The organism is Variovorax sp. V35, from assembly GCF_041154465.1.
Taxonomy (GTDB): Bacteria; Pseudomonadota; Gammaproteobacteria; order Burkholderiales; family Burkholderiaceae_C; genus Variovorax; species Variovorax boronicumulans.
In genome coordinates, this window is record NZ_AP028666.1 from 4,282,591 (window position 1) to 4,338,790 (window position 56,200).

A 56,200-nucleotide genomic window follows, 5' to 3' on the forward strand; every position below is an offset into this window, starting at 1 on the left:
GCACGGTGCCGGCCTCCTCGAGGCCTTCGAGCAGTTCGTCGAGCGAGCGGACCTGGGCCACGGGCTCGACCCGCGCGACCACGCCCTGGTGGCCGTGGCTGCCGCTGAGCTTGGACAGCCGCAGGCCGTCGGCCTCGACCAGCCGCACGCCGGCTTCTTGCGCACGCGCAATGAACTGTTTCATGCGCGCATCGCGCCGGCTGGCGTCGAACATCACTTCGAGCACCGATTTCGGCGCGGTCTTGATGCGCACGCCCACGGCATGGAAGCCGAAGATCACTTTAGGGGAAGACATCCCCTGATTATCCCTACCCCCAGGCTTGCCCACTTCGTGTGGCCTCCTCCCCCCTGGAAGGGGGCAACACCAGCGGCCCGGCAAAGCCGGTTCCGCGGTGTTTCTCGAATAAATCCCTCGTCAGTCAGGCCAAGGGCAAGCCGCTGTTCGCGCGGGTGCGTTCGTCGTGCAGTTCCTGCACCACCAGGGCGTTCATGTGCACCTTCAGCGTGTTGCCCACGCTGCCCAGGTACTGGCAGGCGGCATACCCCTCGGCCGCCTTTTCGTAGCGCGCCACCCAGGCGTCGCGCGCGGGCAGCCGGTCGGGCGACACGGGCCAGACGCCCGGGCGCGGGCGCAGGTGTTCGCCGATGCCCACGCGCCAGGGCTTGGCGCTCAGGCGGGCGCGAAAGCAGTTCTGGTTGCGGCACATGCGCGCGTAGACCTTGTCGGCGCCCAGCGTCTGGAACACGTCGGTCACGACGGCGTCGGACGGTGCGAAGACATCGTGCATGGCCAGCACGCGCAGCCCGGCCGGCGTGCGGTACAGGCGCAGGTGCCAGTCGGGATGCTGGTGGATGAAGCGCTCGACACGCGCCCGTGCGCCCGCCAGCGGATCGCTCTTGTCCTCGACCACGGGCAGGCCTTCCTTGTGGGCGCGCCAGAAGCCGAAGGCCGCCACCAGCATGAACGCGGCCACGCCCGCCATCGCCGAGCGCGTGGCGTAGCCCGCGACCATCGCACCGATGAACGCCGCGCCGATCACCGTCAGCCCGCGTGCGCTGCCGCGCGCGCCCTGGTTCTCGAAGTCGACGTCGACGAACAGCACGTCGGGCGTGTTGAGGCAGCGCGCGCCATAGCCGTTGCGGGTGACGACGCTGTCGCCCTGGCGTTCGACGATCTCCTCGCGGATCGGCACGCCATTGGCGCCGTTGTAGGCCAGCTTGCGTTCGCGGCGCTCCAGCTTTTCGCCGTCGACCACGATGCGGTCATAGGCCTCGCGCGTGCGCTGGTCGGCATGGGCCTGCGCGGCCAGCGGGCTGTCGTCGGACCAGCCGAAGCGGCGCACCGTGACCTGCCGGCCGGCCACCCGCTCCTGGATGCGGCCTTCGGCCCAGAACTGGGGAACGATCACGGCCTCAGGCGCCCTTGAAATACGACCACGCCGCAGCAGCGATCAGCAGCACGACGATCACGGGCAGCCACTTGAAGCCGCCGCCCGACACCCGGCCCGGTTCGGCCATCGGGTTCACCGCCGCGCTCGACGGCAGGTGCCCGAAGTCGCCGGCTGCCGGGTTCTGGTGCGCCTCGACCAGCTGCTTGGCCTCGGCCAGGCCCAGGCCGGTGGCCTCGCGCGTGAGGCGCACGGCCTCGACCTTCTGGCCCCGCGCCAGCGCCGCGAGTGCGGCGGCCGGCACGGCGGCGGGGCCGTTGCCCTGCATGCCGCTGCCCGTCTCGGCCACAGCCTCGCCCCGGCCCCAGTCGCCTTCCTGCCAGTCGGCCGGCGCGCCTGCGGCGACCGCGCCGCTGTTGGCATAGCGCTCGACGGCCTCCTTGGACGACTTGAGGTCCATGCCGGTGCGCTCGCGCACGATCTTGATGGCTTCGATCAGGTTGCCGCGCTCCAGGGCGGCAATGGCTTCGGGGGGAAGCTGGGTCATGAACTCTCCTCTGTGTTCGGGGAGCGCCGCGGGAGCCGGGCGCTGTCTGTCTTCTTGCGGGCTCAGGCCGCCTGCGCGACCGTCGATACGGGTGTTGTCTCGTTGAGCGCCACGCGCCCGGCCTCGATGGTGATGCGCCGCTCGCACTGCGAGGCGATGCCGCGGTCGTGCGTGACCAGTACCAGCGTGGTTCCCAGTTCGCGGTTCAGGTCGAACATGAGTTTCATGACCTGCTCGCCGGTGGCGAAGTCGAGGCTGCCGGTGGGCTCGTCGGCCAGCAGCAGGGCTGGCTGGACCACGAAGGCCCGCGCCAGCGCCACGCGCTGCTGCTCGCCGCCCGACAGCACCTTGGGGTAGTGGCCCAGGCGCTGGCCCAGGCCGACGCGGCCCAGCATCTCGGTGGCGGCTTTGCGTGCGTCCTTGCGGTTGGCCAGCTCCAGCGGAAGCATGACGTTCTCGAGCGCGCTCAGGTTGCCCAGGAGCTGGAAGCTCTGGAACACAAAGCCCACGCGCTGGGCGCGCAACGCGGCGCGCTCGTCCTCGTCGATGGCGAAGATGTCGTCGCCCGCCAGCTTCACGGTGCCGCGCGTGGGCGTGTCCAGCCCGGCAATGATCGACAGCAAGGTGCTCTTGCCGGAGCCCGAGGCGCCGACGATGGCGGCGGTTTCCCGCGCGCCCAGGGTGAAATGGATGTCCTGCAGAATGTCCAGCGTGCCGGCCGAGTCGGTGACGGACTTGAAGACATGCTTGACGGCGACAATGGCATCAGACGGGGGTTGGGACATGAAAGGCTTTTCGTTTTGAATCGACGTGACTTTATCTTGACCACCGCCGCGCTCGGCAGCGCGGGGGCATGGACGGCTGCGGCGGCCCAGGCCCAAGCAGCCCCGGCCGGCAAGCCGGTGATCCTCGTGCTCGGTGATTCGCTAAGCGCAGAGTACGGCCTCAAGCGCGGCGAAGGCTGGGTACCCTTGCTGGAAAAAAGGCTTGCGCAGCAGAAGATCGCAGCCTCGGTGGTCAACGCCAGCATCAGCGGCGACACCAGCTCCGGCGGTCGCGCCCGCTTCCCCGCCCTGCTGGCGCAGCACAAGCCCAGCCACGTGGTGCTGGAGCTGGGCGCCAACGACGCCCTGCGCGGCCTGCCGCTGTCGAACACCGAAGACAACCTGCTGCAGATCACCAAGGCCGCGCAGGCGGCGGGCGCCCGGGTGCTGATCGTCGGCATCCAGGTGCCGCCGAACTACGGCGGCGACTACACGCGGCGCTTCGAGGCCGTGTTCGCGAAGGTGGCGGGCGCGACGAAGTCGGCGCTGGTGCCCTTCCTGCTCAAGGGCGTGGCCGATGCGCCCGACGCCATGACGCTGTTCCAGTCCGACCGCATCCACCCGACCGCCGCGGCACAGCCGCAGATCCTGGACAACGTCTGGCCGGAGCTGCGCAAGCTGCTGCCCAAGTAGCCCTTTTTCGTTGCGCGCGCCCCAAAGAAAAAGCCGCCGCAGGCCTTCGCCTGCAGCGGCTTTTCTGTTTTCAGGGGTGCCAGGAACGAGGGGTCATCCGTTCTTGGTCGGCAACTCGGGCGCCGTGGGGGGATCGCGTTCGAGCGATGCCACGTCGGTCTCCGGGTCTCCGGGGGCCAGCCCGTCGCTGCTCGGATTGAGCTTGCGGTTCGCCTTCTCCCGGAGCTTTTCTTCCTTCTTTTTCTTCTTGGCCAGCTCTTTCTGGCGCTTCTCGTAGCCGTAATTGGGTGTTGCCACTGCTTCTCCTTCAGGCGAGGCAGTCAGGGTGACTGCGCTTCAGCCTACTGTAAGCGATAACGGTGCAGTCTCAAGACGCGGCGCCGGCGGCCGTTTCGAACTCGAACACACCTTGCAAACCCGGGTAACGCTGGTGCATGAACCAGCCCATGGCCCCCGCGCCGGCCGCCACCGATGAAGAGTCGCGTGCCGCGCAGGTCGGACACGCCTTCCAGAAGGCCGGACTGCGCGAGCGCCTCCAGCACCTGCGCGGGCACGGCCAGCACCCGTGACGCTGGCGGCACCGCATCGCGCGCCGCCGGCGGCGCGACGCGCTGGCCCTTGCGGTGTTTCCTGCCCACAGCGCGCAACAGCGCCTACATCTGCAGCAGCGCCTGCTGCAGGTCGGCACGCAGGTCGTCCACATCCTCCAGGCCGACCGAGAAACGCACCAGCGTGCCCTTGTAGGGCCAGCGGGCCACGCTGGCGTCGCGCATCAAACCGATGTCGTAGGGCACGACGAGGCTGATCGGGCCGCCCCACGAATAGCCGAGGCGGAAAAGCTTCAGGCTGTCGCAGAAGCGATCGACCTGCTCGGTGCTGAAGCGCTCGTCGAACACCACCGAGAACAGGCCCGCGGCCAGGTCGGTGGCGCCGCACAGCGCGCGCCAGTTGGCGTGGCCCGGCGAGTCCTCGAGCGCGGGGTGCAGCACCTGCGCGATCTCTTCGCAGCCGTTGAGCCAGCCGGCCAGCTCGCGCGCCGCGCGATCGTGCGCGGCGTAGCGCAGCGCCATGCTCGGCAGCGAGCGCAGCAGGGTTTCGACGTCGCCCACGCCGATGCCGAAGCCGGTGCGCATGTGGGTGAGCTTGAGCGCGCGGTGCAGGCGCTCGTCGCGCGTGACGACGCTGCCCATGAGCACGTCGCCACCGCCGCTGGGGTACTTGGTGAGCGCGTGCACCGACACGTCGACGCCCTGCCCCGTGCCGTTGAAATCGAAGGGCGCGAAGGCCAGGCCCGCGCCCCAGGTGTTGTCCAGCGCGGTCATCACGCCGCGTTCGCGGCAGACCTCGGCCAGCGCCGGCAGGTTGGGGAATTCCATCGTCACCGAGCCGGCCGCTTCGAGCCACACCAGCCGCGTGCGGTGCGAGAGCTTGGCTTCCAGGTCGGACGGATTCATCGCGTCGTACAGGCGGTGCGTGATGCCGAAGTTGGCGAGCTCGCCGGTGGCCAGCGCCTTGGTGGGGCCGTAGGCGTTGTCGGGAATCAACACCTCGTCGCCGGTCTTGAGGAACGCGAACGAGACCAGAGAGATCGCGGCCAGCCCGCTGGGCACCAGCAGGCATTCGGTGCCGCCTTCGAGCGTGGCCAGGCGTTCTTCGAGCGTGAAGGTGGTGGGCGTGCCGTGCAGGCCGTAGGTGTAGCCGGCCTTGGTCTTCCAGTCGCGCGCGCGCATGGCAGCGACGTCGGCGAAGAACACGGTCGAGGCCTTGAACACGCCGGGCTGCGGCGCAGCGAAGGTGGCCGGCGGCGTGTAGGGATGGTGGATCAGGGTCGTGGAAGGCTTGCTCATGTGCCGATGCTAGCGCCCCGCGAGGAACCCTCGACGGCCGTGACATTCTCCGTTCGATGTCGACGGCCTTGGCCGGATCGCACGCGCATTGCGGATAGAGTTGCCCCTCCGAAAATAAAGGGAGGATTTTCTCGATGCGTCATCTGCTCATCACCATCACGGCCGCTGCGGCCCTGTCCGCCTGCGGCGGCATGAAGAACCTGGATTCGAACGCGCTCGCGGGCGCCGGCGGCAGCGCCTTCAAGGCCATGTCGCTCACCGACGGCGACGTGCAGGCCCTGGCCAACCAGTCCTGCGCCGAGCTCGACAAGAGCTCCAAGGTCGCGGGCCCCGCCGATGCCTACAGCAAGCGCCTGGAGCGCGTGCGCCAGGGCCTGCCCACCACCATCGGTGGCCAGCCCGCCAGCTACAAGGTCTACCTCACGAAGGACGTGAACGCCTGGGCCATGGGCAACGGCTGCATCCGCGTCTACAGCGGCCTCATGGACCTCATGAACGACGACGAGCTGCGCGGCATCATCGGCCACGAGATCGGCCACGTCGCCCTGGGCCACAGCAAGAAGGCCATGCAGACCGCCTACGCCGTGTCGGCCGCGCGCGGCCTGGCCGGCGCCACGGGCAATGCGGCGATCACGCAGCTGTCGTCCTCGCAGATCGGCGACTTCGCCGAGAAGCTGGTCAACGCGCAGTTCTCGCAATCGCAGGAAACCGACTCGGACAACTACGCCTTCGACCTGCTGACCACGCAGAAGCTCAAGCGCGAAGGCCTCGTCACCGCGTTCCAGAAGCTGGCCAAGCTCGACGGCGGCAAGAGCTCGATGCTCAGCTCGCACCCGGCTTCCGGCGACCGCGCCGCCAACATCCAGAAGCGCCTCGCAACGAGCAAGTAAGCAGCCTGGGCCCGGGCGGCTGCTCGGCGCACAATGCGCCGATGCTCACCCGCCCGCCCTTGCCGGGGCCCGTCGCGCCATGCAGCTGACGCGGCCCCCGTCCCCTCATCTGCGGCCCTTCCTGCGGCTGCTGTGGGCCTCGGCGCCCGAGGGCACACCCGACACACGCACCGGCGCCCGCGAGCACGTGCTGCCCACGGGCGGCATGCACCTGGTGTTCCGGCTTTCGGGGCCGCCGCTGCGACTCTTCGACGACACACGCGACCTGCGCGGCCACACGGTCGGCCATGCCATCGTCGGCGGCGCGCGCGCCGCTTTCTACCTGCGCGATGTGTCGGTGGCGACACGCTCGGTCGGCGCGCAATTGCACCCCGGTGCGGCCCGGCTGCTGCTCGGCGCACCTGAAGACGCCCTGGGCGGGCGCCACACGCCGCTCGACGCGCTGTGGGGCGAAGGCCAGACCGCCGACGCGCTCGAACAGCTGCATGCATCGTCCGACGACCCGGCCCAGCAACTGGACGTGTTCGAGGCCCTGCTGACCCGGCGCCTGGCCGCTGCCACACTGCCCCGCACCAGCCCGCGCGGCCTGCACCCGGCCGTGGCCGCCTCGCTCGGGCAGATGACGCGCGACACGCCCGCGTCGATCGCCGCGCTGGTGGCGCGCAGCGGCTACAGCCACCGGCGCTTCATCGCGCTGTTTCGCGCGGCGGTCGGGCTCGCGCCCAAGGAATACGCCCGCGTGATGCGCTTCGATCGCGTGCTGGCACTGGCCGCCGACGATCCCGCGCGCGCCTGGGCCGACATCGCGCTCGCCGCGGGCTACAGCGACCAGGCGCACCTGAGCCGCGAGTTCTCGGCGCTGGCCGGCCTGTCGCCGCAGGCCTGGCGGCAGACGGGGGCAGCGTCGCCGCGTCATGTGCCGGCTGTCAGTGCGGCAGGTCAAATTCCTTCAAGACGCTAGCGCCGGGGCTGCGCAGAATCGGCGCCACGGTCCCCGTTTCAACATCCGATTCAAGAAAGAAAGGCAGGTCCCGCCATGGCCATCCACGAGCTGTTTCCGTACCTCTGCGTCGACAACGCCGCCGCCGCCGTCGACTTCTATTGCCACGTGTTCGAGGTGAAGGAAATCTTTCGGCTGACCGAGCCCAGCGGCCGCATCGGGCACGTCGAGCTGGACTTTCACAACGGCGCGATCCTGATGATCTCGGACGAGTTCGCCGAGTTCAACATCCGCTCGCCCAAGGCGCTCGGCGGCAGCGCGGTCTCGCTGCATTTGCATGTGGACGATGCCGACGCGCTGGTCGCGCGCGCGGTCGCCGCCGGCGCCACGCTGGACATGGCACCGCAGGATCAGTTCTATGGGGAGCGTTCCGGCGTCTTCCGCGACCCCTTCGGTCACCGGTGGAACGTGGGGCACAGCATCGAGAAGCTGACGCCGGAGGAAATGCAGCGGCGCTACACCGCGATGTTCGACACCCCCGGCGGCGGCAGCTGCAGCAGCAGTTGAGCGCGCCGGCCGGTGGTGCCAGGGCCGGTCGTCAGACCGACCACTTCTCGATCAGCTTCTCGGCGCCGAGCGAGTCGTAGCCCTCGAAGGGCTGGTGGATCCACGGGTTGGTGGCCAGGAACTCGACCGAGTAGTCGGGCGTGAAGGTCGACAGCGCCTTGGTCCAGATGACCGCGCTGCGCAGCTCGGTGATCGGCTGGTAGTTGTTGCGCAGCATGTCCATCACGGCGTGCAGCGTGTGGCCCGAATCGGCCAGGTCGTCCACCAGCAGCACCTTGCCGGCGATCTCGCCCTTGGGGGTCGTGATGTAGCGGGCGATGTCGAGATGGCCCTGGATCGTGCCGGCATCGGCGCGGTAGGAGCTGGTCGACATGATCGCCAGCGGCTTGTCGAAGATGCGCGAGAGCACATCGCCCGGGCGCATGCCGCCACGCGCCAGGCACAGGATGGTGTCGAACTCCCAGCCCGACTGGTGCACCTTGATCGCGAGCTTCTCGATCAGGTTGTGGTACTCGTCGTAGCTGACGTAGAGATGTTTGCCGTCTTCGGTCAACATGGGTCTTTTCTTCCTCTTCAGTCGGCCAAGTAAGGATGGCGCATCATGATCGTGTGGTCGCGGTCAGGGCTCGTGGACACCATGTGGATCGGCACGCCGGTGACCTGCTCGATGCGCTGCAGGTACAGCCGCGCATTGACCGGCAGCTTGTCGTACTGCGTGACGCCCACGGTGCTTTCGGTCCAGCCTTCGAGCGTTTCGTAGATCGGCGTGCAGCGCTCGATCTCGTCCGCGCCCATTGGCAGGATGTCGGTGGTTTCGCCGTCGAGTTCGTAGCCGGTGCACAGCTCGAGCTTCTCGAGGCCGTCGAGCACGTCGAGCTTGGTGATGCACAGGCCCGACAGGCCGTTGACCTGCGCCGAGCGCTTGAGCAGCGCGGCGTCGAACCAGCCGCAACGGCGGCTGCGACCGGTGGTCACGCCCTTTTCGGCGCCCACGGTGCTCATGTGGTAGCCGGGGGTGCCCGGCGTGGCCCAGTCGAGTTCGGTGGGGAACGGACCGCCGCCCACGCGGGTGCAGTAGGCCTTGGTGATGCCCAGCACGTAGTGCAGCATGCCCGGGCCCACGCCCGAACCGGCGGCGGCGTTGCCGGCCACGCAGTTGCTGGAGGTGACGTACGGGTAGGTGCCGTGGTCGACGTCGAGCAGCGTGCCCTGCGCGCCTTCGAACAGCAGGTTGGCGCCGGCCTTGTGGGCGTCGTTCAGCTCACGCGACACGTCGGCCATCATGGGCTTGAGCAGCGCGGCGTGGCGCATGGCCTCGTCGAACACGGTGTCGTAGTCGATGGCGGGCGCGCCCAGCACCTGGGTCAGCACGTGGTTGTGCAGCTCGAGCAGCACGCGCAGCTTGGCCGCGAAGCGCTCGGGGTGCTTCAGGTCCTGCACGCGCAGCGCGCGGCGGGCGATCTTGTCTTCGTAGGCCGGGCCGATGCCGCGGCCGGTGGTGCCGATCTTCTCGATGCCGCCCTTTTCACGGTAGGCCTCGCGCGCGATGTCCAGCGCGGCGTGGAACGGCAGGATCAGCGGGCAGGCCTCGCTGATGCGCAGGCGCGAGCGCACTTCGACGCCGGCTTTTTCCAGGCCTTCGATTTCCTCGAACAGCTTGGCCGCCGACAGCACCACGCCGTTGCCGATGTAGCACTTGACGCCGGGGCGCATGATGCCGCTCGGGATCAGGTGCAGCGCGGTCTTCACGCCGTTGATGACCAGCGTGTGGCCCGCGTTGTGGCCGCCCTGGAAACGGACCACGCCCTGGGCGCTTTCCGTCAGCCAGTCGACCAGCTTGCCCTTGCCTTCGTCGCCCCACTGGGTCCCGACGACGACCACGTTTCTTCCGGTGGTTACGCTCATGCTCGTTCCATTGCTTAAAAATTCAGATCGCTCGGACACTCCATTGGCCGGCCTGCTCGACGAGCTCGCGGTCGCAATGGAATTCATCGATTTCGCTGCCATGTCCGGGCAGCACGCAGACAACCGTTTCGCCGGCCTTGCGCAGTTGGGCGATGGCCTCGCGCAGGCCGGCCGCGTCGCTCCAGGGCGCACGGATGGCGGCGCGCAGCGGACGCGCCGGCAGCACGCCGACGAGTTCGCGCACATCGAGGCTGAAGCCGACGGCCGGACGGTTGCGGCCGAACACGGCGCCCACCTCGTCGTAGCGGCCACCGCGCACCAGCGAGTCGGCCGCGCCCGGCACGTAGATGCCGAAACGCATGCCACTGTAGTAGGCGTAGCCGCGCAGGTCGGCCAGGTCGAAGCTGATCTGGCGCCCTGCCGTGCCGTTCAGGCCGGCGGCGAGTTGCTTCAGGTCGGCCAGTGCCGCGGCCACGGTGGGCGTGCCCTTCAGGGCCTTTGCGGCCTCGTCGAGCACGGCCACATCGCCGTACAGGCCCACGAGGGCGCGCAGGCCGTCGCGTGATGCGGCGGGGAAATCCTTGGTGAGCGCCTGCAGCTCGCTCGCGTCCTTGGCGGCCAGCGCGGCGTGCACGCGGGCGATCGCGGCGGCATCGACCGGCACGCCGGCGAACAGCGCGCGCACGATGCGGGCGTCGGCCAGGTCGACGATCACGCCGTCGCGCAGGCCGGCGGCATCGAGGCAGTCGAGTGCCAGCAGCAGGGTTTCGGTGTCGGCTTCGAGGCCGGCGTGACCATAGATCTCGGCGCCGAACTGCAGCGGCTCGCGGGTGGCGTGCGGGCGGTCGGGCCGGGTATGGACCACCGGGCCGCAGTAGCACAGGCGCGCCACGCCGTCGCGGTTCAGCAGGTGGGCGTCGATGCGCGCCACCTGGGGGGTGGTGTCGGCACGCAGGCCCATGCTGCGACCGGAGAGCTGGTCGACGAGCTTGAAGGTTTGGAGGTCGAGCGCTTCGCCGGTGCCCGAAAGCAGCGACTCCAGGTGCTCGAGCAGCGGCGGCATCACCAGCTCGTAGCCATAGCCACGGGCGGTATCGAGCAGCTGGCGTCGAAGTTCTTCGATGTGGCGCGCCTCGGAGGGCAGCACATCGGCAATGTGATCCGGGAGGACCCAGGCGGACATGGGGATCGGGGGCGTGGTTAAACCGGGATTCTACCGGGCCCGAGCTACCCCAGAACCCAGAGCAGTACCAAACCCAGCAGGATGCTGCAAAGACCGAAGAAACGCAGCTGGCCATCGCGCAGCTGCAGCAGTTGGCTGAAGCCGCGCCGCCACCCGCCCGGCGAGACGAAAGGCAGGATGCCTTCGATCACCAGGACCAGCGCCAACGCGCTCCAGAAGGTGTCGGCGCTCACGGCTCCAGGCAGGACAGCGGAAACGGACGGCCTGTTGTTACTTGCGCGCCGAACCGGAGCTCTGCATGGCGCGGAAGAAGTCCGAGGACGGGTCGAGCACCATCACGTCGCTCTTCTTGTTGAAGCTCTGCTTGTAGGCCTCGAGGCTGCGATAGAACTGGGCGAACTGCGGATCGCGGCCGAAGGCCTCGCTGTAGGTCGCGGCAGCCTGGGCATCGCCCTCGCCCTTGATCTTCTGGGCGTCGCGGTAGGCGTTGGCCACGATCACTTCGCGCTGGCGGTCGGCGTCCGCGCGGATCTTCTCGCCTTCGGCCGTGCCGGTGGAGCGCAGCTCGTTGGCCACGCGCTTGCGCTCGGCTTCCATGCGGCGGTAGACCGATTCGGTGATGGCTTCCACGTAGTCGACGCGGGTGATGCGCACGTCGACCACGTCGACGCCCCAGGGCTTGGCACCCTTCACCACGGCCAGCACTTCGCGCTGCACGTCGGCCATCAGGGCCTCGCGGCGCACCGAGATCAGGTCGCGCACGGTGCGCTTGTTGATGTTTTCCTGGAAGGCATTGCGCACCACGCGGTTCAGCTGCATGGCGCCCGCGTTCTCGTCGAGGCCGACGTTGCGGATGTAGGCCTGCGGGTCGGAGATGCGCCAGCGCACGTACCAGTCGATCACCACGCGCTGCTTTTCAGCGGTGAGCATGGGCTCGGTGTCGAGGCTCGAGAGCGTCAGCAGGCGCTTGTCGATGTACGACACGTTCTGGAACGGCGGCGGCAGCTTGAAGTTGAGGCCGGGCTCGGTGATGACCTGCTTGATCTGGCCGAGGGCATAGACCACGCCGAACTGGCGCTGGTCGACCACGAAGAGGGTCGAGCTCAGCAGCACGAGCAGGACGAGGACCGAGGTGGCGATGAAACCGATTCTGTTCATGTTGTTCCGGGCCTTTCTCAGCGCACGTCGCGGTCACGCGAGCGGCCGTCACGGGCGCGCACGTCGGTGGTGGCGGGCGCCACCGGGATCACCGACGACTGGGTCGGTGCGGTGCCGGCCACGCTGGGGCTGGCGGCGTCCACGGGCGTGGCTGTGTTGCCGCCGCCTTGCTGCATCAGCTTGTCGAGCGGCAGGTACAGCAGGTTGGAGCCCTGCTTGCTGTCGACCAGCACCTTGGTCGTGCTGGCGTAGATCTGCTGCATGGCGTCGGTGTACATGCGGTCGCGCGTCACCTGCGGCGCCTTCTGGTACTCGGTCAGCACCGAGCTGAAGCGACCTGCGTCACCTTGTGCCTGCGCCACGATGCGGGCCTTGTAGGCCTCGGACTCTTCCTTCAGGCGCGACGAGGTACCGGTGGCCAGCGGCACGACGTTGTTGGCGTAGGCCTCGGCGTCGTTCTTGGCGCGTTCGCGTTCCTGGCCGGCCTTGAGCACGTCGTCGAAGGCGGCCTGCACCTGCTCGGGCGGACGCACGCCGCCCTGCTGCAGGTTGATGCCGACGACTTCGACGCCGACCTTGTAGCGGTCGAGGATGGTCTGCATCAATGCGCGAACGCGCGGGGCGATCTGGTCGCGCTCTTCGGCGAGCGCGGCGTCCATCTTCATCTTGCCGACCACTTCGCGCACCGAGCTCTCTGCCACCTGCACGATGGTCTCGGACGGCGACTTGCTCTCGTAGAGCCAGGCGCGCGCATCGCTCAGGCGGTACTGCACGGCAAACTTGATTTCGACGATGTTTTCGTCTTCTGTCAGCATGGCCGATTCGCGCAGGCCCGTGGAACGCACGATGGCGTCGCGGCCCACGTCGGTGGAACGGATCTGCGTGGTCACCACCACCTCGTGGCGCTGGATCGGGTACGGCAGGCGCCAGTTGAAGCCGGCGTTCACCGTCGACTTGTAGCGGCCGAACTGCGTGACCACCGCCTGCTGGCCTTCGTTCACGATGAAGAAGCCGGTGCCGAGCCAGATCAGGATCGCCACGGCAGCCACGAGGCCGATGCCGAAGCCGGCATTCTTCATGTCAGGCTTGTAGCCGTTGCCGCCACCGCCGCCGGTGCCGTTGGGGCGATTGCCGCCACCCTTGCCACCGCCGAAGAAACCGCCGAGCTTGCGATTGAGGTCGCGCCAGAGTTCGTCGAGGTCGGGCGGACCCTGGTTCGGGCCCTGGCCGCGCGGGCGATTGCCGTTGCCGTTGTTGCTCTGGTTGCCGCTCGAAGGCGGCGGGATCGGGGCGCCGGGGGGATCGGCATCGGGCGGCCGGTTGCCGGCCGGGCGGTCGCCGTTGGAGGACGGCTCGTCGCCGCGACCCCATCGGCCATCGTTCAGGTTGAACATGCCCAGAAACCCTCTCCGCGCTGGCTTTGCATTCATTCGCTTCGTTCTCGTGTCAGTGGCGGGATTGTGCCCAATCAAGGGGCCGCATCGTGCAATTCAGCGTCCGCCTCAGGGGTCATCGTATCGGCGACGGAACCCGACTGCCGGGCCAGCTCGGCCCGCAGCAACGGCAGGCCTTCACCGGTCCTGGCGCTGAGGAAGATGCGGGGAACCTGCACGCCGTCGATTTCCATCTCGTCCTGCAGATGCAGCGGATGTTGCGCGCTTTCAAGAGCGTCGAGCTTGTTGAACACCAGCAGTTGCGGCACGTCGCCTGCGCCGATGTCCTGCAGCACCGACTGGACCTCGGCCATCTGCTCGGGATAGTGCGGGTTGGAGGCATCGATCACGTGCAGCAGCAGGTCGGCATCGACCGCCTCCTGCAAGGTGGCCTTGAACGCGTCGACCAGGCCGTGCGGCAGGTCGCGGATGAAGCCCACGGTGTCGGAGATCGACACCTGCCGGCGCGCATCGCCCAGGTAGAGGTTGCGCGTGGTGGTGTCGAGCGTGGCGAACAGCTGGTCGGCCGCATAGGCGCGGGCCTTGACCATCGCATTGAAGATCGACGATTTGCCCGCGTTGGTGTAGCCGACGAGCGAGATGTTGAAGGTCTCGCGGCGCTCGCGCTGGCGGCGCTGCGTGCTGCGCTGCTTCTGCACCTTGGCCAGGCGCTCGCGCGTGCGCTTGATCGACTCGTTGATCATGCGGCGGTCGAGCTCGATCTGCTTCTCGCCGGGGCCGCCGCGCACACCTGCACCGCCGGTCTGGCGCTCCAGGTGGGACCAGCGGCGGACCAGCCGCGTGCTCAGATACTGCAGGCGAGCCAGCTCGACCTGCAGCTTGCCTTCGTGCGAGCGGGCGCGCTGGGCGAAGATCTCGAGAATGAGGAAGGTGCGGTCATACACCGCGACATCGAGCTGGCGCTCGAGGTTGCGCTGCTGCGCAGGGCTCAAGGACTGGTCGAAGATGACCTCGCTCGCCCTGTGCATGGCGGCGAGCTCCTTGATCTCTTCGGCCTTGCCGCTGCCGACAAACAGCGCCGCATCGGGCGCCTTGCGCTTGCAGGCCAGGCGGGCAACGGGCGTCAGGCCCGCGGTTTGTGCGAGCAGGCCGAGTTCTTCGAGCTCGCTGTCGAAATGGGGCAGCCCGAAATCGACACCGACGAGAACGGCGGCGCCTTCCTGGCGGGGGATCGAATCAGACAAGCGGAATCAGATATGGAAAAAGCGCGGCGGGGTTGCCGCCGCGCTCCGCGCGATCAGGCGGCGGCGTCGTCGTTCTCGTTGGCCGAGAAGTTGACGGCACGACCCGGCACGATGGTGGAAATGGCGTGCTTGTAGACCATTTGCGTCACTGTATTGCGGAGCAACACGACGTATTGATCGAAGGACTCGATCTGGCCTTGCAGCTTGATGCCGTTCACCAAATAAATGGAAACCGGCACATGCTCGCGACGCAAGGTGTTCAGAAACGGGTCTTGCAGAAGTTGCCCTTTATTGCTCACGATATTCTCCGTGTTCAAGAGTAGTTGTTGGAGAGATGACCTTAACACAGGGTTTCTGCGCCGCAGCAATCGGGGTCAAAAGCCTTGAGAAAATAACGGTTCTCAAAAGACGGAACTTCCGCTCCTGCTGCGGCTCAACGGCTGCCATCGGCAGCCAAGCGCCCTCAGTTGTCCTTGTCCACGAACGGATTCTGCGAGCTTTTGAACTGGATCCGCAAGGGCGTGCCCACGAGGTCGAATTCCTTGCGGAAACGCCCTTCCAGGAAACGCTTGTAGGCGTCGGTCACATGCTCCAGCGAATTGCCGTGAATGATGATCACGGGTGGATTCATGCCGCCCTGGTGCGCATAGCGCAGCTTGGGCCGGAACATGCCACCGCGCTGGGGCGCCTGGAATTGCACCGCCTCCAGCAGCAGGCGCGTCAGCACCGGCGTCGACATCTTGCGCGTGGCCGACTTGTGGGCCTGCGCAATGGCCTGCCACACCGGGCCCAGGCCCTGGCGCTTGATGGCCGAGATGAAATGCAATGACGCGAACTTCAGGAACGGCAGGCGGGTTTCGATCTGCCGCTGGATCTGCTCGCGCTGGTAGCTGTCGACCGCGTCCCACTTGTTGATGGCGATCACCACGGCACGTCCGCTTTCGAGGATGTAGCCGGCGATGTGCGCGTCCTGGTCGGTCACGCCCTGCGTGGCGTCGAGCAGCAGCAGCACGACGTTGGCCGATTCGATGGCCTGCAGCGTCTTGACCACCGAGAACTTCTCGATCGCCTCGAACACCCGGCCCTTGCGGCGCAGGCCGGCGGTGTCGATCAGTTCGAAGCGCTGGCCGTTGCGCTCGAAGGGCACCGAGATGGCGTCGCGCGTCGTGCCGGGCATGTCGAAGGCCACCAAGCGCTCTTCGCCCAGCCAGGTGTTGATCAGCGTCGACTTGCCGACGTTGGGCCGGCCGGCCACGGCCAGCTTGATCGGCTTGTTGACGTCGTCTTCGTCTTCCTCGTCGTCCGGATCGGCCAGGTTCAGCGGCGCGAGCGCCAGTTCGACCAGGTCGCGCATGCCCTGCCCGTGCGCCGCGGACACGCCGTGCACGTCGCCGAAGCCCAGCTCGTAGAAGTCGACCAGCTTGGTGCCGTCGTGCATGCCTTCGGCCTTGTTGGCCGCCAGCACGCAGGGCTTGCCCAGCCGGCGCAGCTCGTTGGCGATGTCGTGGTCTTGCGCCGAGAGGCCTTCGCGGGCATCGACCACGAAGATCACGACGTCGGCCTCGGCCACGGCCTGGCGCGTCTGCTTGGCCATTTCCTTGTAGATGCCGCTGCCGGCATCTGGCTCGAAGCCGCCGGTGTCGATCACGATGAACTCGTGCTTGCCCAGGCGGCCGTTGCCGTAGTGACGGTCGCGCGTGAGGCCGGCGAAGTCGGCGACGATGGCGTCGCGCGTCTGGGTCAGGCGGTTGAAGAGCGTCGACTTGCCGACGTTGGGACGGCCGACCAGGGCCACGACCGGCTTCATGGCCGGCCTTTCGATGGCGCGGTTTTCATGGTCGGGCCTTGGAAGTAAGAGAAAGACAAAAAATGATTATTCAGGGCGGTAACCGAACACGCCACCCTTGGCGGTCACGACAACCACCGTGTTGCCGGCCAGGACCGGCGTCACGGTGATGGCCGAGCCGTCGGGCGTGACGCGGTTGAGCAGCGCACCGTCTTCGCGCGACACGAAGTGCAGCGTGCCGGTGCTCTCGCCGATGATCAGCGAGCGGCCCACGGCCAGCGGCGCTGTCAGTTCGCGGTTCTTCAGGCGACTCATCTGCCAGGCGCGTTCGCCGTCGGCGCGACGCCAGGCGGTGACGCTGCCATCCGACTCGGTGCCATAGAGAAAGCGCTCGTCGCCGCTCACGCCGTCGGCACCCGAGGCCGGCTTGCTCCAGAGCAGCTGGCCGCGCAGCGTGTCAACGCAGCCGACGCTGGCGTAGTAGGCGCGTGCGCAGACCGTGTCGCCGTAGCGGCTCACGCTGCCGGTCAGGTCGACCAGGCGTTCCACGTCGTTGGTACCGCGCGGCGCGGCAATGGGGGCTTCCCAGCGCGAGCTGCCGTTGCCGGGGTTCATGCCGACGAGTCGGCCGCCCAGACCGGCGACCAGCGTGTCGCCCACCGCGATCAGCACGCCCGACTTGCGCAGCACGAGGTTTTCGCCCGGACGCTGCTGCTGCCACAGGCGACGGCCGCTCTGGCCGTCCCAGGCGCTGACGCTGCGGTCGGCGGTCTGCACGAAGACGCGGCGGCCAGCCACCAGCGGAGCGGTGAAAGCCTGGGCCGACAGGCGCTGCTTCCACAGCACCTTGCCGTTTTCGATGGCGACCACTTCGTTGTTGGTGGTGACCACGGCCGTCAGCGAACCGTCGCTGCCGACACCGGCCGCCAGCGGCGCGCCGGCGCTGGCGCGCCAGGTTTCGCGACCGGCGCGGGCATCGATGGCGACGACCGTGCCGTCGCTGCCGGCCACGGTCACGATGTCACCGCTGACATCGGCGGTGAGCGGGAATTCGACGCCCGGAATCCGCACGTTCCAGGCCTGGCGCACGCCCATCAGGGACGGGTTGGCCGGCAGTTCGGCGGGCTTGGGCTTGCCGGAGCCCGAGCAGGCGGCCAGGAGCGCTACCAGAACAAGAGCAGAACCCGCGCGCAGGGCGGCCGATTCAGGCATGAAACGCTTGAAATTCATGAGGGTGTGCGATCAGGAGTTCTTGGGGACGGCGGGCGTCACGGTGACGGTCGGCGCCAGGGTCTTCGGGTCGACACCGACCGCGTTGAGCTTGATCTCGACCAGCCGGCGGTAGTCCGAGCCGGCGCCCAGGCCGGTCCAGGCCTTGCGGTACTCGGCCTGCGCCTCGTCGCGCTTGCCTTGCGCCATGTAGATGTCGCCCTTGCGGTCGGCCACCAGCGGTTCGAATTCGGTCGGCACCTTGCCGTCGAGTTGCTTGAGCGCGTCGTCATAGGACTTGGCGTCGAGCAGCTCGGCCGCGAGCCGCAGCTTGGCGATGGCCTGGTAACCCGGGTCGACGGCGTTCTGCGCCACCCAGCCCAGCGCCGCGCGCGAGCCGTCGGCATTGCCCTTGTCGAACAGCGTCTTGGCGACCAGCAGGCCGGCTTGCTGCGCGTAGGCGGTGCCAGCGAAACGGTCCTTCATGTCGGTCATCACGCGCTGGATGCGCTCGACGTCGCCCGACTGCGTGCTGCGCTCGACCTCGTCATAGAGGGCCGCGGCCTGGGCAGCCTTGGTGCGCTGGTAGTACTGCCAGCCGTTCCAGGCCACGAAGGCGCCGGCGACGAGCAGCACAGCCCAGGTGATCAGGGTGCCGTAGGTGTTCCAGAAATGCTTGAGCTGGTCGAGCTGTTCCTGTTCTTCGAGGTCGAGATGGGTGGCCATGCGCTGTCAGAGGTTGGGAGCCGGCGATTGTAGGGTGGCGGCCCAGGTGGTCACTTCAGCAAGTGAACGGGCGGACTGCGCGACGCTGGCGTCGCGCAAGGCCTTGAGAGTCACTTCACCGCGCGCAAGTTCATCGGCGCCGAAGATCAGCGCGTAGGTGGCACCGCTGGCGTCCGCCTTGCGCATCTGCGCCTTGAAGCTCGCCAGGCCCTCGGCGGTGCTGGCGTGCATCTGCACGCGCACGCCGGTTTCGCGCAGCTGCTGCAAGGCGCGCAGCACGACGGGCATCGAAGCGGCGTCGGGCACGATGGCATAGACATCGGGCACCGGTGCCGGCACTTCGGCGCCCTGCTCTTTCAGTAGGTCGAGCACGCGCTCGACGCCGATGGCCCAGCCCACCGCGGGCGCCGGTTTGCCGCCGATCTGGGCGATGAGGTCGTCGTAGCGGCCGCCGGCGCACACCGTGCCCTGCGCGCCGAGGCGGTCGGTCACGAACTCGAACACCGTGAGGTTGTAGTAGTCGAGCCCGCGCACGAGGCGTGGATTGATCGTGAAGGCGATGTCGTTGGCCTTGAGGATGGCCTGCAGCCCCTCGAAGTGCGCCAGCGATTCGGCACCGAGAAAGTCGATCAGCTTCGGCGCCGACTCGACCACCTCTTTCATCGCTGGGTTCTTCGTGTCGAGGATGCGCAGCGGGTTGCTGTGCAGGCGGCGCTTGCCGTCCTCGTCGAGCTTGTCGGCGTGCTGCTCGAAGTGGGCGATGAGCTGGGCGCGGTGCAATGCGCGCTCGGCCGGCTGGCCCAGGCTGTTGAGCTCCAGGCGCACATCGGTCAGGCCGATGGCCTTCCACAGCGCGGTGGCCAGCAGGATCAGTTCGGCGTCGACATCGGGGCCGGCGAAGCCGAGCGCCTCGGCACCGATCTGGTGGAACTGGCGGAAGCGCCCGCGCTGCGGCTTTTCGCGGCGGAACATCGGGCCCGTGTACCAGAGGCGCTTGGGCCCTTCGTAGAGCATGTTGTGCTCGATCACGGCGCGCACGAGGCCGGCCGTGTTCTCCGGGCGCATCGCCAGGTGCTCCGACTGCCCATGCTTGTCCGACCGGTCTTCGAAGGCGTACATCTCCTTCTCGACGATGTCCGTCACTTCGCCGATGCCGCGCACGAACAGCGCCGTGTGCTCCAGGATCGGGGTGCGGACGTTGCGGTACGCATAGCGCCCCATCAGCTCGCGCACGGTGGCTTCGAGCCACTCCCAGCGCGCCGATTCGGGCGGCAATATGTCGTTCATGCCTTTGACGGCATTCAGTTTTTCAGCCATGAGTCTGCGGAGGTGTCAGGCCAGGACAGCGTGTTCGCTGCCGAAGCGCTTTTCGATGTAGGTTTCGACGAGCTGGTGGAACTCGTTGGCGATATTGTCGCCGCGCAGCGTGAGGGCCTTTTCGCCGTCGATGAAGACCGGCGCGGCCGGTGCTTCGCCGGTGCCGGGCAGGCTGATGCCGATGTCGGCGTGCTTGCTCTCGCCGGGGCCGTTGACGATGCAGCCCATGACAGCCACCTTCAGCGTCTCGACACCGGGGTACTTCTTGCGCCAGACCGGCATCTGCAGGCGCAGGTAGTCGTCGATCTGCTTGGCCAGTTCCTGGAAGGTGGTGCTCGTGGTGCGGCCGCAGCCCGGGCAGGCCGTGACGCTCGGCACGAACACGCGCAGGCCCAGGGCCTGGAGGATTTCGTTGGCGATCAGCACTTCCTGCGTGCGCGACTCGCCCGGCTGCGGCGTGAGCGACACGCGGATCGTGTCGCCGATGCCCTCTTGCAGAAGGATCGACAGTGCCGTGGCCGAGGCCACCGTGCCCTTGGTGCCCATGCCGGCTTCGGTCAGGCCCAGGTGCAGCGGGTTGTCGCAGCGCTTCGCGAGTTCGCGGTAGACCGAGATCAGGTCCTGCACGCCGCTCACCTTGCACGACAGGATGACCTGGTTGCCGGCCATGCCCATCGACTCGGCGAGCTTGGCGGATTCGATGGCCGAGGTGATCAGCGCCTCGTACATCACCTGCTTGGCATCCCAGGGCTCGGCGCGCTGGCTGTTGGTGTCCATCAGGCTGGCGAGCAGCTCCTGGTCGAGGCTGCCCCAGTTCACGCCGATGCGCACCGGCTTGTTCCAGCGCATGGCCGCATCGATCATCTGGCCGAACTGCTTGTCCTTCTTGTCACCCTTGCCCACGTTGCCGGGGTTGATGCGGTACTTGCTCAGCGCCTCGGCACAGGCCGGATAGTCGGTGAGCAGGCGGTGGCCGTTGTAGTGAAAGTCGCCGATCAGCGGCACGTCGATGCCCATGCGATCGAGCTGCTCGCGGATGTAGGGCACCTGCGCGGCGGCCTCGGGCGTGTTGACGGTGATGCGGACCATTTCGGAGCCCGCAATGGCGAGTTCCTTGACCTGGATCGCGGTGCCGATGGCATCGACCGTGTCGGTGTTGGTCATCGACTGCACGCGCGTGGGCGCGTCGCCCCCCACCGTGACGATGCGCGGGCCCCAGACCACGCTGGCCTGGCGCGAGCGGCGCGCCTTGGGCGCCGCCGATTCGATGGGTTGGGGAGTGCAGTCGGTTGTCACGATTTCACCTCGAAACGCGCCACGCCGCCTCCGCGGGTGACAGGCTTCAGATCGTAGGGCTTTCCGTTCACCTGCACATCGACGGCCGATGCACGCCCCACCACCACGGACAGCGGCAGCGTGCCGGACAGCCCGACGGTCTCGCCGACCTGCAGGCTGCGGCGCAGCAGTTGCCTGCCACCGGCCTCGGTGACGGTGATCCAGCATTCCTCGCGCGCCACGAAGACGAGCTGCTGGCTGCTGGCGGCGCTGGTGTTGGCGACGGCCGCGAGGGGCGCGGAAGCCGGGGCGGTTGGCGCAGCAGCCGCCACGCCGGCGGCCGACGCGGCGCCCACCGGGCCGGTCGGCGCCACGGCCTGCGTCGGCACGGGCTCCGAGACATCGGCCGGATCGGCGGGCGGCGGCATGGTCTCGCCCTCGTTCTTTGCGGTCAGCCGCGCGACGGAGGCGCCGATCTGGTCGAACGCCGATTGCGGCATCCAGAACAGCACGCCGGCACCGATCAAGAGCAGCACCACGACCGTCAGCAGCGCGCGCGACGGCAGGCCGCCGGAGCGTCCACCGTTCCAGCGCGGCGTGTCGGAGACCACGCGGGCATTCAGCGTGCGGTTGGTTTCGGCCAGCGGTGCGCGTTGTGCGCCCGGCAGCTTGGCAAGCACTGGCGCCGGATCGATGCGCAGTGCGCGGCACACGCTGCTGGCCAGGGCCCGGGCGAACACCGGGTCGGGCAGCGAGGCGATGTCGTCGGCCTCGAGTGCGATCAGCTTTTGCGGCGGCACCTTGAGCGCCGCGGCCACCATCTCGATGTGCAGGCCGTGCGCTTCGCGCGCCTCGCGCAGCATGTCACCGGCCGTCTTGTGCGCGACGTCGCCTTCTGCCAGCGGCAGCGCCGCGGACGTCCCGAACTCCGAAACCCGTTCAGTCATTGAAATTCCCGCGCTCGTACGCCATTGCCTCCCGCGATTGAGGGAAACGTCGTTGCAATTGACCGCCCAGCTGCGCGACAGCCTCGCGGTTGTTGAGCTTCCGTTCGATCTTGATGCCGAGCCAGAGCGTCTCGGCATTGGCCGAGGGGCTGTTGTTGACACGGCGGACGTAGAACTGCGCGCGCGACCATTCTTCGCGCTGCGCCAGCACCGAGGCCAGGTTGAAGCCGACCACCGGATTGCCGGCATCGAGCTCGTAGGCCTGCAGGAGGCTGCGCTCGGCCTGCGGCCGCTGGCCGGCCTTGAGCTCGCAGACCCCCTGGGTCATGAGCGTCTTGGCACGGTCAGCATAGCTGGGCACGGCCAGTGCCGCGGCGAACTGCTGCGCGGCGTCGCCGTAGCGGTTCTGCTGGCACAGCAGCCAGCCATAGTTGTGGCGCGTGTTGGCGTCGCGCGGATTGATTGCGACCGCGCGGCGGAAGCTGTCTTCGGCCTGGCCGGCGTCGTCCAGCCGCATGTAGACCAGGCCGCGCAGGTTGTAGGCGTCGGCGTAGTTCGGATCGATGGCCAGCACCTGCTTGAGCTCTTCGAGGGCGACCGAGGGCTGGCCGTGTTCGAAATAGCCGGCGGCCAGCTCCATCCGCAGGCGGGCACGGCGACGGTTGTTTTCGTCGACGTCGGTCACGGCAGTGGTGCCGCTGTCGGCCCCGCTGCCGACAAGCCCGGTGGTGGTGGTTCGCGTGTTGACGCAGCCCGCGAGAAGAAGCGCCACGGCGACGCTCGCGATTCCTGCGCCCAGCACTCGCTGCACGCTCGCGGTCGTCGTCGGAAAGGCCATGCTCATTGCGTCAATGCTCCTGGGGAACGGTGGTCTTGGGGGTCTTGGCGCGGGTCGGGTGCAGAACGACGGGACGCTCGGCCACCGCCGCACGGCGCTGGGCCATGCGCTCGGCCGCGCGGGTGCGGTCTTTCACGTCGCCGGCGAGCTGTCCGCAGGCGGCGTCGATGTCGTCACCGCGCGTCTTGCGCACGGTGGTCACGAGGCCCGCTTCGCTCAGCGTGCGGGCAAAGGCCAGCACGCGCGGTTGCGGCGAGCGCAGCAGGCCCGACGCCGGGAACGGGTTGAACGGAATCAGGTTGAACTTGCACGAGACGTCGTGCTTGCGCACGAGCTCGATCAGCTGGCGCGCATGTTCGGGCTGGTCGTTCACGCCGTCGAGCATGCAGTATTCGAAGGTGATGAAGTCGCGCGGCGCGTGCACGAGGTAGCGCTTGCAGGCCTCGAGCAGTTCGGCGATCGGGTACTTGCGATTGAGCGGCACGAGGTCGTCGCGCAGCGCATCGTTGGGCGCATGCAGCGAGACAGCCATGGCCACGGCGCAATCGGTGCCCAGGCGGTCGATCATCGGCACCACGCCGGAGGTCGACACGGTGACACGGCGGCGCGACAGCCCGTAGGCGTTGTCGTCGAGCATGGTGCGCAAGGCGGGCACCAGCGCCGAATAGTTCTGCAGCGGCTCGCCCATGCCCATCATCACCACGTTGGAGATGACGCGCTCGTCGCGCTTGAGGTGCTTGCGCAGGAAGTGCTCGGCGAACCAGAGCTGGGCGACGATTTCACCCGTGGTGAGGTTGCGGCTGAAGCCCTGATGCCCGGTCGAGCAAAAGCGGCAGCCCACGGCGCAACCGGCCTGCGACGACACGCACAGCGTGCCGCGATCGTCTTCGGGGATGAACACGGCCTCGACCGCATCGCCGCCGCCGACGTCGAACAGCCACTTGATCGTGCCGTCCTTGGATTCATGCTGCGTGAGGACCGACAGGGCCTCCACGCGCGCGGTGGTCGCGAGTTTCTCGCGCAGCGACTTCGCCAGATCGGTCATCTGGGTGAAGTCGCTGGCGCCACGCTGGTGGATCCAGCGGAACAACTGCGTGGCGCGGAATTTTTTCTCGCCGAGTTTTTCGCAGAACGCAGCCAGCCCGTCGAGATCGAATTCGAGCAGATTGGCTGTGGTCATGAATTCAGGCGAGCAACGGCTTCAGCGTGCGTAGACGTTGAGGCCGGCGAAGAAGAACGACACTTCGTTGGCAGCCGTTTCGGGCGCGTCCGAGCCGTGAACGGCGTTGGCGTCGATGCTGTCGGCGAAGTCGGCGCGGATGGTGCCGGCGGCTGCCTTCTTGGGGTCCGTGGCGCCCATCAGGTCACGGTTCTTGGCGATGGCGTTCTCGCCTTCGAGCACTTGCACGAACACGGGGCCCGAGATCATGAACTCGACGAGGTCCTTGAAGAAGGGACGCTCCTTGTGCACCGAGTAGAACTGCTCGGCTTCGTTGCGCGACAGGTGAACCAGCTTGGCAGCGACGATCTTGAGGCCGGCAGCCTCGAAGCGGGAAACGATCTTGCCGATGACGTTCTTGGCGACGGCGTCGGGCTTGATGATGGAAAGGGTACGTTCGATAGCCATTGAAATGCTTCCTGAGCTTTGATTTTGAAGTGTTTTGTCACAACTGCAACGAGTTTGTTTCGTGGCACGTCGACAAAGCCTCTGATTTTAACCGGCGCGACCTGCGGGATTGGTGAAAACCCCGCGAAAGGCCGCGCTCCGACGGCTGGCTTTCAGCGTCCGCGACGGCGCCCGCCGCCGCCGCCGCCACCGCCAAAGCCACCACCGCCGCCTTGCGAGCCGCCACCACCGCCGCGACGTCCCGGACCGCCGCGCTGTTCCTTGCGCTGGCGCGAGAAGCTGTCGGCACCGATGTAGCCGAGCGAGGTCTTCATCGGATCGGGCTGGTTCGCACCGCCGCCACCGCCAGCACCCGCCGACCGGTTGCCACCGCCGCCCTGCCCCTGCCCCTGGCCGCCCTGACGGTTGCCGGGACCGGCGTTGCCGCGACGCCCTTGCTGCGGCGGGCCGCCATTGCCACCACCCCGGTTGGGACCACCGCGTCCGCCGCGCTCGCCACGCGGCGGACGAGCGTCGCCCAGCGGACTCGGGATCGGTGCTTCGCCGCGCGCTTCACGCGGCTGACCGCCACCCATGCCGCCGTTGCGGTTGTTGTTGTTGCCGCGGCGCTTCTTGTTCCGGCCGTTGCGACCGCCACCCTCCGGCCCGCCGGGACCGCGCTGCGACGGACCCGCCGGGCGCGCCTGCGCACCGCCCGAGGCCTGGAACAGCGCCTGGATGTCGCGCTCGTCGAGCTCCATCCAGGCACCGCGCTTGAGACCGCGCGGCAGCACCATCGCGCCGTAGCGGATGCGGATGAGTCGGCTGACCGCATGGCCCACCGACTCGAACAGGCGGCGCACCTCGCGGTTGCGGCCCTCGGAAATGGTCACGCGGTACCAGCAGTTGGAGCCTTCGCCGCCACCGTCTTCGATGGTGCCGAACTGCGCCATGCCGTCGTCCAGGCGCACGCCCTCGAGCAGCTTCTTCTTTTCTTCGCTGGTGAGCGCGCCCAGCACGCGCACCGCGTACTCGCGCTCCAGGCCGAAGCGCGGGTGCATGAGCTGGTTGGCCAGGTCGCCGGAGCTGCTGAACAGCAGCAGGCCTTCGGTGTTCAGGTCGAGCCGGCCGACCGACTGCCACTTGCCTTGCTGCAGACGCGGCAGCTTGCGGAACACCGTCGGGCGGTTCTGCGGGTCGTCGTGCGTGACGACCTCGCCCACGGGCTTGTGGTACGCGATCACGCGCGGCGGTGGCGGTGCGATGCGGTAGCGGATCGGCTTGCCGTTGATCTTGACCTGGTCGCCGTACTGGATGCGCTGGCCGATGTGGGCCGGCTCGTTGTTGACCGAGATGCGACCCTGCAGGATGAGTTGCTCCATCTCGAGGCGCGAACCGAGGCCGGCCTGCGCCAGCACCTTGTGCAGCTTGGGCGAATCGGCCTCGGGCAGCAGCACGCGCTTGAGCGGCGGCACCTCGGGGCTTTCCTCGTCGGCGTCGAACTGGCCGGAAATGACGTCGGCAAAACGGATCGGCTCGGTCGGCGGCGCATTGCGTTGCTCGCGCTCGGCGGCACGGCGGGCGCGATCGAGGTCGTCTTCCTCTTCGTCGGGCTCGTCTTCCTCGTCGCCTTCGTCGTCTTCGTCGTCCCCACGGTCGTCGTCCTGGTCTTCGTCGGACATCTGGGGACGCTGTGCTTCGACCGGCGCCGGCTCGTCTGCCTCGGCTGCCACCACTTCCGCAGCCACGGGCGCCACATCGGGCTGGACCGTCGCGGGAGCTTCCGCAGCAGGAGCGACTTCCGCCGCGCTCACCAATTGCTCATCGGCAGCCGGCGCCTCGACCACCTTCTTCTTGCGGGGTGCACGCGGCTTCTTCGGCGCTTCCCCGGCCTCGGCCCCTGCCGGCTCTGCGGGCGCAGCGACGGATTCAACAGCAACTTCCGTCACCTTCTTGGGCGTGGCGGCCCGCTTCCGCTTCTTGACTTCGGGTTCGACCGGCAGCATCGCTGCGTCGTCGGTGTCGGATGAGCTCATGGGGTTTTTCCGGGAGAAACAGCGTGGGGGTCGTGGGGATCGGTCTCGTCCGCTGCGGGGGACGGGACGTCGGATTCGGGTTCTTCGGGCGCGGCGGCTACTTCGGTTTCGGCGGGCGGCTCGCCGGTTTCTGGCTCGGGCACAGGCAGCGCCTCATCGACGGGCTCAACGGCCTCGGCGATCGCCACCACCTCTTCGGCAAACTCCGCCGCATCGGTCGAGACGACTTCCGCCAGCTCAGCCGACTCAGGCGGCGCATCGACCATGGCGAGTTCGGGCTGCACACCTTCTTCTCCATCCACCAGCACTGCGGGCTCTGCAGATTCCGCAACGGCCTCTTCCGCCGCATCGCCGTCGATCGGCAGCCCCGGCTGGTCGCCCGCGGCCTGCTGCAGTGCGTCAACCAGCGCCGCCTGCTGCGCGGGCGTTTCCACCAGCGGCAGCTGGTCCAGCGAGGCCAGGCCCAGGTCGTCGAGGAACTGGCGGGTGGTCGCGTAGAGCGCGGGCCGGCCGACCGTTTCGCGGTGGCCGATCACCTCGACCCAGCCGCGGTCTTCGAGCTGCTTCAGGATCAGCGAGTTGATCGTGACGCCGCGGATGTCTTCCATGTCGCCGCGCGTGGCCGGCTGCCGGTAGGCAATGATGGCCAGCGTCTCGAGCGCGGCGCGCGTGTAGCGCGGCGGCTTCTCGGGATGCAGGCGATCGAGGGCATCGCGCATCTCGGGCCGGCTCTGGAAACGCCAGCCGCTGCCGACGCTCACCAGCTCCAGGCCGCGTTGCGCCCAGTCTTCCTGCAGTTCGAGCAACAGCACCTTGATCGTGTCCACGCCCAGCTCGTCGTCGAACAGCACGCGCATGTCGCGCACCGGCAGCGGCTGGCTCGAACAGATCAAGGCGGTTTCGAGAATGCGCTTGGCATCCGCCGTATTCATGGTTCGCGTTATCCGGAAAAAGGCGCCTGGCGACGCTTGTTCAGATGGATGGAAGGGGTAGGCGTTGCCGGCACGCGGCGAGTGCAACGCAAGGCCGGCATCGGGTGGCCGGCGCGGCCCTCGGGCCGTCAGGCGCGATTGTAATCCAGCCCCCAGGTCTGCAAAGCCTGGGCCAGATCGGGCGGCGGCGGCGAACGGAACTCCATCGCCTGCTGCGTGACGGGATGCACGAACGCCAGCCGGAACGCATGCAGCGCCTGCCGCGACAGCCCCGCCGCGGGCGCGCCGCCATACAGCGCGTCCCCGACCAGCGGATGGCCGATCGACGCCATGTGCACGCGGATCTGGTGGGTGCGACCGGTTTCGAGCGTGCAGCGCACCGCGCAGCCGTCGGTGTGGCTGTCGAGCCGCTCGATCAGCGTGCGCGCGGTCTTGCCTGCGTGGCGCTCCAGGTCGACCACCGCCATGCGCAGCCGGTTGCGCGGATCGCGGCCGATAGGCGCATCCACCTGGCGGGCCGCCGCGCCTTCCCAGGCCTTGTGCCCCATCGCCAGGTACTGGCGCTTCACCTCGCGCGCGGCGATCAGCGCCACCATGGCGTCCATCGCGGCCCGCGTGCGCGCCACCACCATCAGGCCGCTGGTGTCGCGGTCGAGGCGGTGCACGATGCCCGCGCGCGGCAGCAGCACGGCCTTCGGGTCGAGCGCCAGCAGCCCGTTCAGCAGCGTGCCGCTCCAGTGGCCCGGCGCCGGGTGCACCACCAGGCCGGCCGGCTTGTCGATGATCCGCAGGTGCTCGTCCTCGTGGACCGTGACCAGCGCCATCGCCTCGGGCCGGAAGGCCTGGCTCTGGGGCGTAGGCCGCAGCTCGATGCGCCCCGACTGGCCCGCGCGCACCGTGGCAGAAACCTTGGTGAGCGTGCGCCCTTGCAGTTCGACGGCGCCCGCCTCAATGAGTTGCTGAAGGTAACTGCGCGAAAACTCGGGCACCAGCGCCGCCAGGGCGCGGTCGAGCCGCTGCCCGTGCTGCGCTTGGTCAATAGCGAAGGGCCGCAGCTCGCTGGGCTCCGCGAGATCGGCGCCCTCTTCAGGTTCAGGCCCTTCCGGGGGATCGGTCAGGGGGTCGGTCGATATAATTGAGGGCAACTGTTTCACGAAAGCCGTATGTGATGTTTCGCGCCAAATTATCGGTCCCTGCCTGGATCGCGCTCAGCGCGGCGGCCCTTCTCGTCGCCGGTTGCGGTTCCACCACCAAGGAAGACAAGACCGCGAACTGGAGCCCCAACCGCATCTACTCGGAAGCCAAGGACGAAGTCGGCTCCGGCGCCTACGACAAGGCAGTGCCGCTGTACGAGAAGCTCGAAGGCCGTGCCGCCGGCACGCCGCTGGCCCAGCAGGCCCAGCTCGAAAAGGCCTACGCCCAGCACAAGGCCGGCGAAAAGGCCAACGCCATCGCCACGCTCGACCGCTTCATGAAGCTGCACCCGGCCAGCCCGGCGTTCGATTACGCGCTCTACCTGAAGGGCGTGATCAACTTCAACGACGACCTGGGCATGTTCGCGTTCCTGACGCGCCAGGACCTGTCCGAGCGCGACCAGAAGGCCGCCAAGGAATCGTTCGAATCCTTCCGCGACCTCGTGACGCGCTTCCCCGAGTCGCGCTACGCGCCCGACGCGCGCCAGCGCATGAACTACATCGTGAACTCGCTCGCGCAGTACGAAGTTCATGTGGCGCGCTATTACTACTCCCGTGGCGCCTACCTGGCGGCCATCAACCGGGCACAGATCGCGCTGTCCGACTACCGCGAAGTGCCGGCGCTCGAAGAAGCCCTGTACATCATGGTGAAGTCGTACGACGCACTCGGCATGAAGGACCTGCGCGACGACGCACAGCGCGTGCTGACCACCAACTACCCGCAGAGCACCTACCTGGCGAACGGCTTCAAGGGCAGCACCGACCCCTGGTGGAAGCTCTGGTAATCCAGCGCCCCCCGATAGATATCAGTAAGGTTTCCTGAGCGCGTCGATCGCGCTCTCGAAATCCGCTTCGGTTTCCAGCCGGCGCATCGGCGGCAACGCCGCCAGCAGCCGCCGGCCATAGCCCATCGCCACGAGGCGCGTGTCGCAGATCGCGAGCACGCCGCTGTCGGTTTCACGGCGGATGAGGCGCCCCGCCCCCTGTTTCAATGCCACGGCCGCTTCGGGCAGCGAGTAGTCGCTGAACGAGCTGCGCCCCTGCGCTTCGAGCCGCTGCGAGCGGGCCTCCACGAGCGGATCGTTGGGCGGCGGGAACGGCAGCTTGTCGATCACCACGAACTGCAGCGCGTCGCCCGGCGCATCGAAGCCTTCCCAGAACGACGCCGACGCGACCAGCACGCAGCCCACGCGCCCGTTGCTCGCGCCTTCGCGGAAGCGGTCCATGAGCACGCGCTTGGGCAGCTCGCCCTGCACCAGCACCTCGGGCCGCGCCTCCGTCTGAAGCAGTTCGAACTGCTGGCGCATCGCGTCGCCGATGGTGCGCAGCGCGCGCAGCGTGGTGGTCAGCACGAGCGTGCGCCCGCCGAGTTCGGCGGCGCCGTGCGCGGCCAGCTTGGCCACCTGCTGGCTGTGCGTGGGATCGTTGGGCTTCGGAAAGGCCCGCGGCACGTAGATCGCTGCCTGCGAGGCGTAGTCGAACGGACTTTGCACACGCAGCACTTCGGCATCGCGCAGGCCGCAGGGTTCGGTGAACCAGCGCAGCGTCGGGTCGTCACCCAGCGTGGCGGAGGTGAAGACCCAGGCGCGGCGGCTGTCTTCCTGCGGAGGCGGCGGGACGGCGCCGTGCTCCGGGTCTTCCTCGTCGTCGCCGTAGGGCAAGTCGGACTCCACGGGCTCGTCGGCCAGCTTGAGCACCCGCTTGCGCATCGCATCGGCGATGTCGAGCGGCGACTCGATCAGCCGCAGCTGCGTGCCGACATCGACCCAGCGCACCGAGTCGAGTTCGCACGGCTGCGCGAAACGCGCCGTGCGCTTGGCGAGCTGGCGCGCGCGCTCGTGCAGGCGCACGAAGTCGGGCGAGATTTCGCTCACCGTGTCCAGCCCGTCGGCGGCCAGCACGAAGGCGTCCTGCAGGTCGTCGAGCGCGCCCTGCCAGGCTTCGGCATTCACGCCGTCGGGGGCCGGGCCGATCCAGCGCAGCTTGGCGCCCGGCCATTGCTTGCCGACCACCAGCCGCAGCTCGCGCGCCGCGCGTTCCACGCCCGCCACCAGCTGCTGCCAGTCGACCAGCCCGCGCGCATGCTGCAGGCCCGCGCCGAGCATGTCGCGCGCGAAGTCGAGCGCCTGCCCGCTGCCGAGCTGTGCGCCCAGGAACTGCACGCCGGTTTCGTTGAGCTGGTGCGCCTCGTCGAACACGACGACGCTCACGGTCGGCAGCAGCTCGGCCATGCCTGTCTCGCGCACCGCGAGGTCGGCAAAGAACAGGTGGTGGTTGATGACCACGATGTCGGCCGCCAGCGCCTCGCGCCGCGCCAGGTTGACGTGGCAGGCCTTGAACTGCGGGCATTGCGCGCCCAGGCAGTTCTCGCGCGTGGAGGTGATCAGCGGGATCAGTGGCGAACGTTCGTCGAGCCCCGGCAGCTCTGCGAGGTCGCCGGTGCGCGTGGCTTTCGACCACTGCTCGATCTTTGCCAGCGTGCGCAGGCTGCCGCGCTCGGGCAGCGAGGCGTCGTGGCGCGCCATGTCGAGCCGATGCAGGCACAGGTAGCTGCCCCGCCCTTTCAGCAGCGCCGTACGTATCGGCAGCGCGAAGGCCTCGACAAGGCGCGGCAGGTCGCGGCCGAACAGCTGGTCCTGCAGGGTCTTGGTGGCGGTCGAGAGCAGCACGCGCTCGCCGCTCAGCAGCGCCGGCACGAGGTACGAGAAGGTCTTGCCCACGCCCGTGCCGGCCTCGACCACGAGCATGCCGCCGTCGGAAATGGTGCGGGCCACGGCCATCGCCATCTCGGTCTGGCCGCCGCGTTCGCGGAACTGCTCGGCGGCCTGCGACAGCACCCCGTCCTGCGCGAACGCATCGCGCACCTGGTTTTCGAGCGGCGACGTCACGCCGGTTCTTTCGGGTCGAGCGCGTTCTCGAGCTGGGCGATCTGGTCGCGCAGGGCGAGGCGGCGCTTTTTCAGGCGGCGCATCAGCAGTTCGTCCTGCGGCGTGCCGTCTTCCGAGAGCCGGTCGATGGTGGCGTCGAGGTCGGCATGCGCAATGCGCAGCTCGATCAGCTGACGGGAAAGGGAATGAAGATTGGAGTCCAACGGTGGGGGTGCGCGTGCCGCATGGGGCCGCGCGTGTTCATTCGATAATACGTCCTGACACGAACCCCAGAGAAGACAGAAAGCGCGCCTCTGGCGCCCCAGCGCTCATGACCCAAGGCTTTCGACTCGCCGCCGCCACCGGCCTCCACAAGGGGGATCGCCCCTACCAGCAGGACCAGGTGCTGTTGATGAGCCACCCTCGCACGCCGGGCTGCGTGCTCGGTGTCATCGCCGACGGCATGGGCGGACGCAGCGGCGGGCGCAAGGCGTCCGACCAGGTGCTCATGACCGCGCGCCAGCTCTTCACCCGCTACAGCCCCGAGCGCGACGACCCCGCCGTCGTGCTGCGCCAGCTGCTCGAAGACGCCCACACGGTGATCAAGCTCACGGCGCTGTCGAGCGAGCAGGAGCCGCACAGTACGCTGGCCGCCTTCCTGATGACCCCCAAGGGCGACTGCGCCTGGATTCATGCGGGCGACTCGCGCATCTATCACTTCAACGACGGCGCGCTGGTCAAGCGCACGCGCGACCATTCGTACGTGCAGGCGCTGGTCGATCGCGGCCAGATCAGCGAGGCCGAGGCCAACATCCATCCGCAGGGCAACATCCTGCTGGGCTGCCTGGGCATGACGACCACGCCGCCGCCCGTCGATCCGCACCACATCGCCAAGCTGCAGCCGGGCGACCTGCTGATGGCCTGCAGCGACGGCCTGTGGCACTACTTCTCGCCCGAGGAACTGGCCAGCGTGCTGTACGCGCAGCCGCCGCGCGACGCAGTGGAAATCCTGGTGGGAGAAGCGCGGCGCCGTGCGCGCGGCACGGGCGACAACATCTCGATCGCGGTGCTCAAGCTCGACAGGCTGCCCGCGGCGGCCTGAGCGCCCGCCCTCTTTCAAGGATCAGGGCGAGGAAGCCGCCGGTGCTGGCGGCAACGGCGCACCGCGCGGCTTGGTGCGCTCGGCGTTCTGGCGCTCGCGGTTGGCACGGTGTTCGGCGGCCCGCTTCTGCTTGTCCTCGAAGCGCGTGGTCGCGGCCGGCGCTTCGGCGCGGCGCTGCGCCGCCTTGGCCTGCTCGTCGGCATGGGCCTTCTGCTTGTTCTCGAACTGGCGCTGGCGTGCGTCCGCATCGGCCGCCGTCGCGGCGCGGCTTGCCGCGTGGTCGGCAGCACGCTGCTCGCGTGCCTTCTGGTCTTCCTGCGACTTCTCGCGCTGCTCGCGCGAATCCTGTGGGCGCTGGGTGGCAGCCTTCTGGTCGAGCTTCTGCAGCTCGGCCGCGCCGCTGCGCTGACGCTGGATGTCGTTGATCGCGGTTTCCTGCCGCTTGATGTGGTCGGTTTCCTTGCGACGGCGGCTGCGGCTTTCGCGCAGGCAGTCTTCGACCGCGAACTTCTTGTAGCAGGCCGCGCGCTCCTTCGCGTAGCGCGACTCGATGACCTCGCGCTCGGCCGCCAGGCGGCTGCGTTCGGCTTCGAGGTCGGCGTTGCCCGCCGCCGCATTGGACTGGGCCCACAGCGGCAGGCTGGCCAAGGCCAGGAACAGGGCAAGAGCGGTTTTTTTCATGTGAGTCGGGTGTCGACGATGCGGCGTTCCAGGGCGAGGAATTCGCTCGACTGCATTTCGGTGAGCCGGGACACCGTGCGCGGAAACTCGTGCGCCAGCGGCCCCTCGGTGTACAACGCCTCGGGCGGAACCTCGGCCGACATGATGAGCTTGCAGCGCCGGTCGTACAAGACATCGACCAGCCAGGTGAAACGGCGTGCTTCCGAGGCCATGCGCACCGGCATGTGCGGCACGTCGGACAGCAGCACGGTGTGGAACTGGCTCGCGATCTCGAGGTAGTCGTTCTGCGAGCGCGGACCGCCGCACAGCGTCTTGAAGTCGAACCACACCACGCCGCCGGCCTTGCGCAGTGCACGGATCTCGCGCTGCTCGATGTGCAGGATCGGGTTCTCGTCCGCCGTCTCGGCCAGCTTGTCGAAGGCGTGGCGCATTTCCTTCTCGGCCGCCGCGTCGTTCGGCGTGAGGTACATGCGCAGCTGCTCCAGCGTGCGGCGCCGGTAGTCGGTGCCGTTGTCCACGCTCAGCACTTCGAGCTTCTGGTTGAGCAGTGCAATGGCGGGCAGGATGCGGTCGCGGTGCAGGCCGCCAGGGTACAGGTCGTCGGGCTTGAAGTTCGAGGTGGTGACAAAGCCCACGCCGTTGTCGAACAGCGCCACGAGCAGCCGGTGCAGGATCATCGCGTCGGTGATGTCCGCGACGTGGAACTCGTCGAAGCAGATCAGCTTGTAGCGCTTGGAGATGCGCAGCCCCAGCTCGTCGAGCGGGTTCACGGTGCCCTGCAGGTCGCGCAGCTCGCGGTGCACTTCGCGCATGAACTCGTGGAAGTGCAGGCGCGTCTTGCGCCGCAACGGCACGGCGTTGAAGAACAGGTCCATCAGGAAGCTCTTGCCGCGCCCCACGCCGCCGTACATGTAGACGCCGCGCGGCAGCTCCGGACGGTTGATGAGCTTCTTCAGCGCATTGGAGCGCCGGGCCTTGTACTCGCCCCACTCGGTGGCGCAGCGGTCGAGCGCCTCGACGGCCGCGAGTTGTGCGGGATCGCTCTTGAACCCGCGTGCCGCGAGTTCCGCTTCGTAAGCCTGTTTGACGCTCAAGGGATCGGATCGCTTCAAAAATGGAGAGCCCCGACCGCCCCGCGAGGGTCGATCGGGGCCGGGTTCGCTCAAGAACCGGAGATCAGAAGTTGAGCGTGCGCTTATCCACGGCCAGGGCCGCTTCCTTGGTGGCTTCCGACAGCGACGGGTGCGCATGGCAGATGCGCGCGATGTCTTCGGCACTGGCCTTGAACTCCATCGCCACCACGGCTTCGGAGATCAGCTCGCTGGCCTGCGGGCCCACGATGTGCACGCCCAGGATCTCGTCCGTGGCGGCGTCGGCCAGGAACTTGACCATGCCGGTCGTGTCGCCCAGCGCGCGTGCGCGGCCGTTCGCCAGGAACGGGAAGGTGCCGGCCTTGTAGGCGCGGCCCGCGGCCTTGAGCTGCTGCTCGGTCTGGCCGACCCATGCGATCTCGGGGCTGGTGTAGATCACCCACGGCACGGTGTTGAAGTTCACGTGGCCATGCTGGCCCGCGATGCGCTCCGCCACGGCCACGCCTTCTTCCTCGGCCTTGTGCGCCAGCATCGGGCCGCGCACCACGTCGCCGATGGCCCACACGTTGGGCAGGCTGGTCTTGCAGTCGTCGTCCACGGCGATGGCGCCGCGCTCGTCGAGCTTCAGGCCCACGGCTTCGGCGTTCAGGCCGATGGTGTTGGGCACGCGACCGATCGAGACGATCAGCTTGTCGACTTCCAGCGTCTGGGCTTCGCCCTTGGCGTTGGTCCAGGCGACGCTCACGCCCTTCTTCGACGACTTGATCTCACCGACCTTGACGCCGAGTTCGATCTTGAGCTTCTGCTTGTCGAAGGCCTTCTTGGCTTCCTTGGCGATCTGCTCGTCCACGGCGCCCAGGAAGGTCGGCAGTGCTTCGAGCACCGTGACCTCGGCACCGAGGCGGCGCCACACCGAGCCCATTTCGAGGCCGATGACGCCCGAGCCGATCAGGCCCAGCTTCTTGGGCACCGCGCCGATGCGCAGCGCGCCGTCGTTCGAGAGGATGTTTTCCTCGTCGAACGGCGTGCCCGGCAGCGCGCGGGCGTTGGAGCCCGTGGCGATGATGATGTGCTTGCCGCTGATCGATTCTTCAGCGGCGCCTGCCACCTTGATCTCGTAGCCGGCGTCGTCCGCCTTCACGAACGAACCGCGGCCGTGGAAGAAGCTGATCTTGTTCTTCTTGAACAGGTACAGGATGCCGTCGTTGTTCTGCTTCACGACCTGGTCCTTGCGGGCCAGCATCTTGTCGATGTCCAGGCCGAGGCCTTCGACCTTGATGCCGTGGTCCGCGAAGTGGTGACCGGCCTGCTCGAAGTGCTCCGACGATTGCAGCAGCGCCTTCGAGGGGATGCAGCCGACATTGGTGCAGGTGCCGCCCGGTGCGGGGCCGCCCTTGCCGTTTTTCCACTCGTCGATGCAGGCCACGTTGAAGCCGAGCTGCGCAGCGCGGATCGCCGCGATGTAGCCGCCAGGACCGCCGCCGATGACGACGACGTCGAATTGCTTGTTTGCCATCTGGTTCTTGCTCCCCGGATCAGATGTCGAACAGCAGGCGCGACGGATCTTCCAGCGCTTCCTTCATGGCGACCAGGCCCAGCACGGCTTCGCGGCCGTCGATGATGCGGTGGTCGTAGCTCATGGCGAGGTAGTTCATCGGGCGAACGACGATCTGGCCGTTTTCGACCACGGCGCGGTCCTTGGTGGCGTGCACGCCCAGGATGGCCGACTGGGGCGGGTTGATGATCGGGGTCGAGAGCATCGAGCCGAAGGTGCCGCCGTTCGAGATCGAGAACGTGCCGCCGGTCATTTCTTCGATGCCCAGCTTGCCGTCTTGTGCCTTCTTGCCGTACTCGGCGATCTTCTTCTCGATGTCGGCGAAGCTCATCTGGTCTGCATTGCGCAGGATGGGCACCACCAGGCCGCGCGGCGAACCAACGGCAATGCCGATGTCGAAGTAGCCGTGGTACAGGATGTCGTTGCCGTCGACCGAGGCGTTGAGCACCGGGTACTTCTTCAGCGCGTGCACCGCGGCCTTCACGAAGAAGCTCATGAAGCCGAGCTTCACGCCGTGTTCCTTGGTGAACGCGTCCTGGAACTTCTTGCGCAGGTCCATGACCGGGGCCATGTTCACTTCGTTGAAGGTGGTCAGGATGGCGTTGGTCGATTGCGACTGGATCAGGCGCTCGGCGATGCGGGCGCGCAGGCGGCTCATCGGCACGCGCTGTTCCGGACGCTCGCCCAGGTCAGGCGCGGCGGGCGCAGCCACCTGTTGCAACGCGGGCTTGGCAGCCGGTGCGGCGATGGTGGCGGCAGGCTTGGCGCCGGCAGCCACGGCGCCGAGCACGTCGCCCTTGGTCACGCGGCCGTCCTTGCCCGTGCCGGCCACGTCGCTGGTCTTCAGGTTGTTGTCCGCCAGCAGCTTGGCAGCGGCGGGCATGGCGACGTCGGCCTTCGAACCACCGGTAGCGGCGGCTGCCGCTGCGGGAGCAGCAGCGGCCGGTGCGGCGGCGGGGGCTGCTGCAGCAGCGGGTGCCGCGGCGGCGGCCTTGCCGTCGGTGTCGATCTTGGCGATCAGCTGCTCGGCCACCACGGTGGCGCCGTCGGGCTGAACGATCTCGACCAGCACGCCGGCCGAGGGTGCCGGCACTTCGAGCACGACCTTGTCGGTTTCGATCTCGATCAGGATTTCATCGACGGCGACGGCTTCGCCGGCTTTCTTCTTCCACGTGAGCATGGTGGCCTCGGCCACGGATTCGGAAAGCTGGGGGACTTTGACTTCTACGATAGACATTTGGAGTGAGCTCCGTTTTGTTCTTGAGGGTGTTCGTGTGAAAAGGGACGGTTCTTACTTGGTCAGCACGAAGCCCTTGAGCTTGCCAAATGCGCCATCGACCAGCGCCTTCTGCTGTTCCTGGTGCAGGTGCGAGTAGCCGACGGCCGGCGATGCCGAGGCGGCACGGCCGGAGTAGCCGAGCTTCTGGCCTTCCTGCATGTTTTCGTGGATGTAGTGCTGCACGAAGAACCAGGCGCCCTGGTTCTGCGGCTCGTCCTGGCACCACACGATGTCCACGAGGTTGGGGTACTTCTTGACCTCGGCGGCGAACGCCTTGTGCGGGAACGGGTAGAGCTGCTCGACGCGGATGATCGCCACGTCGTCGCTGCCCTGCTCTTCGCGCTTCTTGGCCAGGTCGTAGTAGACCTTGCCCGAGCAGGCGATCAGGCGCTTGACCTTCTCGGCCTTCAAGCCCTTGCTGTCGGGAATGACCGTCTGGAAGCTGCCCTTGGTGAACTCGGACAGCGGCGAGGTCGCGTCCTTGTTGCGCAGCAGCGACTTGGGCGTGAGGATGATCAGCGGCTTGCGCAGGTTGCGCACCATCTGGCGGCGCAGGATGTGGAAGATCTGGCTGGCCGTGGTGGGCTGCACCACCTGCATGTTGGTGTCGGCGCTCAGCTGCATGAAGCGCTCCAAGCGGGCCGAGCTGTGCTCGGGGCCCTGGCCTTCGTAGCCGTGCGGCAGCATCATCGTGATGCCGTTGACGCGGCCCCACTTCACTTCGCCCGAGGCGATGAACTGGTCGATCACCACTTGCGCACCGTTCACAAAGTCGCCGAACTGGGCTTCCCAGATGACGAGCGTGTTGGGGTCGTTCGAGGCGTAGCCGTATTCGAAGGCCAGCACGGCTTCTTCGGACAGGATCGAGTCGATGACGACGAACGGGGCCTGGTTCTCGGCCACGTTCTGCAGCGGCGTGTAGGTGCCGGTGTCGAACTTCTCGCGGTTCTGGTCGTGCAGCACGGCGTGGCGGTGCGTGAACGTGCCGCGGCCCGAGTCTTCACCCGACAGGCGCACCGGGTAGCCGCTGGCCACCAGCGAGGCGAAGGCCATATGCTCGCCCATGCCCCAGTCGACGTTGACGTCGCCACGGCCCATGGCGGCGCGGTCGTCCAGCACCTTCTTCACGAGCGGGTGCACGGTGAAGTTCTCGGGTGCCTTGGTGATGCGTTCGGCCAGGCGCTTCCACTCGGCGGAGGGAATGGCGGTGTCGCCGGCGTCGGTCCACTTCTTGTTGAGGTACGGGCTCCAGTCGACGGCGTACTTGCTCTTGAAGTTGGTGAGCACGGGGTCGACGGTGTTCTTGCCTTCGTCGAAGGCGGCGCGCTGCGCCTTGACCATGTCGTCACCGAGCGTGTCGCCCAGGCCTTGCGCGGCCAGCTTGTCGGCGTACAGCTTGCGCGTGCCGGGGTGGGCCGCGATCTTCTTGTACATCAGCGGCTGGGTGAGCGACGGCGTGTCCTGCTCGTTGTGGCCCAGCTTGCGGAAGCAGATGATGTCGACGACCACGTCCTTCTGGAATTCCATGCGGAAATCAAGAGCGAACTGGGTGGCGAGCACCACGGCTTCGGGGTCGTCGCCGTTCACGTGCAGCACCGGCGCTTCGATCATCTTGACGATGTCCGAGCAGTACAGCGTCGAGCGGCTGTCGCGCGGGTCGCTGGTGGTGAAGCCGATCTGGTTGTTGATCACGATGTGCACCGTGCCGCCGGTGGAATAACCACGGGTTTCGGCCAGTGCCAGCGTTTCCATCACGACGCCCTGGCCTGCGAAGGCGGCATCGCCGTGCACGATCACGGGCAGCACCTGCTTGCCCAGCGGGTCGCCGCGGCGGTCCATGCGGGCGCGCACCGAGCCTTCGACCACGGGGTTCACGATTTCCAGGTGCGAGGGGTTGAACGCCAGGCTCAGGTGGACCGGGCCGCCGGGGGTGGTCACGTCCGAGCTGAAGCCCTGGTGGTACTTGACGTCGCCGCTGGGCAGGTCTTCGGGGGCGGTGTGGTCGAACTCGGCGAACAGGTCGGCGGGCATCTTGCCCAGCGAGTTCACCAGCACGTTCAGGCGGCCGCGGTGGGCCATGCCGATCACGATTTCCTGCACGCCCTTGACGCCGGCCTGGTTGATCAGCTCGTCCATCGCGACGATGAAGCTTTCGCCGCCTTCGAGCGAGAAGCGCTTCTGGCCGACGTACTTGGTGTGCAGGAAACGCTCGAGGCCTTCGGCGGCCGTCAGGCGATTCAGCACGTGCTTCTTCTGCTCGGCGCTGAGCTTCGGGTTCGTGCGGGCGCTTTCGAGCTTCTGCTGCCACCAGCGCTTGTGGTTCTGATCGGTGGTGTACATGTACTCGGCACCCATCGTGCCGCAGTACGTTTCACGCAGGGCATTGAGCAGGTCGCGCAGCGACATGGTCTCTTTGCCGAAGAAGGTGTTGCTGGTGTTGAACACCGTCTCGAGGTCGGCGTCGGCAAAACCGTAGAACGAGGGCTCGAGTTCCGGAATGGCGGGACGCTCGGCGCGCTTGAGCGGGTCGAGGTCGGCCCAGCGGGCGCCGACGTTGCGGTAGGCGGCAATCAGCTGCTGGACTGCCGTGCGCTTGCGGCCGAGTTCGGAGTCGGCGCCGCTGGCCTGCACGACACGGGTCGTGCCCTGCTTGGCCAGTTCGGCGAAGGCGTTGATGACCGGCAGGTGGGGGACGTCGCGGGCGCTGGTGCCGTCGGCGGCGGGAACGTTCTGCAGGGCGTCGAAGTACGTGCGCCAGTTGTCGGGAACGCTGCCGGGGTTGGCGAGGTAGTTTTCGTACATCTCCTCGACATAGGGCGCATTGCCGCCGAAGAGGTAGGTATTGCCTTGATAGGCGGTGTACGCCGTGGGCGTAGAGGAATCGCTCATGATCCGCTGACCTTCGCTTCCCTGGAGGAAGCACGAGTTGGTTAAGAAACCTTCCGCGACACGGCTGGACCGATTGGCGGATGCGACTGTGGCTGGGGAAGGGCCTGAGTACCTTGGCATTGTGCCACGTCAACCATATGACGACAGAACGCGGCTGCGCAAGGCCCGCAACCCTACCCCGATTCGCGCCTGCGGTCAGGTGGCGGACAGTAACTGTTTGATCTGCTGCAGCGTGGCCGGATCGTCGATGGTGGTCAGGTCGCCCGGGTCGCGCTGCTCGCAGACGGCCTGGATCGCCCGGCGCAGCAGCTTGCCGCTGCGGGTCTTGGGCAGGCCGCTCACGAAGCGCACGCGCGCAGGCCGCGCCAGGGCGCCGAGTTGGTCGGCCACAACCTTCATGATTTCGCCCTCGAGCTTGAGCGCCGCGTCGGCATCGGTCACGGCCAGGCCGTCCTTCGGCACGACGAAGGCCATCGCCACCTGCCCCTTGAGCGTGTCGGCCACGCCGACCACCGCCACCTCGGCCACGTTGGCATGGCCCGAGATGCTCTCCTCGATCTCGCGGGTGCCCAGGCGGTGGCCGGCGACGTTGATCACGTCGTCGGTGCGGCCCAGGATGTAGAAGTAGCCGTCGGCGTCACGGATGCCCCAGTCGAAGGTCGAATAGACCATCTTGCCCGGCACGCTCTTCCAGTACGTATTGACAAAGCGCGCATCGTCCTTCCACACGGTCTGCATGAAGCCGGGCGGCGTTGGGCCCTCGACCACGACCACGCCCTTCTCGTTCGCGCCGGTGAGTTCCTCGCCGGTCGACTCGTGCAGGATCTTGATGCGGTAGCCGTACATCGGCACGCCGGGGCTGCCGAACTTGCTGGGCTTGGCTTCCACGCCGTTGGCGATGGTGATCATCGGCCAGCCCGACTCGGTCTGCCAGTAGTTGTCGATGATCGGCACGCCCAGGCCGTCGCTGATCCAGCGCGCGGTCGGTTCGTCCAGCGGCTCGCCGGCCAGGAACAGCGCGCGCAGGGTCGACAGGTCGTACTTCTTGAGAAGCGCCGGGTCTTGTTTCTTGAGCACGCGCACGGCGGTGGGCGCGCTGAACATCACGGTCACCTTGTACTTCTCGACCAGGCGCCACCAGATGCCGCCGTCGGGCTGCTGGTCGATGCCCTGCGTGGGCAGGCCCTCGTACATGATGGTCGCCATGCCCGCGATCAGCGGGCCGTAGACGATGTAGCTGTGACCCACCACCCAGCCGATGTCGCTGGTCGAAAAGTAGGTTTCGCCGGGCCGGCCGTCGAAGATGTGCTTCATGCTCGCGGCCAGCGCCACGGCGTAGCCGCCCACGTCGCGCTGCACGCCCTTGGGCTTGCCGGTGGTGCCGCTCGTGTAGATCGTGTAGCTGATGTCGGTCGAGGCCAGCCAGGTGCAGGGCACCTGTGCATCCAGGTGCTTGTGCCTCAGCTCGCCCGCCAGATGGTCGCGGCCGGCCACCAGCGTCATCGGCGCCAGGCCGCGGTCGGTCAGCAGCACGGCCTCGGGCTTGTGCTTCGACAGGCGGATGGCTTCGTCGAGCAGCGGCTTGTACGCGATGACCTTGCCGCCGCGCGAACCGGCGTCGGCGCTCACGACCACCTTGGGCTCGGCGTCCTCGATGCGGGTGGCCAGCGAGCCGCTGGCGAAGCCGCCGAACACCACGCAGTGGATGGCCCCGATGCGCGCGCAGGCCAGCATCGCGAAGGCGGCCTCGGGAATCATCGGCATGTAGATGAGCACGCGGTCGCCCTTGCCCACGCCCAGTTCGACGAGGCTGGCGGCAGTGCGCTGCACCTCGGCATGCAGCTCGGCGAAGCTGTAGCTTTTCTCGGTGCCGGTCTCGGTCGACACGAAGATCAGCGCCGGCTGGTCGCCCCGATCGGCCAGGTGCCGGTCGACGGCGTTGTGGCACAGGTTGGTGGTGCCACCGACGAACCAGCGCGCAAACGGCGGCTGGCTGGCGTCGAGGATCTGCTGCGCGGGTGTGTGCCAGTCGATCAACTTCGCCTGCTCGGCCCAGAAGGCCTCGGGCGCGTCGACGGACTGGCGGTAGAACTCTTCATAGCGGCTCATCGGGATCTGTCTCCTGTTTTATGGATGCCGTTCCGGACTCACGCCGAAACTGAATTCATAATTATGGGAACCGATCTTGCGGGAAGCTGACAGCCGCGGCAATCCGGGCGGCCCCCTTGCCGAGCCACCCCTCGACAGCAGTTCAGTAGATCAGCGGATCAGCGCCTGCAGGTCGCGGAACGCCGGGTGCTCGGCGGTGCGCAGCCACTCGAAGCCGACCATCTCGGTGGTCACGAGCTCGGCGCCAGCGCCGGCCAGGCGGTCGAAAGCGGCGTCGCGGTTGCGCTCGGTGCGCGAGCTGCAGGCGTCGGTGACGACCCACACGTCGAACTCGTCCTCGAGCAGGTCGAGCGCGGTCTGCAACAGGCAGACGTGGGCTTCGCAGCCGGCGATGACGATGGTGTTGCGCTCTTCGGCCGCGGCCGGGGGCTTCTGCAGGTGCTTGGGCAGGCTGCGGGCGTTGCCCTGCGGCGCCGCCTTGGCGGGCGGACGCAGCCATTCGCCGAGCCCCTCTTCCACGCCGCTGAAATGCATCTTGGCCAGCGTCTTGCGGCAGAAGGCGCGGATCTCGGGCAGGTTCTCGCCCAGCTTGGACGGGTTCTGCTCGGTGCCCCAGACCGGCACGTCGACCCATTGCGCCATCTGGCCCAGGCGCGCCGCGTTGCGCGCTGCCGCCTCGGCTTCGAAGATCGCCGGCATCAGCCGCGCCTGGTAATCGACCAGGACGAGTTGGGATTGCGTGGCGTCGAGCAGCATGGACTTCTTCTTTCAGGTATCGGTTGAACTGGGCTGAACCGTACCACCGAAAAGCGCGGGTTTCGCGGGATCGTCCGCCGTTGCCACAGGGGAAGATCGCTGCACCAGCTGCGCGAGGTAGGTCTTGAACAGCGCATCGGCCGACTGCCTGAACATGCGGATGCGCCCCGTGTGCTGCATCAGCAGCAGGCCGACGCCGTGCGCGAACAGCGCCGTGTTCTCCTGCTGCGCGAGGTCGGCATCGAGGCCCAACGCCAGCAGCGCTTCCTCGCAGGGGCGCAGGGCGTCGTAGAGGCGGTCGTTCAGTTCGTGGTCGAGCGCGTGCGTGAGCCCTCGGGGCCGCATGCCGTGCACCAGATAGAAGCCGAGGTCGAGGTCGCGCGGGTTCGCCGCATAGAAGTCGAACCAGGCCTGGGCCTTGGCGGCCAGGGTCTGCTCGGGCCGGACCTCGGACACCGCCACCTCGGCCACCGCGGCCTGCAGGCGCAGCAGCGACTCGTCCAGCAAGGCCGCGTAGATCGCCTCCTTGCTCTCGAAGTACGAATAGATGGCGCCCGGCGTGTAGCCGGCCTTCTTCGCGATTTCCCGGATGCTCGCGCCCTCGATGCCCGCCTCGGCGAACACCGTTCGGGCGGCGTCGAGCACCAGGGCACGGCGGGCGTCGGTGAGGGTCTGGCGGCGTTGGAGCTTGGCGTGCATGGGCGGGACTATAGCCCTCGATCTGGTCGTCGATCAATTTTTCAAACGTTGATCTACAAATTGAACAGTGTTTAAATCTTCGAGCCAACGGTCAAGAAATCCCCACGAGCCCCTGGAGACAACACGCATGAATGCCCCGCCTTCCGACGCCCTCCTCATGTCCGGCGCCGACTACCGTGAATCGCTGCGCCGCTACACGCCCACCGTGTTCGTCGACGGCCGCCGCGTCGCCAGCGTGGCCGACGAGCCCGCCTTCCAGCCGGGCATCAACGCCATCGCCCTCACCTACGACCACGCGCTGAAGTCCGAGTACGCGCCGCTCATGACCGCCGTGCAGCACACCAGCGGCAAGCGGGTGAACCGCCTTTCGCACATCAACACGAGCTCGGGCGACCTGCTCAACAAGCTCGAGGCCGTGCGACTGGTCTGCCAGGAAACCGGCTGCGCCCAGCGCTACCTGACGCACGACGCGCTCAACGCCATCGCGCAGGTGTCGGCGCGCATCGACGACGCGCGCGGCAGCACCGAGCACACCGCGCGCTTTCTCAATTACCTGCACCGCATCCAGGACCAGGACCTGACCCTGGGCGTCGCCATGACCGACGCCAAGGGCGATCGCAGCCGCCGGCCGCACGAGCAGGCGAACGTCGACAGCTACCTGCACGTGGTCGAGCGCAACGCGCGCGGCATCGTCATCTCGGGCACCAAGGCCATCGTGACCGGCGCGCCCTATGTACACGAACTGCTGGTCATGCCCTGCCGCAACATGGGCAAGGAAGACGCCGACTTCGCCGTCTGCTGCGCCGTGCCGCTCGACGCGCCCGGACTCAGCATCGTCGCGCGGCCGGCCGGTCGACCCGGCGAAAAGCTCGAGCACGGCGATGCGCTCTTCAGCCGCAAGTACGGCCAGAGCACCGGCGTGTGCATGTTCGACCGGGTGTTCGTGCCGTGGGAGCGCGTGTTCTATGCCGGCGAATGGGAGCACTCGGGCCACCTGACCTACAGCTACGCCACGCACCACCGCCACAGCTGCATCGCGGCCCGCGCCGGCTTCGGCGACCTGCTGATCGGCGCCGGTGCGCTGATGTGCGAGGCCAACGGCTTCGACCCCGGCAAGGAGAGCCACCTGCGCGAGCAGATGGTCGAGCTCATCACCATCACCGAGAGCTTCTTTGCCTGCGGCGTGGCCGCCAGCGTCTACGGCAAGGCCGACGACCACTGCGAGGTCTTCATGCCCGACCCGGTGTTCAGCAACATCGGCAAGCTGCTGCTGGCCACGAAGATCTACGACATGCACCGCATCGCGCACTACGTGAGCGGCGGCCTGATCGTCACCCTGCCCGGCCCGGACGAAGACCACAACCCCGAGACGGCGGCGCGGCTGTCCGACGTGCTGCGCGCCAACCCCGCCATTCCCTACGAACAGCGCATCGAGACGGCCCGCTTCATCGAAGACCTGACGGCCGGCTATCAGGGCGGCTGGTACAGCGTGATCAGCCTGCACGGCGGCGGCTCGCCGGCGGCGATGAAGCAGGAGATCTGGCGCAACTACCCGGTCGGCTCGAAGGTCGAGCTGGTCGAGCGGCTGCTCGAGCGCGGCATCGCGGCCGACGGCACGCCGGCCGCCGCGCCGCACGACCCGCGCCGCGCCATCACGAAGAACCGCCAGCCCGGCAAGTGCTGCGACACCGGCTGTACCGTGCCAGGACAACCCGTGATGGTCGACCTGCCAATTCCGGTGTCGCGCACCTAGACTCCGGCGGATGCAGACCCTGTCGCTCCTGCGCCACCGCCTCGCCCTGCTCCTCGGTGCCGCCTCGCTGCTGCTGCTCGCCGGCTGCGGCGGGTTGCGCGCCGCCGAGGCGCCGCTGGCCACCACGCTGGAAAAGAGCAGTTGCACCCGCAGCGCCGACACGCTGATCGTGCTGCTGCCCGGCGCCTACTCGGCACCCGAGGAGTTCGTGCGCGAAGGCTTCATCGACGCACTGAACGAGAGCCGGCTCGCGGTCGACACCCTGCGCGTCGATGCCCACATGGGCTACTACCGCAACAAGACCATCCTCGACCGGCTGGATCGGGACGTGATCGCACCGGCGCGCCGCCAGGGCTACAAGGCGATCTGGATCGCAGGCATCTCGGTCGGCGGTTTCGGCGGACTGCTGTATGCCCAAACGCACCCCGGCGACCTCGCCGGCCTGGTCGTGCTGGCGCCCTACCTGGGCGAACGCGTGCTGAGCCAGGACATCGCCAATGCCGGCGGCGTGGCGCGCTGGCGCGGCCCGCTCGAAGCGCCACCCGGCAGCGACCCACGCACGCCCAGCGACACGCAACTGTGGCAATGGCTGCGCGGCTACGTCGGCCACACCCGCACCTTCGGCGACCGGCCGCCGCTGTACCTGGGCTACGCGCTCGACGACCGCTTCGCCTTCAGCCACCGGCTGCTGGCCGGGGCGCTGCCGGCGGAACGCGTGGTCACGACCGAGGGCGGGCACGACTGGCCCGAGTGGCGGCGGCTCTGGCGCCGCCTCCTGCCGACGCTGCCGCTGCCGGGCTGCCCGGGCTGAGGCGTCGGTCAGTTCGGCCGCAGGCGCAGCAGCTTGCCGTCGGACTCGTCGGTGAGCACATAGAGCAGGCCGTCGGGCCCCTGCTTCACGTCGCGGATGCGGGCCCGGCCGTCGGCCAGCAGCTTGTGCTCGGCGACGACCTTGTCGTCCTTCAGTTCGATGCGGTCGAGATAGCCGAACTTCAGCGAGCCCACGAACAGGTTGCCCTTCCAGCCGGCGCCATAGCGGTCGCTGGTGAGGAAGGCCATGCCCGAGGGCGCGATCGACGGCACCCAGTAGTGCAGCGGCTGTTCCATGCCGTCCTTGCGGGTGATGCCCTCGCCGATCTTGCCGCCGCCGTAGTTCTCGCCATAAGTGATGACCGGCCAGCCGTGGTTGACGCCGGCACGCGGGATGTTGATCTCGTCGCCGCCCTGCGGGCCGTGCTCCGTCATCCAGAAGCGGCCATCGGGCGCGAGCGTCGCGCCCTGGCTGTTGCGATGGCCGTAGCTCCAGATCTCGGGCAGCGCACCCGGCTTGCCGACGAAGGGGTTGTCTTTCGGCACGCTGCCGTCCTTGGCGATGCGCACCACCTTGCCGTGGTGGTTGTCGAGCGTCTGCGCGTCTTCCTTGCGGCTGAAGCGGTCGCCGAGCGTGAGGAAGAGGTTGCCGTCGCGGGCCTCGACGATGCGGCAGCCGAAGTGCGCGCGGCTCGCGACCTTGGGCTTCTGGCTGAAGATGACCTTCAATGCTTCCAGCGCCGTGCCGTCGGCCGACAGGCGGGCGCGTGCGAGCGCGGTGCTGTTGGCCGATCCGCCGGCCGCCTCGGGTTCCGAATAACAAAAGTACAGGGTGCGGTTCTGCGCGAAGCCGCTGTCGGCCAGCACGTCGAGCAGCCCGCCCTGCCCGCCCGCCGCGATGGGCGGCAGGCCCTGGATCGGCGTGCCCAGCTTGCCGTCGGCCGCCACCAACCGCAGGCGGCCGGGCTTCTCGGTAACCACGAAACGGCCCTCCGGCAGGAAGGCGACGCCCCAGGGGTTTTCAAGACCGGAAGCGACGGTTTCGGCACGCACCTGCGCCATGGCCGCGCCAGCCAGGCCACAACCCGCGAGCACCAAGAGGCTCCCCAGGGAGCGAAGAAAGGAACGATTTCGCAAGTTCATGAAGATTTCCTGAATTTGAGGATGTCTTGACAACAAATGGAATGCATATGTCGACTTTTAATACTTCGAAGTCATATCAGCCGAGGTGTTTACATTCGAATCCTTATGCCGCATAAACGTTCACCGTTACATTTTTTCTTCCGCCGGATCGAAAAAATCCATGTAAATCAATGGTTTACGCACGCATTCAACAATTCAGATTAAATTGACATAACTGCGCGTCATCAATATCCTACGCGCCATGCGTTTTTTCGTCCTACCCGTATCCCTCCTGTTCGCCGTGGCCGTCCACGCCGCCCCCCCTCAACAGGATCGATCGGATGAGATGGACCGAATCCTTGCCGAACGCGGCCTGGTCGGCCAGTTCCATCAGGTTCGCCAGACCGTCGCAGAGCGCACGTCCGACCTCGTCGTGACCGCCATCGGGTTCCTCGGCGTCCCCTACCGCCGTGGCGGCAACACCGCCGAATCCGGCTTCGATTGCAGCGGCTTCGTCCGCGCCATGTACAACCAAACGGTGGGCCACGTGCTCCCGCGCCGTGCCGAAGAACAGGCCGCCGCCACCGAGAAGATCGACCGCAGCCAGCTCAAGCCCGGCGACCTCGTGTTCTTCAACACCATGCGCCGCACCTTCAGCCACGTCGGCATCTACGTCGGCGAAGGCAAGTTCATCCATTCCCCCCGCTCCGGTGCCCAGGTCCGTGTCGAAGACATGAACGGCAGCTACTGGCAGCGCCGCTTCGACGGCGCCCGCCGCGTGCTCAGCGGCCAGGGCGACGAGGTCAAGGCAGCGGCCATGGGCACCGCCAGCGACTGATTCGATTTCCCCGAATCCCGGACGAAAAAAATCCCGCCGCGGCGGGATTTTTTGTGGGCGCTCGATCGGCGCCATAGGGCGCCGTAGCGCCTATCGATCAGGCCGCCTTCTTCGCCGGCGGCAGGTCGGTACACGTACCGTGCGCCACTTCCGCCGCCATGCCGATGCTTTCGCCCAGCGTCGGGTGCGGGTGGATGGTCTTGCCGATGTCGATCTCGTCCGCGCCCATCTCGATGGCCAGCGCGATCTCGCCGATCATGTCGCCGGCATGCGTGCCGACGATGCCGCCACCCAGGATGCGGTGCGTCTCGGCGTCGAACAGCAGCTTGGTGAAGCCTTCGTCGCGGCCGTTGGCAATGGCGCGGCCCGATGCGGTCCACGGGAAGTGGCCCTTCTTGACCTTGATGCCTTCGGCCTTGGCCTGGTCTTCCGTGAGACCGACCCATGCCACTTCGGGGTCGGTGTAGGCCACGCTGGGGATCACGCGGGCGTTGAAGGCGGCGCTGGACAGCTCCTTGTCGCCCTTCTGCTCGCCGGCGATCACTTCGGCCGCCACATGCGCCTCGTGCACCGCCTTGTGCGCCAGCATGGGCTGGCCCACGATGTCGCCGATCGCGAAGATGTGCGGCACGTTGGTGCGCATCTGGATGTCGACCGGAATGAAGCCGCGGTCGCTCACCGTGATGCCGGCCTTCTCGGCACCGATCTTCTTGCCGTTGGGGCTGCGGCCCACGGCCTGCAGCACGAGGTCGTACACCTGCGGTTCCTTCGGCGCGTTCTCGCCCTCGAAGGTGACCTTGATGCCTTCCTTCGTGGCTTCGGCGCCGACCGTCTTGGTCTTGAGCATGATGTTGTCGAAGCGCGGCGCGTTCATCTTCTGCCAGACCTTCACGAGGTCGCGGTCGGCGCCCTGCATGAGGCCGTCGAGCATCTCGACCACGTCGAGGCGCGCGCCCAGCGTCGAGTACACGGTGCCCATCTCGAGGCCGATGATGCCGCCGCCCAGCACCAGCATGCGCTTGGGGTCGGTGCCCATTTCGAGCGCGCCGGTCGAGTCGACCACGCGCGGGTCCTTCGGCATGAAGGGCAGGCTGACCGACTGCGAGCCGGCCGCGATGATCGCGTTGCGGAACTTGACGGTCTGCTTCTTGCCCGTGGTGTCCCAGCTCGTGCCGGAGGTCTCTTCGACTTCCAGGTGGTACGGGTCGATGAAGTTGCCGACGCCGCGCAGCACCGTCACCTTGCGCATCTTGGCCATGGCCGTGAGGCCGCCGGTGAGCTTGCCCACCACCTTGTTCTTGTGGCCGAGCAGCTTGGCGCGGTCGACCGTGGGCGCGGCGAAGCTCACGCCCAGGTCGGCGAAGTGCTTCACCTCGTCCATGACGGAAGCGACGTGCAGCAGCGCCTTCGAGGGAATGCAGCCGACGTTCAGGCACACGCCGCCGAGGGTGGCGTAGCGTTCGATCAGCACGACCTTCAGGCCGAGGTCGGCCGCGCGGAAGGCGGCCGAGTAGCCGCCGGGGCCAGCGCCGAGCACGACCACGTCGCACTCGACATCGACCTTGCCGCCGTAGCTGGATGCCGCCACGGGCGCTGCCGCGGCGGGGGCCGGTGCAGCCGCCTTGGGCGCGGGCGCAGCTGCCGCCGCAGGTGCGGGCGCTGCAGCAGCCGGCGCAGGCGCAGCAGCCCCGTCGACCTCGAGCGTCAGCACGACCGAGCCTTCCTTGACCTTGTCGCCCACCTTCACGGCCAGCGACTTCACCACGCCGGCGGCCGAGGACGGAATTTCCATCGAAGCCTTGTCCGATTCGACCGTGATGAGCGACTGCTCGGCCTTGACCGTGTCGCCGACGTTGACCAGCACCTCGATCACCGCGACTTCGTCGAAGTCGCCGATGTCCGGCACCTTGATGTGTTGTTCGCTCATTTGGACACTTTCAGTTTGAGTGTGAGAACGTCGGCCGGCAGGGCCGAATTGCGATCGAATTCGCAGGCGGCGGCGATGCCCGCCTCCGCCACGTCGCGCGCTGTGCGCGACTTGTTGTCATAGGCCGCGTGCATGGCGCCGAGCGCAAAGCTGCGTCCCGAGCCGATGGCCCAGTACTGCTTGAACTCGAACACCTCGCGGTAGCTGTAGATGCCGTAGATGCCACTCGGGTTGGCCAGCAGCATGGTGAACTGGCTGGACTCGTAGGGCTCGTGCTCGTCTTCCTTGGTCTGCATGAAGAACGAGTCCTTCAGCACCGGATGCAGCAGCGTGAAGGTGTGGAACACCTCGTGCTTGCTGCCGAACTGCAGCGCCTCGCGCGGCTGGGCCGCCAGCGCATGCTGGAGCACCAGCTGGTGCGCGGCGGCGCCCGCCACCGCGAACAGGCTCTGGCCCGCGGCATCCTCGACGGTGAAGATCTTCTGGTTCGCTTCGGCGTTGTGCGACATGCGCGTGTCGCCGAAGGTCACCAGCGAATCGGCCGCCATCGTGACCTGGCCACCCTTTCGGACGGCCACAACCGTGGTCATAGCAGGATGCGACGGTAGTCTGCGAGCACTTGCCCCAGGTAGGCGTTGAAACGCGCAGCCAGGGCGCCATCGATCACGCGGTGGTCGTACGACAGCGACAGCGGCAGCGTGAGACGCGGCACGAACTGCTTGCCGTCCCACACCGGCTTCATCTGGCCCTTGGAGAGGCCGAGGATGGCCACTTCGGGGGCGTTGATGATGGGCGTGAAGTGCGTACCGCCGATGCCGCCGAGCGAGCTGATCGAGAAGCAGCCGCCCTGCATGTCGGCCGAGCCGAGCTTGCCGTCGCGCGCCTTCTTGGCGAGTTCGCCCATCTCGGCGCTGATCTGCAGGATGCCCTTCTTGTCGGCGTCTTTCAGCACCGGCACCACGAGCCCGTTGGGCGTGTCGGCCGCGAAGCCGATGTTGTAGTACTGCTTGTAGACGAGCTGGTCGCCGTCCAGGCTGGTGTTGAAGTCGGGGAATTTCTTCAGCGCCGCGACCACCGCCTTGATCACGAAGGCGAGCATCGTCACCTTGATGCCCGACTTCTCATTCTCCTTGTTGGTGGAGACGCGGAAGGCCTCGAGCTCGGTGATGTCGGCTTCGTCGTTGTTGGTGACGTGCGGGATCATCACCCAGTTGCGGTGCAGGTTCGCGCCGCTGAGCTTCTTGATGCGCGACAGGTCCTTGCGCTCGACGGTGCCGAACTTCGTGAAGTCGACCTTGGGCCACGGGATGAGGCCCAGCGCCGCGCCGTCGCCACCACCACCGGCCGGCGCCTTGGCCGCCGAGGCCTTGGTGCTGGCCTGGCCGCTCATCACGGCCTTGGTGAAGTTCTGGACGTCTTCCTGCGTGATGCGGCCCTTGAGACCGGACCCCTTGACCTCTTCGAGCGGCACGCCGAGTTCGCGCGCGAACTTGCGCACCGAGGGCGAGGCGTGCGGCAGGCTGCCGGTGGGGGCCGACGTCGGCTGGTGGGCCGGGGCGGCTGCAGCAGGTGCTGCGGCGGCCGGCGCAGGTGCGCTGGCGGTTGCTGCGGCGGGCGCGGCAGCCGCAGCCTGTGCCGGCGCGGGTGCTGGTGCCGCGGCACCTGCGGCGCCTTCGAGCACCGCGATCAGATCGCCGATGTTGACGGTGTCGCCGACCTTGACCTTGAGTTCCTTCAGCACGCCGGCAGCCGACGACGGGATTTCCATCGAGGCCTTGTCCGACTCCACCGTGATGAGCGACTGCTCGGCGGCGATGGTGTCACCCACCTTCACCAGCAGCTCGATGACCGCGACGTCCTTGAAGTCGCCGATGTCCGGCACCTTGATGTCGACCGGGCCCGAGGCCGCCGGTGCGGCTGCGGCGGGCGCAGGCGCGGCAACCGCCGCAGCGGGTGCCGCGGCAGCAGGCGCAGCGGCCGGCGCCGGGGCGGCGGCAGCCGCGCCCTCGGCCTCGACCACCAGCACCACCGAGCCTTCCTTGACCTTGTCGCCCACGGCGACCTTGATTTCCTTGACCACACCGGCCGTGGACGACGGGATTTCCATCGACGCCTTGTCCGATTCGACCGTGATGAGCGACTGTTCGGCCTTGACCGTGTCGCCCACCTTCACGAGCACCTCGATCACCGCGACTTCATCGAAATCGCCGATGTCCGGCACCTTCACTTCCACTGCTGCCATATCGTTGTCTCCCGCCGTCAGGCGCCGTTCGTTCGTTGGTTGTTGATGTTCAAGCGTAAAGCGGGTTGACCTTGTCGACATTGATGCCGTACTTCTTGATCGCTTCCACCACCTTGGCCACCGGCACGGTGCCATCTTCGCTCAGCGCCTTGAGCGCGGCCACGACGATGTAGTGACGATTGATCTCAAAGTGTTCGCGCAGCTTGGCGCGGAAGTCGCTGCGACCGAAACCGTCGGTGCCCAGCACCTTGTAGTTGCGGCCCTTGGGCACGAAGGGACGGATCTGCTCGGCGTAGGCCTTCATGTAGTCGGTCGACGCGATCACCGGGCCGGTCGAAGCACCCAGCTGCTCGGCCACGAAGGGCACGCGCGGCGTCTGGTCGGGATGCAGCAGGTTCCAGCGGTCGGCGTCCTGGCCGTCGCGGGTCAGCTCGTTGAAGCTCGGGCAGCTCCACACCGAAGCCGACACGCCCCACTCCTTCTCGAGCAGTTCCTGCGCGGCAAAGCTCTCGCGCAGGATGGTGCCGCTGCCCAACAGTTGCACGGTCGGTGCTTCCTTGGCGCCCTTGCCGGCCTTGACCACCGGGCCCTGCTTGGACAGGTACATGCCCTTGATGATCTGCTCTTCGGTGCCGGGCTGCAGGCCGGGCATCGCGTAGTTCTCATTGAGCAGCGTCAGGTAGTAGTAGACGTTGTCCTGCTTCTCGACCATGCGCTTCAAGCCGTGGTGCAGGATCACGCCGACTTCGTGCGCGAAGGTCGGGTCGTAGCTCACGCAGTTCGGGATGGTGTTGGCCAGGATATGGCTGTGACCGTCTTCGTGCTGCAGGCCTTCGCCGTTCAGCGTGGTGCGCCCCGAGGTGCCGCCCAGCAGGAAGCCGCGGGCCTGCATGTCGCCGGCCGCCCAGGCCAGGTCGCCGATGCGCTGGAAACCGAACATCGAGTAGTACACGTAGAACGGCACCATGATGCGGTTGTTCGTGCTGTACGACGTGGCCGCCGCGATCCAGCTGGACATGCCGCCGGCTTCGTTGATGCCCTCTTGCAGGATCTGGCCGGCCTTGTCTTCCTTGTAGTACATGACCTGGTCCTTGTCGACCGGGGTGTACTGCTGACCGTGCGGGTTGTAGATGCCGATCTGGCGGAACAGGCCTTCCATGCCGAAGGTGCGGGCCTCGTCCACCAGGATGGGCACCACGCGCGGGCCCAGGGCCTTGTCGCGCAGCAGCTGCGTGAGGAAGCGCACGTAGGCTTGCGTGGTCGAGATCTCGCGGCCTTCGGCCGTGGGCTCCATCACCGCCTTGAAGGTGTCGAGCGAGGGCACCGTGAAGCTCTCGTCGGCCTTCACACGGCGGTGCGGCAGGTAGCCGCCCAGTGCCTTGCGGCGCTCATGCAGGTAGCGCATTTCCGGCGTGTCGTCGGCCGGCTTGTAGAACGGCAGCTCGGCGATCTGGCTGTCGGGAATCGGGATGTTGAAGCGGTCGCGGAAGGCCTTGATGTCTTCGTCGCCGAGCTTCTTGGTCTGGTGGACCGTGTTCTTGCCTTCGCCGATCTTGCCCATGCCGAAGCCCTTGACGGTCTTGACGAGCAGCACCGACGGCTGGCCCTTGTGGTTCTGGGCGGCGTGGAAGGCGGCGTAGACCTTCTGCGAGTCGTGACCGCCGCGCTGCAGGTTCCAGACCTCGTCGTCGGTCAGGTGCTCGACCATCTTCAGCGTGCGCGGGTCGCGGCCGAAGAAGTTCTTGCGCACATAGGCGCCGTCGTTGGCCTTGAACGACTGGTAGTCGCCGTCGTTGCACTCCATCATGATCTTGCGCAGCGCGCCGTCATGGTCCTTCTCGAGCAGGGCGTCCCAGCCCTTGCCCCAGATCAGCTTGATGACGTTCCAGTTGGCGCCGCGGAACTCGCCTTCGAGCTCCTGGATGATCTTGCCGTTGCCGCGCACCGGGCCGTCCAGGCGCTGCAGGTTGCAGTTGATGACGAAGATCAGGTTGTCGAGGTTCTCGCGCGCGGCCAGGCCGATGGCGCCGAGCGATTCGACTTCGTCCATTTCGCCGTCGCCACAGAACACCCAGACCTTGCGGTTCTCGGTGTTGGCAATGCCGCGGGCGTGCAGGTACTTCAGGAAGCGCGCCTGGTAGATCGCCATCAGCGGGCCCAGGCCCATCGACACCGTGGGGAACTGCCAGAACTCGGGCATCAGCTTGGGGTGCGGGTAGCTCGACAGGCCCTTGCCGTCCACTTCCTGGCGGAAGTTGAGCAGCTGGTCTTCGGAGAGGCGGCCTTCGAGGTAGGCGCGGGCATAGATGCCGGGCGACACATGGCCCTGGATGTACAGCAGGTCGCCGCCGTGGTTTTCGCTCTCGGCGTGCCAGAAGTGGTTGAAGCCGGCGCCGAACATGCTGGCCAGCGAGGCGAAGGAGCCGATGTGTCCGCCCAGGTCACCGCCTTCGGGCGGGTGGATGCGGTTGGCCTTGACCACCATGGCCATGGCGTTCCAGCGCATGTAGGCGCGCAGGCGCTGTTCGATCTCGAGGTTGCCGGGGCTGCGGGCTTCCACGCCCGGCTCGATGGTGTTCACGTAGCCGGTGTTGGCCGAGAACGGCATGTCGACGCTGTTCTGGCGCGCATGTTCGAGCAGTTGTTCGAGCAGGAAGTGCGCCCGCTCGGGCCCTTCGCTCTGGATGACGGAAGACAGTGCATCCATCCATTCACGCGTCTCCTGGGCGTCCGCATCGTTTGCGGCCGAGCCGAACAGGTTCTCGGGATTTGCCGACATGCTTGTCTCTCCTTTTAGGGCTGTGGCTGTAATTTAGTGCGCTGGGCACCGAGCGCGCCGGAGTTTCGCATAGAAGTTTCCCTATTTCAAATAGTGCTTGTTGATTTCTTATTATGAAATATCAATGAAGCACGTCCCCGGCAGGGCCTCTTGCCCGGGAGGGCCATCACCTAAACTCCGCCCATGCCCCTTTCCTCCCCGCTCGCGGTCGCCCGCAGTGCCGTCAAAGCCTCGCCGCTGTCCTGGTGGCGCACGTGGTGGCGCAAGCAGACACCCGTGCTGCAGGACGCCGTCGCGATGCTCGCGCCGATGGCGGCCGTGCTGCTGTTTCTCGCGGCCATCGTGTCGGCGTTCTGGTACCTGCGCTCCGAAGAAGTCGAGCGCGAGCAGGAGTCGGTACGGCGTGATGTCGAGTACGCGCAACAGCGCATGCGCCTGCGTTTGCTGGAGCGGCAGGAACAGCTGATGCGCATCGCGCGCGATGCCTCCAACCGCGAGATTGATCCGGTCGAGTTCACGAGCCGCGCCGAGTCGCTGGTGAGCCAGTTCCCCGAGCTGCAGACCATCAGCTGGATCGACGACCGCCGCCGCTTCAAGGCCGGCTATGCCGCGCCCAGCGTGCATCCGGCACAACAGCACCTGATCGGCGACGTGCTGCGCCCCGGCGACATCGAAAGCAACTACGCCTTGGCGCGCGAGCTGCGCCAGCCGGTGTACTCGCAGCCCGTGGCCGGCGGTGAACCGGCCGCGATGCTGCAGCTGCACATCCCGCTGTTCGACCAGGGCCTGTTCGCCGGCGTCGTGCTCGGCGAGTTCTCGATCGACGGCCTGCTGCGCTACGGCATGCCCTCCGAAGTGCAGGCGCGCTACGCCGTGTCGCTGCTCGACGCCAAGGGCAACGTCATCGCCGGCAACACCACGCCGCTGAAGAACAGCGGCACCCGCCTGCTGCCCTGGACCGAGGCCACCAACGAATACGAAGTGCCGGTGTCGCCCGTGGGCAACGCGCTGATGCTGCGCGCCCAAGCCTACCGGACCTCGCAGGGCGTGGTGGGCAACGGCCTCTTCTGGCTCGTGTGCGCCCTCAGCGTGATGACCAGCTGGATGCTGATCGGCACCTGGCGCCACACGCGCCGCCGCCTGCAGGCGCAGCAGCGGCTGGTCGCCGAGACCAACTTCCGCCGCGCGATGGAAAACTCCATGCTCACCGGCATGCGCGTGCTCGACCTGCAAGGCCGCATCACCTACGTGAACGCCGCGTTCTGCGCCATGACGGGCTGGAGCGAAGACGAACTCGTCGGCCAGACGCCGCCCTT

At 67.4% G+C, this 56,200-nt stretch carries 52 protein-coding genes (2 of these 52 running past the window's edge); 11 read left to right on the plus strand and 41 right to left on the minus strand.

Going from position 1 to position 56,200, the window contains the following annotated elements; genetic code table 11:
* The 4 genes from rlmB to ACAM42_RS19930 form a co-directional block, all read right to left on the minus strand.
* On the minus strand, positions 1-295 hold the 5' end (the start) of the coding sequence (gene rlmB, locus ACAM42_RS19915) for a 23S rRNA (guanosine(2251)-2'-O)-methyltransferase RlmB (RefSeq protein WP_062481059.1). The gene continues 452 nt to the left of window position 1, outside the view; only the first 295 of its 747 coding nucleotides appear in the window; the start codon lies at positions 293-295; its stop codon lies beyond the left edge, outside the window.
* A gap of 124 nt (positions 296-419) precedes the next feature.
* Entirely contained in the window at positions 420-1,409 is a 990-nt protein-coding gene (locus tag ACAM42_RS19920; protein ID WP_369629120.1) for a hypothetical protein, read from the minus strand.
* 4 nt (positions 1,410-1,413) lie between these two features.
* A complete protein-coding gene (locus ACAM42_RS19925; protein ID WP_369629121.1) occupies positions 1,414-1,935 on the minus strand; it encodes a ribosomal protein L7/L12 in 522 nt (173 codons plus the stop codon).
* A 62-nt stretch (positions 1,936-1,997) separates the two neighbouring features.
* The gene (locus ACAM42_RS19930) at positions 1,998-2,720 is read right to left on the minus strand and encodes an ABC transporter ATP-binding protein (protein WP_369629122.1); all 723 of its coding nucleotides are present in this window, start codon (positions 2,718-2,720) and stop codon (positions 1,998-2,000) included.
* A 36-nt stretch (positions 2,721-2,756) separates the two neighbouring features.
* Here ACAM42_RS19930 and ACAM42_RS19935 point away from each other — a divergent pair, with 36 nt between their 5' ends.
* Positions 2,757-3,392 carry an arylesterase gene (locus ACAM42_RS19935; RefSeq protein ID WP_369629123.1) on the plus strand — a complete coding sequence of 212 codons (636 nt, stop codon included), beginning with the start codon at positions 2,757-2,759 and terminating at the stop codon, positions 3,390-3,392.
* A gap of 93 nt (positions 3,393-3,485) precedes the next feature.
* Here the strand turns inward: ACAM42_RS19935 and ACAM42_RS19940 are convergent, their stop codons facing one another.
* The gene (locus tag ACAM42_RS19940) at positions 3,486-3,689 is read right to left on the minus strand and encodes a hypothetical protein (RefSeq protein WP_062480739.1); all 204 of its coding nucleotides are present in this window, start codon (positions 3,687-3,689) and stop codon (positions 3,486-3,488) included.
* A 137-nt stretch (positions 3,690-3,826) separates the two neighbouring features.
* On the opposite strand from ACAM42_RS19940, the gene ACAM42_RS19945 reads away from it, so the two are divergent.
* The gene (locus tag ACAM42_RS19945) at positions 3,827-3,961 is read left to right on the plus strand and encodes a hypothetical protein (protein ID WP_369629124.1); all 135 of its coding nucleotides are present in this window, start codon (positions 3,827-3,829) and stop codon (positions 3,959-3,961) included.
* A gap of 84 nt (positions 3,962-4,045) precedes the next feature.
* Here ACAM42_RS19945 and ACAM42_RS19950 read toward each other — a convergent pair whose 3' ends face one another.
* On the minus strand, positions 4,046-5,239 hold the full coding sequence (locus tag ACAM42_RS19950) for a PLP-dependent transferase (RefSeq protein WP_070060997.1): 1,194 nt from the start codon (positions 5,237-5,239) through the stop codon (positions 4,046-4,048).
* A gap of 134 nt (positions 5,240-5,373) precedes the next feature.
* On the opposite strand from ACAM42_RS19950, the gene ACAM42_RS19955 reads away from it, so the two are divergent.
* The 3 genes from ACAM42_RS19955 (at position 5,374) to ACAM42_RS19965 (ending at position 7,636) form a co-directional block, all read left to right on the plus strand.
* Entirely contained in the window at positions 5,374-6,129 is a 756-nt protein-coding gene (locus ACAM42_RS19955) for a M48 family metallopeptidase (protein WP_062480745.1), read from the plus strand.
* A 79-nt stretch (positions 6,130-6,208) separates the two neighbouring features.
* Positions 6,209-7,090, plus strand: coding sequence for a helix-turn-helix domain-containing protein (locus tag ACAM42_RS19960; protein WP_369629125.1), 882 nt, complete (start codon positions 6,209-6,211; stop codon positions 7,088-7,090).
* A gap of 75 nt (positions 7,091-7,165) precedes the next feature.
* Positions 7,166-7,636 (plus strand): VOC family protein, encoded by a 471-nt coding sequence (locus ACAM42_RS19965; protein WP_062480749.1) that lies wholly within the window; start codon positions 7,166-7,168, stop codon positions 7,634-7,636.
* A gap of 31 nt (positions 7,637-7,667) precedes the next feature.
* On the opposite strand, the gene ACAM42_RS19970 is transcribed toward ACAM42_RS19965, so the two are convergent.
* The 20 genes from ACAM42_RS19970 to ACAM42_RS20065 form a co-directional block, all read right to left on the minus strand.
* Positions 7,668-8,192: a phosphoribosyltransferase gene (locus ACAM42_RS19970; protein WP_062480750.1), complete on the minus strand. Its 525-nt coding sequence runs from the start codon at positions 8,190-8,192 to the stop codon at positions 7,668-7,670.
* A gap of 17 nt (positions 8,193-8,209) precedes the next feature.
* Complete coding sequence (locus ACAM42_RS19975; RefSeq protein ID WP_062480752.1) at positions 8,210-9,541, minus strand: adenylosuccinate synthase; 1,332 nt, start codon at positions 9,539-9,541, stop codon at positions 8,210-8,212.
* A 22-nt stretch (positions 9,542-9,563) separates the two neighbouring features.
* Positions 9,564-10,724: an ATP phosphoribosyltransferase regulatory subunit gene (locus tag ACAM42_RS19980; protein WP_070061002.1), complete on the minus strand. Its 1,161-nt coding sequence runs from the start codon at positions 10,722-10,724 to the stop codon at positions 9,564-9,566.
* A gap of 44 nt (positions 10,725-10,768) precedes the next feature.
* On the minus strand, positions 10,769-10,957 hold the full coding sequence (locus tag ACAM42_RS19985) for a DUF2065 domain-containing protein (RefSeq protein WP_062480756.1): 189 nt from the start codon (positions 10,955-10,957) through the stop codon (positions 10,769-10,771).
* A 37-nt stretch (positions 10,958-10,994) separates the two neighbouring features.
* The gene (gene hflC / locus ACAM42_RS19990) at positions 10,995-11,882 is read right to left on the minus strand and encodes a protease modulator HflC (protein ID WP_062480758.1); all 888 of its coding nucleotides are present in this window, start codon (positions 11,880-11,882) and stop codon (positions 10,995-10,997) included.
* A gap of 17 nt (positions 11,883-11,899) precedes the next feature.
* Positions 11,900-13,276, minus strand: coding sequence for an FtsH protease activity modulator HflK (hflK, locus tag ACAM42_RS19995; RefSeq protein WP_369629126.1), 1,377 nt, complete (start codon positions 13,274-13,276; stop codon positions 11,900-11,902).
* A 74-nt stretch (positions 13,277-13,350) separates the two neighbouring features.
* Positions 13,351-14,520 carry a GTPase HflX gene (hflX, locus tag ACAM42_RS20000; RefSeq protein WP_095947220.1) on the minus strand — a complete coding sequence of 390 codons (1,170 nt, stop codon included), beginning with the start codon at positions 14,518-14,520 and terminating at the stop codon, positions 13,351-13,353.
* A 53-nt stretch (positions 14,521-14,573) separates the two neighbouring features.
* Entirely contained in the window at positions 14,574-14,837 is a 264-nt protein-coding gene (gene hfq / locus ACAM42_RS20005) for an RNA chaperone Hfq (protein WP_172438262.1), read from the minus strand.
* A 146-nt stretch (positions 14,838-14,983) separates the two neighbouring features.
* Positions 14,984-16,327: a ribosome biogenesis GTPase Der gene (gene der / locus ACAM42_RS20010; protein ID WP_062480763.1), complete on the minus strand. Its 1,344-nt coding sequence runs from the start codon at positions 16,325-16,327 to the stop codon at positions 14,984-14,986.
* A gap of 66 nt (positions 16,328-16,393) precedes the next feature.
* A complete protein-coding gene (gene bamB, locus ACAM42_RS20015) occupies positions 16,394-17,536 on the minus strand; it encodes an outer membrane protein assembly factor BamB (protein ID WP_369629127.1) in 1,143 nt (380 codons plus the stop codon).
* Between the two features lie 12 nt (positions 17,537-17,548).
* Positions 17,549-18,241, minus strand: coding sequence for a tetratricopeptide repeat protein (locus ACAM42_RS20020; RefSeq protein ID WP_062480767.1), 693 nt, complete (start codon positions 18,239-18,241; stop codon positions 17,549-17,551).
* 6 nt (positions 18,242-18,247) lie between these two features.
* Positions 18,248-19,558, minus strand: coding sequence for a histidine--tRNA ligase (gene hisS / locus ACAM42_RS20025; protein WP_159271538.1), 1,311 nt, complete (start codon positions 19,556-19,558; stop codon positions 18,248-18,250).
* A gap of 15 nt (positions 19,559-19,573) precedes the next feature.
* Positions 19,574-20,854, minus strand: coding sequence for a flavodoxin-dependent (E)-4-hydroxy-3-methylbut-2-enyl-diphosphate synthase (gene ispG, locus ACAM42_RS20030; RefSeq protein ID WP_070061008.1), 1,281 nt, complete (start codon positions 20,852-20,854; stop codon positions 19,574-19,576).
* Positions 20,851-21,780, minus strand: a complete 930-nt coding sequence (locus ACAM42_RS20035) for a helix-turn-helix domain-containing protein (RefSeq protein WP_369629128.1) — start codon at positions 21,778-21,780, stop codon at positions 20,851-20,853. Before ACAM42_RS20035 ends, ispG begins: the two co-directional genes overlap by 4 nt.
* The gene (gene pilW / locus ACAM42_RS20040; RefSeq protein ID WP_159271536.1) at positions 21,773-22,624 is read right to left on the minus strand and encodes a type IV pilus biogenesis/stability protein PilW; all 852 of its coding nucleotides are present in this window, start codon (positions 22,622-22,624) and stop codon (positions 21,773-21,775) included. The genes ACAM42_RS20035 and pilW overlap by 8 nt, the downstream gene beginning before the upstream one ends.
* A gap of 4 nt (positions 22,625-22,628) precedes the next feature.
* Complete coding sequence (rlmN, locus tag ACAM42_RS20045) at positions 22,629-23,798, minus strand: 23S rRNA (adenine(2503)-C(2))-methyltransferase RlmN (RefSeq protein WP_139706583.1); 1,170 nt, start codon at positions 23,796-23,798, stop codon at positions 22,629-22,631.
* Between the two features lie 21 nt (positions 23,799-23,819).
* Positions 23,820-24,245: a nucleoside-diphosphate kinase gene (gene ndk / locus ACAM42_RS20050; RefSeq protein WP_013542117.1), complete on the minus strand. Its 426-nt coding sequence runs from the start codon at positions 24,243-24,245 to the stop codon at positions 23,820-23,822.
* Between the two features lie 152 nt (positions 24,246-24,397).
* Positions 24,398-26,260 carry a pseudouridine synthase gene (locus ACAM42_RS20055; RefSeq protein ID WP_369629129.1) on the minus strand — a complete coding sequence of 621 codons (1,863 nt, stop codon included), beginning with the start codon at positions 26,258-26,260 and terminating at the stop codon, positions 24,398-24,400.
* The gene (scpB, locus tag ACAM42_RS20060) at positions 26,257-27,192 is read right to left on the minus strand and encodes an SMC-Scp complex subunit ScpB (protein ID WP_369629130.1); all 936 of its coding nucleotides are present in this window, start codon (positions 27,190-27,192) and stop codon (positions 26,257-26,259) included. The genes ACAM42_RS20055 and scpB overlap by 4 nt, the downstream gene beginning before the upstream one ends.
* 128 nt (positions 27,193-27,320) lie before the next feature.
* Positions 27,321-28,337 (minus strand): RluA family pseudouridine synthase, encoded by a 1,017-nt coding sequence (locus tag ACAM42_RS20065; RefSeq protein WP_369632789.1) that lies wholly within the window; start codon positions 28,335-28,337, stop codon positions 27,321-27,323.
* Between the two features lie 23 nt (positions 28,338-28,360).
* Here ACAM42_RS20065 and ACAM42_RS20070 point away from each other — a divergent pair, with 23 nt between their 5' ends.
* Complete coding sequence (locus tag ACAM42_RS20070; RefSeq protein ID WP_070061014.1) at positions 28,361-29,170, plus strand: outer membrane protein assembly factor BamD; 810 nt, start codon at positions 28,361-28,363, stop codon at positions 29,168-29,170.
* A 21-nt stretch (positions 29,171-29,191) separates the two neighbouring features.
* Here ACAM42_RS20070 and ACAM42_RS20075 read toward each other — a convergent pair whose 3' ends face one another.
* Both ACAM42_RS20075 and ACAM42_RS20080 read right to left on the minus strand, forming a co-directional pair.
* Positions 29,192-31,273 carry an ATP-dependent DNA helicase gene (locus tag ACAM42_RS20075; RefSeq protein ID WP_369629131.1) on the minus strand — a complete coding sequence of 694 codons (2,082 nt, stop codon included), beginning with the start codon at positions 31,271-31,273 and terminating at the stop codon, positions 29,192-29,194.
* A complete protein-coding gene (locus ACAM42_RS20080) occupies positions 31,270-31,476 on the minus strand; it encodes a YdcH family protein (RefSeq protein ID WP_062481953.1) in 207 nt (68 codons plus the stop codon). Before ACAM42_RS20080 ends, ACAM42_RS20075 begins: the two co-directional genes overlap by 4 nt.
* A 107-nt stretch (positions 31,477-31,583) precedes the next feature.
* On the opposite strand from ACAM42_RS20080, the gene ACAM42_RS20085 reads away from it, so the two are divergent.
* Positions 31,584-32,354 carry a PP2C family serine/threonine-protein phosphatase gene (locus ACAM42_RS20085; RefSeq protein WP_369629132.1) on the plus strand — a complete coding sequence of 257 codons (771 nt, stop codon included), beginning with the start codon at positions 31,584-31,586 and terminating at the stop codon, positions 32,352-32,354.
* 21 nt (positions 32,355-32,375) lie between these two features.
* Here ACAM42_RS20085 and ACAM42_RS20090 read toward each other — a convergent pair whose 3' ends face one another.
* The 8 genes from ACAM42_RS20090 to ACAM42_RS20125 form a co-directional block, all read right to left on the minus strand.
* Entirely contained in the window at positions 32,376-33,035 is a 660-nt protein-coding gene (locus ACAM42_RS20090) for a hypothetical protein (RefSeq protein ID WP_070061017.1), read from the minus strand.
* Positions 33,032-34,129, minus strand: coding sequence for a cell division protein ZapE (gene zapE, locus ACAM42_RS20095; protein ID WP_062480826.1), 1,098 nt, complete (start codon positions 34,127-34,129; stop codon positions 33,032-33,034). The genes ACAM42_RS20090 and zapE overlap by 4 nt, the downstream gene beginning before the upstream one ends.
* A gap of 82 nt (positions 34,130-34,211) precedes the next feature.
* Positions 34,212-35,642 (minus strand): dihydrolipoyl dehydrogenase, encoded by a 1,431-nt coding sequence (gene lpdA / locus ACAM42_RS20100; protein WP_307635581.1) that lies wholly within the window; start codon positions 35,640-35,642, stop codon positions 34,212-34,214.
* A gap of 19 nt (positions 35,643-35,661) precedes the next feature.
* Positions 35,662-36,918: a 2-oxoglutarate dehydrogenase complex dihydrolipoyllysine-residue succinyltransferase gene (odhB, locus tag ACAM42_RS20105; protein WP_070061019.1), complete on the minus strand. Its 1,257-nt coding sequence runs from the start codon at positions 36,916-36,918 to the stop codon at positions 35,662-35,664.
* A gap of 54 nt (positions 36,919-36,972) precedes the next feature.
* The gene (locus ACAM42_RS20110) at positions 36,973-39,849 is read right to left on the minus strand and encodes a 2-oxoglutarate dehydrogenase E1 component (protein ID WP_062480820.1); all 2,877 of its coding nucleotides are present in this window, start codon (positions 39,847-39,849) and stop codon (positions 36,973-36,975) included.
* 195 nt (positions 39,850-40,044) lie between these two features.
* Positions 40,045-41,958: a propionate--CoA ligase gene (locus tag ACAM42_RS20115; protein ID WP_369629133.1), complete on the minus strand. Its 1,914-nt coding sequence runs from the start codon at positions 41,956-41,958 to the stop codon at positions 40,045-40,047.
* Between the two features lie 150 nt (positions 41,959-42,108).
* The gene (locus tag ACAM42_RS20120) at positions 42,109-42,714 is read right to left on the minus strand and encodes an isochorismatase family protein (RefSeq protein ID WP_369629134.1); all 606 of its coding nucleotides are present in this window, start codon (positions 42,712-42,714) and stop codon (positions 42,109-42,111) included.
* Between the two features lie 12 nt (positions 42,715-42,726).
* Positions 42,727-43,413: a TetR/AcrR family transcriptional regulator gene (locus ACAM42_RS20125; RefSeq protein ID WP_369629135.1), complete on the minus strand. Its 687-nt coding sequence runs from the start codon at positions 43,411-43,413 to the stop codon at positions 42,727-42,729.
* 127 nt (positions 43,414-43,540) lie between these two features.
* Between ACAM42_RS20125 and ACAM42_RS20130 the strand changes: the two genes are divergently transcribed.
* Positions 43,541-45,166: a 4-hydroxyphenylacetate 3-hydroxylase family protein gene (locus ACAM42_RS20130; RefSeq protein WP_369629136.1), complete on the plus strand. Its 1,626-nt coding sequence runs from the start codon at positions 43,541-43,543 to the stop codon at positions 45,164-45,166.
* Positions 45,167-45,176: 10 nt separating this feature from the next.
* Complete coding sequence (locus ACAM42_RS20135; protein WP_369629137.1) at positions 45,177-45,977, plus strand: alpha/beta hydrolase; 801 nt, start codon at positions 45,177-45,179, stop codon at positions 45,975-45,977.
* A gap of 8 nt (positions 45,978-45,985) precedes the next feature.
* On the opposite strand, the gene ACAM42_RS20140 is transcribed toward ACAM42_RS20135, so the two are convergent.
* The gene (locus ACAM42_RS20140; protein WP_369632790.1) at positions 45,986-47,038 is read right to left on the minus strand and encodes a PQQ-dependent sugar dehydrogenase; all 1,053 of its coding nucleotides are present in this window, start codon (positions 47,036-47,038) and stop codon (positions 45,986-45,988) included.
* A 322-nt stretch (positions 47,039-47,360) separates the two neighbouring features.
* Here ACAM42_RS20140 and ACAM42_RS20145 point away from each other — a divergent pair, with 322 nt between their 5' ends.
* On the plus strand, positions 47,361-47,936 hold the full coding sequence (locus ACAM42_RS20145; protein ID WP_062480809.1) for a C40 family peptidase: 576 nt from the start codon (positions 47,361-47,363) through the stop codon (positions 47,934-47,936).
* A gap of 97 nt (positions 47,937-48,033) precedes the next feature.
* On the opposite strand, the gene lpdA (ACAM42_RS20150) is transcribed toward ACAM42_RS20145, so the two are convergent.
* The 4 genes from lpdA (ACAM42_RS20150) to aceE are packed head-to-tail and all read right to left on the minus strand — an operon-like array spanning position 48,034 to position 54,884.
* Positions 48,034-49,863, minus strand: a complete 1,830-nt coding sequence (lpdA, locus tag ACAM42_RS20150) for a dihydrolipoyl dehydrogenase (protein ID WP_369629138.1) — start codon at positions 49,861-49,863, stop codon at positions 48,034-48,036.
* Positions 49,860-50,453 carry an MFS transporter gene (locus ACAM42_RS20155; RefSeq protein ID WP_369629139.1) on the minus strand — a complete coding sequence of 198 codons (594 nt, stop codon included), beginning with the start codon at positions 50,451-50,453 and terminating at the stop codon, positions 49,860-49,862. Before ACAM42_RS20155 ends, lpdA (ACAM42_RS20150) begins: the two co-directional genes overlap by 4 nt.
* The gene (gene aceF / locus ACAM42_RS20160; RefSeq protein WP_369629140.1) at positions 50,450-52,105 is read right to left on the minus strand and encodes a dihydrolipoyllysine-residue acetyltransferase; all 1,656 of its coding nucleotides are present in this window, start codon (positions 52,103-52,105) and stop codon (positions 50,450-50,452) included. The genes ACAM42_RS20155 and aceF overlap by 4 nt, the downstream gene beginning before the upstream one ends.
* Before the next feature lie 49 nt (positions 52,106-52,154).
* A complete protein-coding gene (gene aceE, locus ACAM42_RS20165) occupies positions 52,155-54,884 on the minus strand; it encodes a pyruvate dehydrogenase (acetyl-transferring), homodimeric type (protein ID WP_369629141.1) in 2,730 nt (909 codons plus the stop codon).
* Between the two features lie 183 nt (positions 54,885-55,067).
* On the opposite strand from aceE, the gene ACAM42_RS20170 reads away from it, so the two are divergent.
* Positions 55,068-56,200: the beginning of a PAS domain S-box protein gene (locus tag ACAM42_RS20170; protein ID WP_062479933.1), read on the plus strand. The gene runs 1,408 nt beyond the window's last position; the window shows 1,133 of its 2,541 coding nt (coding positions 1-1,133); its start codon is at positions 55,068-55,070; its stop codon lies off the right edge, out of view.

Bases quoted from the DNA above. Each gene is read 5' to 3' on its own strand.
- ACAM42_RS19925 (WP_369629121.1), bottom strand. From the start codon at position 1,935: ATGACCCAGCTTCCCCCCGAAGCCATTGCCGCCCTGGAGCGCGGCAAC.
- ACAM42_RS19930 (WP_369629122.1), bottom strand. From the start codon at position 2,720: ATGTCCCAACCCCCGTCTGATGCCATTGTCGCCGTCAAGCATGTCTTC.
- ACAM42_RS19945 (WP_369629124.1), top strand. From the start codon at position 3,827: ATGAACCAGCCCATGGCCCCCGCGCCGGCCGCCACCGATGAAGAGTCG.
- ACAM42_RS19950 (WP_070060997.1), bottom strand. From the start codon at position 5,239: ATGAGCAAGCCTTCCACGACCCTGATCCACCATCCCTACACGCCGCCG.
- ACAM42_RS19955 (WP_062480745.1), top strand. From the start codon at position 5,374: ATGCGTCATCTGCTCATCACCATCACGGCCGCTGCGGCCCTGTCCGCC.
- ACAM42_RS19960 (WP_369629125.1), top strand. From the start codon at position 6,209: ATGCAGCTGACGCGGCCCCCGTCCCCTCATCTGCGGCCCTTCCTGCGG.
- ACAM42_RS19965 (WP_062480749.1), top strand. From the start codon at position 7,166: ATGGCCATCCACGAGCTGTTTCCGTACCTCTGCGTCGACAACGCCGCC.
- ACAM42_RS19970 (WP_062480750.1), bottom strand. From the start codon at position 8,192: ATGTTGACCGAAGACGGCAAACATCTCTACGTCAGCTACGACGAGTAC.
- ACAM42_RS19975 (WP_062480752.1), bottom strand. From the start codon at position 9,541: ATGAGCGTAACCACCGGAAGAAACGTGGTCGTCGTCGGGACCCAGTGG.
- ACAM42_RS19980 (WP_070061002.1), bottom strand. From the start codon at position 10,724: ATGTCCGCCTGGGTCCTCCCGGATCACATTGCCGATGTGCTGCCCTCC.
- hflC (WP_062480758.1), bottom strand. From the start codon at position 11,882: ATGAACAGAATCGGTTTCATCGCCACCTCGGTCCTCGTCCTGCTCGTG.
- hflK (WP_369629126.1), bottom strand. From the start codon at position 13,276: ATGTTCAACCTGAACGATGGCCGATGGGGTCGCGGCGACGAGCCGTCC.
- der (WP_062480763.1), bottom strand. From the start codon at position 16,327: ATGAAGCCGGTCGTGGCCCTGGTCGGCCGTCCCAACGTCGGCAAGTCG.
- bamB (WP_369629127.1), bottom strand. From the start codon at position 17,536: ATGAATTTCAAGCGTTTCATGCCTGAATCGGCCGCCCTGCGCGCGGGT.
- ACAM42_RS20020 (WP_062480767.1), bottom strand. From the start codon at position 18,241: ATGGCCACCCATCTCGACCTCGAAGAACAGGAACAGCTCGACCAGCTC.
- hisS (WP_159271538.1), bottom strand. From the start codon at position 19,558: ATGGCTGAAAAACTGAATGCCGTCAAAGGCATGAACGACATATTGCCG.
- ACAM42_RS20035 (WP_369629128.1), bottom strand. From the start codon at position 21,780: ATGACTGAACGGGTTTCGGAGTTCGGGACGTCCGCGGCGCTGCCGCTG.
- pilW (WP_159271536.1), bottom strand. From the start codon at position 22,624: ATGAGCATGGCCTTTCCGACGACGACCGCGAGCGTGCAGCGAGTGCTG.
- rlmN (WP_139706583.1), bottom strand. From the start codon at position 23,798: ATGACCACAGCCAATCTGCTCGAATTCGATCTCGACGGGCTGGCTGCG.
- ndk (WP_013542117.1), bottom strand. From the start codon at position 24,245: ATGGCTATCGAACGTACCCTTTCCATCATCAAGCCCGACGCCGTCGCC.
- ACAM42_RS20055 (WP_369629129.1), bottom strand. From the start codon at position 26,260: ATGAGCTCATCCGACACCGACGACGCAGCGATGCTGCCGGTCGAACCC.
- scpB (WP_369629130.1), bottom strand. From the start codon at position 27,192: ATGAATACGGCGGATGCCAAGCGCATTCTCGAAACCGCCTTGATCTGT.
- ACAM42_RS20070 (WP_070061014.1), top strand. From the start codon at position 28,361: ATGTTTCGCGCCAAATTATCGGTCCCTGCCTGGATCGCGCTCAGCGCG.
- ACAM42_RS20085 (WP_369629132.1), top strand. From the start codon at position 31,584: ATGACCCAAGGCTTTCGACTCGCCGCCGCCACCGGCCTCCACAAGGGG.
- ACAM42_RS20090 (WP_070061017.1), bottom strand. From the start codon at position 33,035: ATGAAAAAAACCGCTCTTGCCCTGTTCCTGGCCTTGGCCAGCCTGCCG.
- lpdA (WP_307635581.1), bottom strand. From the start codon at position 35,642: ATGGCAAACAAGCAATTCGACGTCGTCGTCATCGGCGGCGGTCCTGGC.
- odhB (WP_070061019.1), bottom strand. From the start codon at position 36,918: ATGTCTATCGTAGAAGTCAAAGTCCCCCAGCTTTCCGAATCCGTGGCC.
- ACAM42_RS20110 (WP_062480820.1), bottom strand. From the start codon at position 39,849: ATGAGCGATTCCTCTACGCCCACGGCGTACACCGCCTATCAAGGCAAT.
- ACAM42_RS20115 (WP_369629133.1), bottom strand. From the start codon at position 41,958: ATGAGCCGCTATGAAGAGTTCTACCGCCAGTCCGTCGACGCGCCCGAG.
- ACAM42_RS20120 (WP_369629134.1), bottom strand. From the start codon at position 42,714: ATGCTGCTCGACGCCACGCAATCCCAACTCGTCCTGGTCGATTACCAG.
- ACAM42_RS20125 (WP_369629135.1), bottom strand. From the start codon at position 43,413: ATGCACGCCAAGCTCCAACGCCGCCAGACCCTCACCGACGCCCGCCGT.
- ACAM42_RS20130 (WP_369629136.1), top strand. From the start codon at position 43,541: ATGAATGCCCCGCCTTCCGACGCCCTCCTCATGTCCGGCGCCGACTAC.
- ACAM42_RS20135 (WP_369629137.1), top strand. From the start codon at position 45,177: ATGCAGACCCTGTCGCTCCTGCGCCACCGCCTCGCCCTGCTCCTCGGT.
- ACAM42_RS20140 (WP_369632790.1), bottom strand. From the start codon at position 47,038: ATGGCGCAGGTGCGTGCCGAAACCGTCGCTTCCGGTCTTGAAAACCCC.
- ACAM42_RS20145 (WP_062480809.1), top strand. From the start codon at position 47,361: ATGCGTTTTTTCGTCCTACCCGTATCCCTCCTGTTCGCCGTGGCCGTC.
- lpdA (WP_369629138.1), bottom strand. From the start codon at position 49,863: ATGAGCGAACAACACATCAAGGTGCCGGACATCGGCGACTTCGACGAA.
- ACAM42_RS20155 (WP_369629139.1), bottom strand. From the start codon at position 50,453: ATGACCACGGTTGTGGCCGTCCGAAAGGGTGGCCAGGTCACGATGGCG.
- aceF (WP_369629140.1), bottom strand. From the start codon at position 52,105: ATGGCAGCAGTGGAAGTGAAGGTGCCGGACATCGGCGATTTCGATGAA.
- aceE (WP_369629141.1), bottom strand. From the start codon at position 54,884: ATGTCGGCAAATCCCGAGAACCTGTTCGGCTCGGCCGCAAACGATGCG.